Origin of the sequence: Thioclava sp. 'Guangxiensis', assembly GCF_045348365.1 — a bacterium.
In the GTDB taxonomy this organism is placed as follows: Bacteria; Pseudomonadota; Alphaproteobacteria; order Rhodobacterales; family Rhodobacteraceae; genus Thioclava; species Thioclava kandeliae.
On sequence record NZ_CP155822.1, the window covers coordinates 2,600,866 to 2,656,055 of the forward strand.

The 55,190-nt window shown below is 62.2% G+C and carries 57 protein-coding genes and 1 tRNA gene (2 of these 58 only partly in view); 10 read left to right on the plus strand and 48 right to left on the minus strand.

Features of this window, described 5'->3' with window-relative positions:
* The 24 genes from ABEB22_RS12885 to fabD form a co-directional block, all read right to left on the minus strand.
* Positions 1–2,658: the 5' portion of a glycoside hydrolase TIM-barrel-like domain-containing protein gene (locus tag ABEB22_RS12885; protein ID WP_406870492.1), read on the minus strand. Its footprint begins 1,248 nt before the window's first position; 2,658 of the gene's 3,906 nt are visible here — the first part of the coding sequence; the start codon lies at positions 2,656–2,658; its stop codon lies off the left edge, out of view.
* Positions 2,659–2,661: 3 nt separating this feature from the next.
* On the minus strand, positions 2,662–3,102 hold the full coding sequence (locus ABEB22_RS12890; RefSeq protein ID WP_406870493.1) for an NlpC/P60 family protein: 441 nt from the start codon (positions 3,100–3,102) through the stop codon (positions 2,662–2,664).
* Positions 3,099–3,989 carry a DUF2163 domain-containing protein gene (locus ABEB22_RS12895; protein WP_406870494.1) on the minus strand — a complete coding sequence of 297 codons (891 nt, stop codon included), beginning with the start codon at positions 3,987–3,989 and terminating at the stop codon, positions 3,099–3,101. The genes ABEB22_RS12890 and ABEB22_RS12895 overlap by 4 nt, the downstream gene beginning before the upstream one ends.
* The gene (locus ABEB22_RS12900; protein WP_339112475.1) at positions 3,986–4,618 is read right to left on the minus strand and encodes a DUF2460 domain-containing protein; all 633 of its coding nucleotides are present in this window, start codon (positions 4,616–4,618) and stop codon (positions 3,986–3,988) included. Before ABEB22_RS12900 ends, ABEB22_RS12895 begins: the two co-directional genes overlap by 4 nt.
* A 30-nt stretch (positions 4,619–4,648) precedes the next feature.
* Positions 4,649–5,305 carry a phage tail tape measure protein gene (locus ABEB22_RS12905; RefSeq protein WP_350934047.1) on the minus strand — a complete coding sequence of 219 codons (657 nt, stop codon included), beginning with the start codon at positions 5,303–5,305 and terminating at the stop codon, positions 4,649–4,651.
* Positions 5,298–5,513: a rcc01693 family protein gene (locus ABEB22_RS12910; protein WP_406870495.1), complete on the minus strand. Its 216-nt coding sequence runs from the start codon at positions 5,511–5,513 to the stop codon at positions 5,298–5,300. Before ABEB22_RS12910 ends, ABEB22_RS12905 begins: the two co-directional genes overlap by 8 nt.
* The gene (locus ABEB22_RS12915; RefSeq protein ID WP_339112472.1) at positions 5,510–5,836 is read right to left on the minus strand and encodes a gene transfer agent family protein; all 327 of its coding nucleotides are present in this window, start codon (positions 5,834–5,836) and stop codon (positions 5,510–5,512) included. The genes ABEB22_RS12910 and ABEB22_RS12915 overlap by 4 nt, the downstream gene beginning before the upstream one ends.
* Position 5,837: 1 nt before the next feature.
* On the minus strand, positions 5,838–6,260 hold the full coding sequence (locus tag ABEB22_RS12920) for a phage major tail protein, TP901-1 family (RefSeq protein WP_339112471.1): 423 nt from the start codon (positions 6,258–6,260) through the stop codon (positions 5,838–5,840).
* 48 nt (positions 6,261–6,308) lie between these two features.
* The gene (locus ABEB22_RS12925; protein ID WP_406870496.1) at positions 6,309–6,719 is read right to left on the minus strand and encodes a DUF3168 domain-containing protein; all 411 of its coding nucleotides are present in this window, start codon (positions 6,717–6,719) and stop codon (positions 6,309–6,311) included.
* Positions 6,716–7,048, minus strand: a complete 333-nt coding sequence (locus tag ABEB22_RS12930; protein ID WP_339112469.1) for a head-tail adaptor protein — start codon at positions 7,046–7,048, stop codon at positions 6,716–6,718. Before ABEB22_RS12930 ends, ABEB22_RS12925 begins: the two co-directional genes overlap by 4 nt.
* The gene (locus tag ABEB22_RS12935; RefSeq protein ID WP_406870497.1) at positions 7,045–7,644 is read right to left on the minus strand and encodes a head-tail connector protein; all 600 of its coding nucleotides are present in this window, start codon (positions 7,642–7,644) and stop codon (positions 7,045–7,047) included. The genes ABEB22_RS12930 and ABEB22_RS12935 overlap by 4 nt, the downstream gene beginning before the upstream one ends.
* A gap of 187 nt (positions 7,645–7,831) precedes the next feature.
* Entirely contained in the window at positions 7,832–9,031 is a 1,200-nt protein-coding gene (locus ABEB22_RS12940; RefSeq protein ID WP_406870498.1) for a phage major capsid protein, read from the minus strand.
* 40 nt (positions 9,032–9,071) lie between these two features.
* A complete protein-coding gene (locus ABEB22_RS12945; protein ID WP_406870499.1) occupies positions 9,072–9,629 on the minus strand; it encodes an HK97 family phage prohead protease in 558 nt (185 codons plus the stop codon).
* 9 nt (positions 9,630–9,638) lie between these two features.
* On the minus strand, positions 9,639–9,872 hold the full coding sequence (locus ABEB22_RS12950) for a hypothetical protein (protein ID WP_339112465.1): 234 nt from the start codon (positions 9,870–9,872) through the stop codon (positions 9,639–9,641).
* Positions 9,873–9,875: 3 nt separating this feature from the next.
* On the minus strand, positions 9,876–11,060 hold the full coding sequence (locus ABEB22_RS12955; protein ID WP_406870500.1) for a phage portal protein: 1,185 nt from the start codon (positions 11,058–11,060) through the stop codon (positions 9,876–9,878).
* Positions 11,061–11,138: 78 nt separating this feature from the next.
* On the minus strand, positions 11,139–12,497 hold the full coding sequence (locus ABEB22_RS12960; RefSeq protein WP_406870501.1) for a DNA-packaging protein: 1,359 nt from the start codon (positions 12,495–12,497) through the stop codon (positions 11,139–11,141).
* On the minus strand, positions 12,436–12,762 hold the full coding sequence (locus ABEB22_RS12965; RefSeq protein WP_339112462.1) for a hypothetical protein: 327 nt from the start codon (positions 12,760–12,762) through the stop codon (positions 12,436–12,438). Before ABEB22_RS12965 ends, ABEB22_RS12960 begins: the two co-directional genes overlap by 62 nt.
* 228 nt (positions 12,763–12,990) lie before the next feature.
* Positions 12,991–14,160 carry an endolytic transglycosylase MltG gene (gene mltG, locus ABEB22_RS12970; protein WP_406870502.1) on the minus strand — a complete coding sequence of 390 codons (1,170 nt, stop codon included), beginning with the start codon at positions 14,158–14,160 and terminating at the stop codon, positions 12,991–12,993.
* Positions 14,160–15,419 (minus strand): beta-ketoacyl-ACP synthase II, encoded by a 1,260-nt coding sequence (gene fabF, locus ABEB22_RS12975; RefSeq protein WP_350934065.1) that lies wholly within the window; start codon positions 15,417–15,419, stop codon positions 14,160–14,162. The genes mltG and fabF overlap by 1 nt, the downstream gene beginning before the upstream one ends.
* Positions 15,420–15,573: 154 nt before the next feature.
* The gene (locus ABEB22_RS12980; protein ID WP_339112459.1) at positions 15,574–17,109 is read right to left on the minus strand and encodes a GGDEF domain-containing protein; all 1,536 of its coding nucleotides are present in this window, start codon (positions 17,107–17,109) and stop codon (positions 15,574–15,576) included.
* A 90-nt stretch (positions 17,110–17,199) separates the two neighbouring features.
* Entirely contained in the window at positions 17,200–18,609 is a 1,410-nt protein-coding gene (locus tag ABEB22_RS12985) for a diguanylate cyclase (protein WP_339112458.1), read from the minus strand.
* Positions 18,610–18,884: 275 nt separating this feature from the next.
* Complete coding sequence (locus ABEB22_RS12990; protein ID WP_066009325.1) at positions 18,885–19,118, minus strand: acyl carrier protein; 234 nt, start codon at positions 19,116–19,118, stop codon at positions 18,885–18,887.
* Positions 19,119–19,345: 227 nt separating this feature from the next.
* A complete protein-coding gene (gene fabG, locus ABEB22_RS12995) occupies positions 19,346–20,083 on the minus strand; it encodes a 3-oxoacyl-[acyl-carrier-protein] reductase (RefSeq protein ID WP_339112457.1) in 738 nt (245 codons plus the stop codon).
* Positions 20,084–20,217: 134 nt separating this feature from the next.
* Positions 20,218–21,150 carry an ACP S-malonyltransferase gene (gene fabD, locus ABEB22_RS13000; protein WP_406870503.1) on the minus strand — a complete coding sequence of 311 codons (933 nt, stop codon included), beginning with the start codon at positions 21,148–21,150 and terminating at the stop codon, positions 20,218–20,220.
* A 180-nt stretch (positions 21,151–21,330) separates the two neighbouring features.
* Here fabD and ABEB22_RS13005 point away from each other — a divergent pair, with 180 nt between their 5' ends.
* Entirely contained in the window at positions 21,331–22,539 is a 1,209-nt protein-coding gene (locus ABEB22_RS13005) for a cytochrome b/b6 domain-containing protein (protein ID WP_406870504.1), read from the plus strand.
* A gap of 108 nt (positions 22,540–22,647) precedes the next feature.
* Positions 22,648–23,271 (plus strand): DNA-3-methyladenine glycosylase I, encoded by a 624-nt coding sequence (locus tag ABEB22_RS13010; RefSeq protein WP_406870505.1) that lies wholly within the window; start codon positions 22,648–22,650, stop codon positions 23,269–23,271.
* A gap of 82 nt (positions 23,272–23,353) precedes the next feature.
* Here ABEB22_RS13010 and ABEB22_RS13015 read toward each other — a convergent pair whose 3' ends face one another.
* From ABEB22_RS13015 to ABEB22_RS13025, 3 genes are all read right to left on the minus strand, one after another.
* Entirely contained in the window at positions 23,354–23,935 is a 582-nt protein-coding gene (locus ABEB22_RS13015) for a YceI family protein (RefSeq protein ID WP_339112453.1), read from the minus strand.
* Positions 23,936–24,050: 115 nt separating this feature from the next.
* Complete coding sequence (locus ABEB22_RS13020) at positions 24,051–25,928, minus strand: ferrous iron transporter B (RefSeq protein WP_406870506.1); 1,878 nt, start codon at positions 25,926–25,928, stop codon at positions 24,051–24,053.
* 21 nt (positions 25,929–25,949) lie between these two features.
* Positions 25,950–26,231, minus strand: a complete 282-nt coding sequence (locus ABEB22_RS13025) for a FeoA family protein (RefSeq protein WP_339112450.1) — start codon at positions 26,229–26,231, stop codon at positions 25,950–25,952.
* Between the two features lie 370 nt (positions 26,232–26,601).
* Between ABEB22_RS13025 and ABEB22_RS13030 the strand changes: the two genes are divergently transcribed.
* Positions 26,602–27,969 carry an NCS1 family nucleobase:cation symporter-1 gene (locus tag ABEB22_RS13030; protein ID WP_406871153.1) on the plus strand — a complete coding sequence of 456 codons (1,368 nt, stop codon included), beginning with the start codon at positions 26,602–26,604 and terminating at the stop codon, positions 27,967–27,969.
* Between the two features lie 39 nt (positions 27,970–28,008).
* Here the strand turns inward: ABEB22_RS13030 and ABEB22_RS13035 are convergent, their stop codons facing one another.
* Both ABEB22_RS13035 and ABEB22_RS13040 read right to left on the minus strand, forming a co-directional pair.
* Positions 28,009–28,776 (minus strand): DeoR family transcriptional regulator, encoded by a 768-nt coding sequence (locus tag ABEB22_RS13035; protein ID WP_350934082.1) that lies wholly within the window; start codon positions 28,774–28,776, stop codon positions 28,009–28,011.
* A gap of 198 nt (positions 28,777–28,974) precedes the next feature.
* A complete protein-coding gene (locus tag ABEB22_RS13040; protein WP_406870507.1) occupies positions 28,975–30,588 on the minus strand; it encodes an FAD-dependent oxidoreductase in 1,614 nt (537 codons plus the stop codon).
* A gap of 534 nt (positions 30,589–31,122) precedes the next feature.
* On the opposite strand from ABEB22_RS13040, the gene ABEB22_RS13045 reads away from it, so the two are divergent.
* Both ABEB22_RS13045 and glpK read left to right on the plus strand, forming a co-directional pair.
* Positions 31,123–31,842, plus strand: a complete 720-nt coding sequence (locus tag ABEB22_RS13045; RefSeq protein WP_350934089.1) for an MIP/aquaporin family protein — start codon at positions 31,123–31,125, stop codon at positions 31,840–31,842.
* A 61-nt stretch (positions 31,843–31,903) separates the two neighbouring features.
* The gene (gene glpK / locus ABEB22_RS13050) at positions 31,904–33,397 is read left to right on the plus strand and encodes a glycerol kinase GlpK (protein ID WP_406870508.1); all 1,494 of its coding nucleotides are present in this window, start codon (positions 31,904–31,906) and stop codon (positions 33,395–33,397) included.
* Between the two features lie 241 nt (positions 33,398–33,638).
* Here glpK and glnA read toward each other — a convergent pair whose 3' ends face one another.
* Both glnA and ABEB22_RS13060 read right to left on the minus strand, forming a co-directional pair.
* Positions 33,639–35,048 carry a type I glutamate--ammonia ligase gene (gene glnA / locus ABEB22_RS13055; RefSeq protein ID WP_339112444.1) on the minus strand — a complete coding sequence of 470 codons (1,410 nt, stop codon included), beginning with the start codon at positions 35,046–35,048 and terminating at the stop codon, positions 33,639–33,641.
* A gap of 71 nt (positions 35,049–35,119) precedes the next feature.
* Positions 35,120–35,458 carry a P-II family nitrogen regulator gene (locus tag ABEB22_RS13060; protein ID WP_339112443.1) on the minus strand — a complete coding sequence of 113 codons (339 nt, stop codon included), beginning with the start codon at positions 35,456–35,458 and terminating at the stop codon, positions 35,120–35,122.
* 255 nt (positions 35,459–35,713) lie between these two features.
* On the opposite strand from ABEB22_RS13060, the gene ABEB22_RS13065 reads away from it, so the two are divergent.
* Complete coding sequence (locus ABEB22_RS13065; RefSeq protein WP_406870509.1) at positions 35,714–37,309, plus strand: NAD(P)H-hydrate dehydratase; 1,596 nt, start codon at positions 35,714–35,716, stop codon at positions 37,307–37,309.
* A gap of 67 nt (positions 37,310–37,376) precedes the next feature.
* Here ABEB22_RS13065 and ABEB22_RS13070 read toward each other — a convergent pair whose 3' ends face one another.
* Positions 37,377–37,895 carry a Hint domain-containing protein gene (locus ABEB22_RS13070; RefSeq protein ID WP_350934094.1) on the minus strand — a complete coding sequence of 173 codons (519 nt, stop codon included), beginning with the start codon at positions 37,893–37,895 and terminating at the stop codon, positions 37,377–37,379.
* A gap of 144 nt (positions 37,896–38,039) precedes the next feature.
* On the opposite strand from ABEB22_RS13070, the gene ABEB22_RS13075 reads away from it, so the two are divergent.
* From ABEB22_RS13075 to ABEB22_RS13085, 3 genes are all read left to right on the plus strand, one after another.
* Positions 38,040–38,124 (plus strand) — tRNA-Leu (locus ABEB22_RS13075).
* A gap of 258 nt (positions 38,125–38,382) precedes the next feature.
* Positions 38,383–39,717 (plus strand): trigger factor, encoded by a 1,335-nt coding sequence (tig, locus tag ABEB22_RS13080; RefSeq protein WP_339112440.1) that lies wholly within the window; start codon positions 38,383–38,385, stop codon positions 39,715–39,717.
* 156 nt (positions 39,718–39,873) lie between these two features.
* Positions 39,874–40,581 (plus strand): heparan-alpha-glucosaminide N-acetyltransferase, encoded by a 708-nt coding sequence (locus tag ABEB22_RS13085; protein ID WP_406870510.1) that lies wholly within the window; start codon positions 39,874–39,876, stop codon positions 40,579–40,581.
* Here the strand turns inward: ABEB22_RS13085 and ABEB22_RS13090 are convergent.
* From ABEB22_RS13090 to ABEB22_RS13165, 16 genes are all read right to left on the minus strand, one after another.
* Positions 40,578–40,889 (minus strand): hypothetical protein, encoded by a 312-nt coding sequence (locus ABEB22_RS13090; RefSeq protein WP_350934099.1) that lies wholly within the window; start codon positions 40,887–40,889, stop codon positions 40,578–40,580. The two genes, ABEB22_RS13085 and ABEB22_RS13090, sit on opposite strands and share 4 nt — an antisense overlap.
* 147 nt (positions 40,890–41,036) lie before the next feature.
* Positions 41,037–42,194: a YihY/virulence factor BrkB family protein gene (locus ABEB22_RS13095; RefSeq protein WP_406870511.1), complete on the minus strand. Its 1,158-nt coding sequence runs from the start codon at positions 42,192–42,194 to the stop codon at positions 41,037–41,039.
* Positions 42,195–42,328: 134 nt separating this feature from the next.
* On the minus strand, positions 42,329–42,934 hold the full coding sequence (gene rplI / locus ABEB22_RS13100; RefSeq protein WP_339112436.1) for a 50S ribosomal protein L9: 606 nt from the start codon (positions 42,932–42,934) through the stop codon (positions 42,329–42,331).
* A gap of 13 nt (positions 42,935–42,947) precedes the next feature.
* Complete coding sequence (gene rpsR / locus ABEB22_RS13105; RefSeq protein ID WP_038073027.1) at positions 42,948–43,172, minus strand: 30S ribosomal protein S18; 225 nt, start codon at positions 43,170–43,172, stop codon at positions 42,948–42,950.
* Positions 43,173–43,193: 21 nt separating this feature from the next.
* Positions 43,194–43,547, minus strand: coding sequence for a 30S ribosomal protein S6 (gene rpsF, locus ABEB22_RS13110; protein ID WP_339112435.1), 354 nt, complete (start codon positions 43,545–43,547; stop codon positions 43,194–43,196).
* A 267-nt stretch (positions 43,548–43,814) separates the two neighbouring features.
* Entirely contained in the window at positions 43,815–44,810 is a 996-nt protein-coding gene (locus tag ABEB22_RS13115; protein WP_339112434.1) for an LLM class flavin-dependent oxidoreductase, read from the minus strand.
* A gap of 104 nt (positions 44,811–44,914) precedes the next feature.
* Entirely contained in the window at positions 44,915–46,243 is a 1,329-nt protein-coding gene (locus ABEB22_RS13120) for a hypothetical protein (RefSeq protein WP_406870512.1), read from the minus strand.
* A gap of 154 nt (positions 46,244–46,397) precedes the next feature.
* Entirely contained in the window at positions 46,398–47,315 is a 918-nt protein-coding gene (locus ABEB22_RS13125) for a DMT family transporter (protein WP_406870513.1), read from the minus strand.
* 115 nt (positions 47,316–47,430) lie between these two features.
* Positions 47,431–48,027: an N-acetyltransferase family protein gene (locus tag ABEB22_RS13130; RefSeq protein WP_406870514.1), complete on the minus strand. Its 597-nt coding sequence runs from the start codon at positions 48,025–48,027 to the stop codon at positions 47,431–47,433.
* A gap of 1 nt (position 48,028) precedes the next feature.
* Positions 48,029–48,871 carry a fumarylacetoacetate hydrolase family protein gene (locus tag ABEB22_RS13135; RefSeq protein ID WP_350934113.1) on the minus strand — a complete coding sequence of 281 codons (843 nt, stop codon included), beginning with the start codon at positions 48,869–48,871 and terminating at the stop codon, positions 48,029–48,031.
* 128 nt (positions 48,872–48,999) lie between these two features.
* A complete protein-coding gene (locus tag ABEB22_RS13140; protein WP_406870515.1) occupies positions 49,000–49,533 on the minus strand; it encodes an SMI1/KNR4 family protein in 534 nt (177 codons plus the stop codon).
* A gap of 98 nt (positions 49,534–49,631) precedes the next feature.
* Complete coding sequence (locus ABEB22_RS13145; protein WP_406870516.1) at positions 49,632–50,324, minus strand: GntR family transcriptional regulator; 693 nt, start codon at positions 50,322–50,324, stop codon at positions 49,632–49,634.
* Positions 50,325–50,462: 138 nt separating this feature from the next.
* Positions 50,463–51,218 carry an ABC transporter ATP-binding protein gene (locus ABEB22_RS13150; protein WP_406870517.1) on the minus strand — a complete coding sequence of 252 codons (756 nt, stop codon included), beginning with the start codon at positions 51,216–51,218 and terminating at the stop codon, positions 50,463–50,465.
* Positions 51,215–52,222 (minus strand): iron chelate uptake ABC transporter family permease subunit, encoded by a 1,008-nt coding sequence (locus ABEB22_RS13155; RefSeq protein ID WP_406870518.1) that lies wholly within the window; start codon positions 52,220–52,222, stop codon positions 51,215–51,217. The genes ABEB22_RS13150 and ABEB22_RS13155 overlap by 4 nt, the downstream gene beginning before the upstream one ends.
* Entirely contained in the window at positions 52,215–53,186 is a 972-nt protein-coding gene (locus tag ABEB22_RS13160; RefSeq protein ID WP_406871154.1) for an ABC transporter permease, read from the minus strand. The genes ABEB22_RS13155 and ABEB22_RS13160 overlap by 8 nt, the downstream gene beginning before the upstream one ends.
* Positions 53,187–53,202: 16 nt before the next feature.
* On the minus strand, positions 53,203–54,120 hold the full coding sequence (locus tag ABEB22_RS13165) for a siderophore ABC transporter substrate-binding protein (protein ID WP_406870519.1): 918 nt from the start codon (positions 54,118–54,120) through the stop codon (positions 53,203–53,205).
* Between the two features lie 382 nt (positions 54,121–54,502).
* On the opposite strand from ABEB22_RS13165, the gene ABEB22_RS13170 reads away from it, so the two are divergent.
* Positions 54,503–55,190, plus strand: partial view of an efflux RND transporter periplasmic adaptor subunit gene (locus tag ABEB22_RS13170; protein WP_406870520.1) — the 5' portion only. Its footprint extends 545 nt past the window's final position; only the first 688 of its 1,233 coding nucleotides appear in the window; it begins with the start codon at positions 54,503–54,505; its stop codon lies off the right edge, out of view.

The following is a 55,190-nucleotide window of genomic DNA, read 5'->3' on the forward strand; positions in this document are numbered from 1 at the left end:
GGATTGCGCTGATATCGCCTCGACGACGCGCGCGGTATATTCGCCCTCCGCCTCGACATAACCCAGACGCACGCGCCCCGACATTTCCGCCTCGGCCGCACGGGTCTGCGTTACTGAGCTGTCATCGTCACCAAGCGCCCAATTCGCCTCCTCCAGAACCCGGTCCACCTGCCCGCTGCGCATGACAAACCGCAGCAGCCCGTCGCGTTCGATCGCATCGAACCCGTATGCCAGCATCAGGCTTTGTAGCATTGCGCGCGGTGACTCGCCGGATTGTGCGATATATCCACGCACCGCGCCTCGCAGCCCCGAGACATCAATGGCCGCAAGCCCGCCCGCCTGACAAATCTCGGCCACCACACGCGACAGCGGCTGGGCCGTCGCCCGTCCCGACAGCCAATGCCCGCGACCGTAATTGGCCGCATCGGTCCAAAGATCATCGCGGGCCGGAAACTCGGGCCAGGGCCGCGCATCCCAGCACCAGATATGGGCCTTCGTCATATCGATCATCGGTCCGCCATAGACCGCCGAGACGGGATTGTGCAGCGCAGTCTGCCACCAATCCGTCATCGCCCGCAGATATTGCATCTGGATCAACTCGTCGCGCCGCCCGTTTGAATAATAGGGCAGCATGGATTCCGAACTTTTGGGATCGAGGAACTTGTTGGGCTGGTTCGTGCCCTTATCAATCGCCGCACAGCCAAATTCGGTAAACCAGATCGGTTTCATCTGCGGCAGCCACGCGGTCGGTGCGGTCGCCCGCACTCCATTGATCCGCGCGTAATGGCGGTTCTCCCACCAGCCCCGAAAATCTTTCGCCCGCCAGATCCACGGCTCGCCCTCGCCATCGGTAATCGGTGTGCGGATCTGCAAATCGCGGTGCGTATCGGTGGCATAATACCAGTCGTAATACTCGCCGCCTTCGATATTGCTTTGCAGATAGGCCAGATCATGGATCGCGGGCCATGCCGCATCGGCATGCTCCTCTCCCTCGCGCCAGTCAGACAGTGGCAGATAGTTATCGATCCCCACGAAGTCGATCGCCGCATCGCTCCAGAGCGGATCGAGATGGAAATAGCGGTTGCCCTCATGCGAGCTGTAACCGAAATATTCCGACCAGTCCGCCGCATAGCCGATCTTGCAGGTCGCGCCGAGGATCTCGCGCAGTTCTCCTGCCAGAACCCGCAATGCCTCCACCGCCGGAAAGCCATCCTCGCCATCACGGATCTGGGTCAGGGCACACATCTCGGTGCCCACGCAGAACGCATCTACGCCACCGGCCTTGGCACAAAGATGGGCATAATGCAGGATGAACCGCCGCATCGACCATTCCGCAGGCCCGCTATAGCCGATACCGTCATCCGTCGAAGGAAAGTCATCGGATGCGGCCTGCCCGAAAAATAACGCGACCTCATCGGCCGCCGCTGCGGTCCGGTCGGTCGTCCCCACGAGCCCCGGTGCCAGCTCTGTCGTGATCCGGCCCCGCCAAGGCAAGGCCGGTTGCTCTTCGTCGGGCGCCCAAGGGTTGGGTAGCGCGTTCCCCGCGATCTGCTCCATCAGGATGAAGGGATAGAATGTCACGAATTTTCCCGACGCCCGAAGCGACTGAATGGCCTCGATCACCGACTGATCGGTCGGCGTGCCACCATAAAGATCGCCCTCCGTATTATACGCGACCTTGCCCGCAGCCTGCCTCCCGATCCCCGACACGGACCAGGGCATATTCTTGCCCTCGCCGGTCAGTTCGTTTACCCGCGGGCGGATCTGGCAGTGGCCCGCGCGCAGATCGCTGCCGAACCACGATACCACGAGAGACACCGCTTGGCACGCAGGCAGATCCCCATCCAGCGCCTCGAGTGATGTCGAGAGATCGGTCTGCCCACCGGAAGCATTGAGGTTCATCACCTTGCTCGAGCCACCCTCCTCGCCAGAAAAGTAAACTGGGGTCGTGGCCAGCGAATATTCCCCCGTTCCGGGGATCAGCGCCACCCCTTCTACGCAGCTCTCGTAACCCTCGGGCTCGCCTTCGAGATCGGGATCGGCCGCACGGAACACCTCGAAGGTCAACTGCGGCACACGGTTGCCGAATTGCGCAAGCGCAAGATCCTCGAACACGACATAGGCAATGCCCCTATAGGCCGGTGCCAGCCCTTCCCCCTCGACAGCTTCGATTTTCGGATCGGGCTCCTGATCCTCGGATCCGGGATAGACGCGATAATCGATCCCCGCCGTATCGAGGATCTGGCCGTCGGCCCAGATACGGCCCACCCGCAGGATCTGCCCCTCGCAAAGCGCCAGCGCAAGGCTGACCGAATAGGCGTAACTGGTGGTCTTTACGCTCGAACCGGTCGCTTTACCGCTCTTCTGCGTGGAGGCACTCTCACGGAACCGTGTCGCCCAGATCACCTGACCCGCGAGCCGCATCCCGCCCCAGAGCATCGGCACGGGCGTCCCCTCACTGGCGGAGGACAACCGGAACTGGCTTACCTTACCTGTCTCGACACTCTGCGATCCGGTGCCCAGAAGCCGCTGGTCGATAGCCCGCCCCAAGGTGGCGCCGACAGCACGCCCGATCACCGCCCCAGACAGTCCCAGCACCGTGCCGCCAAAACCGCCCCCAATCGCGGCTCCTGCCGCGCCCAAAAGGATCGTCGCCATGATCTACCTCACATCCGGAAAGTCGAAACGCGCCACCAACCGGGCGCGCCAAGGCGACGAAAGCGTGTTTTCCACGACCCCGTGCCCGCTATAGGCGTGGATGAACCGCAGCGGCCCCCGCGCCGAGAGAAGCCCCACATGTTTGGCCACCGCCCGTGGCCTCATGCGAAACAACAGAACCTGTCCCGCGCGAAAGGGCTCGTCCGGTCCAAGGGGCACCAGATGACGCAGCGCCGCCTGCCAAAGTGCCTCGTCGTGACCGGTTTCGGCCCAATCGGCACTATAGGAACCGGGCGCTTCGGGCTCGGATCCATAGAGGCTGCGCCAGATCCCGCGGATGAGCCCCAGACAATCGGCGCCCGCCTGCGAACAGGAACCCTGATGGCGGTAAGGTGTGCCGATCCAGCTGCGCGCGAGCAGGACCACCTCTTCGCGCTCCGTCATTTGAAAAGGCTCCCGCCATCGTAATTGCCTCCTGTAACGGGATAGGACACCAGCCAGTCGTCACCCGGGATATGCGGGAAGCCTCGAAAATTAACGAAATTATTGAATTTCAAACGGCAGGTCTCGGCGCGCCGGTCGCAGCCTGCAGTGATGTGCACGGTATCGCCGCGCGCGACCTCGGCGCGCAGCGATTGCCACAACTCTACCACACGCGATCCATCAGCCGCGAACCTATCGAACTTGACGGCGCCGGAGAGCCCCTGCGCTGCGCCGTCCAAGACGCTCAACACTCCGCGCTCGAACCAGCGATCCTCGAACCCGGCAAGTGACGCCCATGTAAACCGTGTGGCTTCCTCGCAGATCTCGACCGTGGTCTCGACGACATACCCGATCTGGGCGGTATCAAACCGGCACTGGGCATCGCCCAGCACCGCCGCGCAAGCCGGATGGTAGACACGCCCGATCTGGTTGTTCAACCGGTCCGACAGCCCTCGCAGTTCAGCCTGAAACGCGCCCTCGCTTCGCGTCAGTTCGCCCAGATGGCCACGGAAGATCAGCGCGTTCTCGGCAGGCTCGGCCCAGTTGACGAGCCAGCTGCGTAGCTCGGCCCCGTCAAACCGGCCCGCGCGGATATCGGCCTCGGCGATCGCATCGGAGCGCAGCGCCGCAACGACATCGAAGTTATCGACCGAAAGCCCCGAGGTTTGCGCAAGTGCACTGGCCTCCATCCCCGTCTCGGGCTGAAAAGTGAGACCGCCAAATGTCAGTGGCCGGTCATGGTCGGTAAAGCCCAGCTCCACCCCGTCACGGCGGGTCAGCGCCCATGCGCGCGCGATGGTGGTGGCCTTGGTCTCCAGATGGGACTGGAACGCGGTGGAATAGCTCATAGCCGCACCTCCACCACCGGCACCTGCGGCACCTCGCCCGCCTGGAAAGACTGCACCGAGACCTGGATACGGTCGGTGTCGAACCGGACCGGCACATCGAACTCGAACCCCGCCGTCACCCGCGCGCCCTTGGCAGGCGGCTGGGCAAACGTGACCACGCCAGTTGCACTATCCACCGACCAGTCGATACTTTCGGATTGATAGCCGCCCTGCACGCCCACCATAACAGTCCCGCCGACAGGTTTGGTGATCGGGCGGGAATAAGTGATCTCGCCCGAGCGATAGGTCTTGGCCAGCGGGAATGTCGTGGTCGCGCCATCGCCCAGACCGATCAGCTGATCCTCGTAGCTCAGCGCGCGGCTTGCAGGCGCCGACCGGTAATCCGCCCAATCCTTCCAGCGGAACCCGTGCAACTGTCCCGCGCGTGCCTCGAAAAATGCGAGCAACGCCTCGACATCATCAAGCGAGCGTAGCCCGACGCCCGCATCATAATGGCGCCGAGAATGCGCCCAAGGTGAATTGCGCTCCTCATAGCCGCTGGCAAGGGTAACGATCTCGGTGCGACGCTCCGGCCCGCCGACCGAGCCAAAGCTCAGACTGGCGGGAAAGCGGATCTCGTGAAAGGCCATGCTATCCTCCGTAAACTGCCTCGAAACGGCTCACATCGTTCTCGACCCGCGCGAGAGCGCGCGGCTCATCTGTGCGGCCATCTGCGCACGCGAGCGGCTGAAGCCCGACACGTCGGGAGTGGTCACATTCATCGTGACATTCACCGCCCGCCCGCCCTGCGCCTGCACGCCAAGCCGGCCATCGGCCCCACGGGTCAGCGGCATGATCGCCTCCGGCCCCGCCTCGCCCATCAGCCCCAAGCCGCCCCGCATGGCAAACCCCGTCGCCTCGGACACAACCCCGCCCTTGGCGAAAGCCCGCACCTTGCCCGAGGAAAACGCCCCGCCATTGGCAAAGGGCATCAGCCCGCCCGCCAGATTGGCCACGCCGCTCGCCAGAGTGCTGCCCAGCGTGTCGCTCACCGGTTTGACGGCCGCCGAATAGACCGCATCCGACATGCTCTCCGCGACCGAGCGCAGCGCGCTCGACAGGCTCGCGCCATCAAGGATCACATCCTCGAAAGCGCTACTGATGCTCGTGGAGAATTTCCGCGACAGCGTCCCCATCTCGCGGGTCGTCAGGCCCATACTCTCGCGCAGTCCGGTCAGCTCGCTCGTAAAGACGCCAGTCAGGCTGCCGACATTGCCCAGCACCGTCTCGAGCGTCTCGGCGCTCTCGCTCAGCGCATCGAAATCCGTCTCATCCATTGGTCTCTCCTTTATCCGGCCTGTGGTCGGGGAAGGCGCGTGCCAGCTCCTCGAGCCGCGACCGCGTCAATGGGCGCATGCGCGGCACATCCCCCAGCATCAAAGCCAGTTCTGCCGGCGTCAGGGCCCAGAACTCCTGCGGGCGCAAACCGAGCCCCTTGATCCCTGCCCGCATCAGCCCCGGCCAATCCAGCTGCCTGTCTGTCATGCGCTTTGGTCTTCGGGGCTGCCGAAGGCACGCGCAAGTAGCCGCGCGGCCAGCTGGGCGGCTTCCACCGGCCCCGACCCGATCTCGACCGCACGCAGATCCTCGGCACGGCCCCGCCAGCCGCCGCCGCGCAATCCCGCCACCACAAGCGCCAGCACATCGCGGCTCGAGAAGCGGCCCGCCTCGAACCGCGTCACCAGATCCAGCATCGTCTCGGCGCCCATCTGCGCCTCGAGTTCCGCCAATACCCCAAGCGTCAGCTTGGCCACATGCGGCACTCCGTCGAGCGTGATCTCGACCTCACCGGCCCACGGATTTGCCATGTCATTCATCGCTCAGCTCGACAAAGCTCAACGCCCCCGCCGAGGCCATCGCCATCTCGTAGGTCGCCTCGCCATCATGCGCACCGGCATATTCGATCGACGAGATTAGGAACGGCCCCTGCACGATCCCGAAACTCGGGATAATCACCTGAAATTCGGGAATCTCGCCGTCGAAGAAAATCTGCCGCGCCCGCGCATCGGTATCGGCATCGCGGAACACGCCCGACCCCGAAATCGCAGCCGAGCGTACGCCCGCTCCGCCCAAGAGTTCACGCCAGCGCCCCTCGCTTTCAAGCGATGTCACATCGACCGTTTCCGCGTTGAAGCTGATCCGCGTGGCGCGCAGGCCCGCGATGGTCTGGAACTGCCCGTCTCCGCTGAGATCGAGTTTCACCAGAAGGTCTTTACCGTTCTGAACTGCCATTTTTCACTCCTAGAAATGTATGAAGGGCCCTGCAAAGAGCCGATGAGGTCACTCGGATGCCAGATGGGCGCGGAAGGTCAGATCGATCCGGCGGGTGGCATTGGTGCCGACGCGCCGCGCCTTGGCCTTGCGGAACCACAGCCCCGAAACACGCCCTGTCTCCAGTGTCAGGCCGGTGCCGGTCAGACAGGCTGTCACCGCCTCGGCCAGACGCTTCGCGGCCTGAAATCCTGCCGCATCGGTCACGACCGAAACGATGAAATCATGGCGCGCAATGGCCCCGCTCCGATCCGAGATATCGAGCACATCCTCCGGGCCGAGGCTCACATAGATGCCCTCTGCCACGCCCACAGGCTGTGCATCATAGATCGCGCCACCGCTCAGCTGCGCCACCAGCTCATCGGTCGCCAGCGCCTGATAAAGGGCCATCTGCAACGAGGACGCCATAAGATAGCTCATGTCACGACCTCCTCGCGGCTGAAGCAGCGCAGATAGCCCGGCTGGTCATCCGCAACCGCCAGAATGCGGAACACCCGGGCCCCCAACCGGAAGCGCTGATTGGCCACCGGCCTGCGCGGCGAGGTTGGGAGGGCCGAACGCACCGTAATGCTGACCGAAACGGCGGCGATCACGCGCAACTGGTCGGCCCGTTCGGTGCCCGTGCCGAAATCGAGCGCGGCCCAGATCTCGCCCAGCTCGACCCATGTCTCGATCAGACCACCCGCACCATCGGGCACGCTCCGGGGCTCTTCCAGCACCAGACAGGTAGACAGGTTCGGCACGCTCATGACCTGCGCCCCTTCCCGCCAAACAGACGCACCACGCGCCATGGCTCGATCAGGCTGCTGACACCAAAGGGCAAGGCTCCGCTCTGCTCGCTCTCGTGGCGATGCTCGAAATAATGCGCCGCCAGCAACATCACCGCCTGACGCAGATCGGGCGGCACCGTCTCCCATGCCGTGCCAAAGCCTGCCTCGACAGTGATCTCGATCATCCCGCCATGCTCGACCTGCGGAAACGCCGCCCCCAGCGCCAGAAGCACCGGACGCACGCCATCGGGCATCAGCCGGTAGGACGCTTCCTCCAGCACCGTCAGCCCGTCATCCGCCCCGCGCAAGGCCACCTGCGTGACCGAGGAAAGCGGTGCCAAAGGCAAAGGCTGCGCGTCGGGATTGGCCCAATGGCGCAGATGGAACAGGAAAGCGCGCGACAACAAAGCCTTGGAGATCCGCTGCTCGATCAATGCGATCGCCGCGCGCAAATAGGCCTCGAGCGCCACATCCTCGGCACCGACATCGGAAAACCCGCTCCCCAGCCGCAGGTGATCGCGCAACTCCGTAATGGGAAGCCGGTCGCTGGCGACCGGCGCAACTTCAGTCAACATCAAAGCACCTCCGGAAATCTGGTGGATGACGCCCGCATCCGCGCGGGCGCCATCTCGGACAGACGCCGCATTCCACCATCCGCTCGGACGGAGGGAGCAGCTAGGCGGACGGCAGAACACCGCGCCTGCCCTTACCCGGACCGAAATCCGGATCGGGAAAGCGCCGCCTCAGCGCCGCCTATGCGCCTCAGGAAACCGCAAATTTCAGAAGCTTGATGGCCGCGAAATCGCTGACATCGCCGCCCACACGCTTGGAGGCGTAGAACAGCACATGCGGCTTGGCCGAGAAGGGATCACGCAGCACGCGCAGATCGGGGCGCTCGGCAATGGTATAGCCCTGATTGAAATCCCCGAAGGCAATCGCATAGGCATCCGCCGCGATATCGGGCATATCCTCGGCGATCAGCACCGGATAGCCCATCAGACGCGCGGGCTCGCCCGCCGCCAGACCGTCGGACCACAGGAAGCGCCCATCGGCATCCTTCATCTTGCGCACGGCGCCTGCGGTCTTCGAATTCATCACGAAGCTACCATTGGCGCGGTATTCCGCCTCGAGCGCATAGACCAGATCGACCACCGCATCCGCCGCAGCCGTTGCCGAGAAATCGCCCGCCACGCCGGTCGCAATATAGCCAAGGCTCCCCCAGGCCCAGTCGTCATTGGCGATCGCCGGATGCGCAAGGAAACCCTTGGGCTTGTCCGCCCCGTCGCCATTCACGAAAGCCGCAGCCTCCGCGCGGGCGAACCGGTCGGCGATGCGGCCCGCAAGCCAGCCCTCGATATCGAACGCCGCATCGTCGAGCAGGCGCTGGCTGGCCTTGGGCATGGCCGAGAGCTCGTAGAGCGGGATCGAGATCCGGTCGATCTGCGGCGTGGTCGTCTCGGTAAGGTTCGCGGTCTCCGACGCCCAGCCCGAGCCCATCTCACCATGATCGACCAGCACGTCGAAACTCGTGGCCTCGACCTGCACCACATTGGCGATCATCCGGATCGAGGCGGTCGAGCGCAGGATCGAGCGGATGGTCTCGCTTGTCTGCGGATCAACCAAATAGCCGCCCTCGGCCGCCACAGCGGTGTTCAGGTCCTTGGTCTCGATGACCAGACCGCGCAGCCCGTCATCATCACCCGAGCGCAGATAGGCATCAAACGCCTTCTGATGGGGGGCGGTCTCTTGCGCTGCATGTGACAGGGCCGGACGGAAAGTGGTGGATTTCGTTTGCAACATGGTCAGACGCTCTTCCTGTTTTTGAATGCGTGAAGTCATTTCGTTCTGGAAGCCCTTTGCTTCCTTGACGAATTCGTTAAGGGCCGAGTGCACCTCGGCCACGATCGGGGCCCCGTCGGACATGGCTGTCCGCTCCCCAAAGACGTTTTTGTCGGGGGTCATTGTCTCTCCTCAATTTTTCACGAAGATCGAAAGCGCGGGGTCAGTGTCCCGCCAGTTGCGACGCGGCCGCACGCAGCGCCCGTGCCAGATGTGAAAGCTCCGCCCCGAGGGGCATGGCCTTGGCGGCGACCCGCGCCTCCTTCAACATCGGGAAGGTCACCAGCGACACTTCCCAAAGATCGAGTTCTGTGAGTATGCGCTGGCCCTGCGCATCACGATGCGCGCGCACCACGCGATAGCCGATGGACAGCCCGTCCATCGCCCCCGCCTCCAGAAGCGCGCGCGCCTCACGCGCACGAGCCACATCCTCCAGAAGATAGCCGCGCACAAAGAGGCCCGTGCCATCCTCGAAGATCTCTTCCCAGACACCGATCGGCTGGGTCTGGTCATGCTGCCAGAGCATCGCCACACGGCGCCCCTCCTGCGCGAGCCGCGCAAGACAATCGGTATAGGCGCCGGGGCTGACGACATCGCCGCCCTGATCGGGCAGGCCGTAGAGGCTGGCATAGCCCTCGATCCGGCCCTCGCGTATCCGTAGCCGCGCGGGCACCTCGCCCATCAGCGATTTGAACTCCAACCCCATGATCCTTTGCTCCATCCGGCCCTCCTATTGCGGCACCATATCCAGAAGCCCGTAGACCGCCTGCGACAGCACCACGGCGACCACGCCATAGACCGCCATCCACAGCCGCCGCTCGAGCCCCTCGATCATTGCTTCGATGCGCTGCAACCGGCGTTCGACCTGATCGAATTGCAGCTCCATGATCTTCTCCGTCGCGTTGAACCGTTCCTCATGCAGATCGAACGGCTCCTTCAGGTAACGCGAGCCTCCTGTCGGCATGGCTTACTCCTCCGGCATCGGCGGCAGGCCCAACAGAACCCGTTTCTCGCTATCGGTCAGGAAGGTCGCCTCACCCACACGCGTCCATTGCGCGTCGCGCTCCGAAGCCAGCGCCGGCACCTGATCGAGATTGGGGCGCAGCTCGATCCGTGCGCCCAGAAACCCCGAGAGCCACCATGCCAGAGCCGCCGTCACCCGCGTGGCCAGAGGCAGCACGGTCAGCCGGAAGAAGGCCCGATTGGCCTCGGCATAATTGGCATAGGTCGCATCCCCCGGAATGCCCAGAAGCATCGGCGGCACCCCGAAGGCTACGGCAATCTCGCGTGCGGCAGCGATCTTGGTTTCGTGGAACTCCATATCCGAGGGGGAGAACCCCATCGGCTTCCAGTCAAGCCCACCCTCCAGAAGCATCGGACGCCCCGCATTGCGCGCGCCCTGATGATGCGTCTCCAGCTCAAATGTCAGCCGGTCATACTGATCGGGGCTCAGCACCCCCTGACCATCCGCGCCCTTGTAGATGATCGCCCCCGAGGGCCGCGCGGCATTGTCCAGAAGCGCCTTCGACCAGTGGCTCGCGCTGTTATGGACATCCACCGCCACTGCCGCCGCCTGCATCGGCGAGAGCCCGTAATGGTCATCCTGCGGGTGGAAGGTGCGGATATGGCAGATCGGATCGGGATGGCCCGTGAGATCGAACCGGTGCTTGCGACCGCCGACCGTATAATCATAAGCCACAGGCCAGCCATCCGCCCCCGGCACCACGCTCATCCGGTCGGCGCGCAGCACATGCAGCTCCATCGGCACATCAATGCCCTCACCCACCGCCTCGACATAGGTATCACCCGTCAGCAGCATCTGCCCGAAGAGCGCTTCGAGAAACTCGGCCTGTCCCTGTGCCCCGTTCGGGCGGCGCAGCAGATCGATCACCGGATGGGTCTCGTAGCGGCGCTCCCTGTCCTGACAGATCAGCGGCAGGGCGCTTGCTGCCTCGGCGATCAGCTTCACACAGCGAAACCCGATGGGATTACCCACAAAGCCCTGCCGCGTCATCGATGTGCTGTCGCGCGGGCTCCAGACCACCCGTCCCGCCGATCCCGACAGGGAGACAGGGCGCCCGCGCACCGCCTTCGTCTCGGGCGCGGCACCTTGTGCGGATGTCGCGGTTTTCCGAAAGATATTCAGCCCCATGCAGATCTCCTCATGTCCTTCTCCACCCGCAATCGCGGGCCAAAAGCAAAGGGGCCGGAACCCCGACCCCTTCTCGCATCACAACCGTCTCACCTGTGGCCTGCGCCAATGCGCGGCAGGTTCGATCATCACCTCCGTCAGCGCCCAGACCAGCGCATCCAGCCGGTCAGGCGAGCCCTTGGCCTGATAGCCCTGCACCGTCATCTGGCACATCTGGTCCTCGAGCTTGCCGAGCGCCGCCGAACGCGCATGATAGACACGGCCCTGCTCATACAAAGCCGCGACCGGCTCCGCCCGCAGCCCCTTGCCGCGGCCTGCCCGCAATGCACGAAACGGGACCATCGGATCGACCTGCCGCAAAACACCCTCGATCAGATCGCCGCCCTGATTGACCTCCGCCACGAGCCGCTCGGCCCCGAACCGCTCCATTGCGGCAATCGCGGCCTTCGCCCAGTCGGTGGGCTTGCCGCCAATACTCAGATCGGCCAGCACATAGGCACGCCAGTCCTGCGGCGGACCGCGGGTGACAGCGCCCGCAACGATGATCCCGCATTCATCCGATCCAGCCCCACCCGTCACTGCCGGATCGAGCGCGACCACGATCCGGTCGAGATCAGGCACCTTGTCCACCCGTAACGCCTCGAGCATCCTCGTCGACCAGAGCGCCCCTTCGATATCCTCCAGCAAAACACCCTCCAGCTCCTGACGCCCGAGCCGCGTGCCGGCATAGCGCGCCTGCACCTCGGCCAGAAAGCTCTCGGCCAAATAGGCGCGATTGGCCTCGGTCGGCGCATGGGTCACCACGGTCGAGGGGTTCTTCATGATCGCCCGCAACACCGCTACATCGCGCGGCGTCGTGGTAACCACCTGCTGCGGATGCCGCCCCAGACGCAGGGAGAATTGCAGCATGTCCCATGTATCCTCGGCGCGCTTCCACTTGGCCAGTTCATCCACCCAGGCCGCATCGAATTGCGGCCCCCGCAGCGCCTCCGGATCATGCGCTGAAAAGGCCATCGCCACCGCACCATTGGGCCAGACCAGCCTGCGCCGCGAGGCCTCCCATGTCGGGCGCCGGTCGGGCGGCGAGCAGGCGATGATGCCGCTATCGCCCAGCACCATCACATCGCGCACCTGATCATAGGTCTCGCCCACCAATGCCACCCGCGAGGCTTTGCCCGCATCGAGCGGCGTCGAGGATTCAACCTGCGAGCGCACCCATTCGGCACCGGCGCGGGTTTTCCCCGCACCGCGCCCCCCCATGATCACCCAGCTCTTCCAGTCGCCCATCGGTGGCAACTGGTGTGGCAGGGCCCAGAACTCGAACAACCACGGCAGGGCCAGAAGAGAATTCTCATCCAGCCCGTCCAGAAACGCATCAACGTCCCGCGGCGTCGCGGAGGCAAGCCAAGCGGCGCCCGATCTCAGTTCTGGCTGCATCAAAGTCGAGGTGCTGTCCTTCGACGACCCCGGCAGCCTCTCTGCGGAGTTTCTCAACGCGATTCCTTTCCTCAAGCAAAAGTTGCAACGCCGCGCGCAGATCGCGCACGGCGGCCCGTGCTGTCTTGGCCTCGGCAAGCTCCCCCTGCCGCAACCCCTCCATCGCTACGGCCAGCTCCTCGGCCACATCGCGATACATCGCTCCGGCCATCTCCAGCGCCTCGACCGAAGATGCCCCTTCCAAATCAACGGAAGTCACTTTCATTCCTGTAATCCGCCTCTCATGTGGTGACTCCGCACGAGCAAAATGAAAAAGACGCCAAACGGGTCACCCCGCGGCGTCTTGCCCACTTCTCCTAGCATGCCATAAGTGATGCCATGCAACGCCCTGACTGTCAAAGGAAATCGCGCTCAGGTTGCACTCACCCTACGCACGTTGCGCAAAGAAAAACCGGGCACAAGGCCCGGTTTTCTCAATTTCTCTTGGGTGGATTTAGTTACCGCCCGCATCCTTCGCCTGTTGCGCCTCGATCTCGCGCCACTTGGCAACATTGGCGTTATGCTCTTCCAGAGTGGTTGCAAATGCATGCCCACCGGAGCCATCGGCCACGAAATAGAGGTAATCGGTGGAATCAGGGTTCAGCGCGGCCTCGATGGCAGCCCTACCCGGATTTGCGATCGGTGTCGGCGGCAGCCCTTCGATGACATAGGTGTTGTAGGGATTGTTCGCACGCAGCTCGGACTGACGAAGCCCACGGCCCAGCGAGCCCTTGCCATCGGTCACCCCGTAGATCACCGTCGGGTCCGTCTGCAGGCGCATGCCTTTTTCCAGCCGGTTGACGAAGACACTTGCAACTTCCGGACGCTCGGAAGCCACACCGGTCTCCTTCTCGACGATGGAGGCCATGGTCAGCGCCTCTTCCGGCGTTTTATAGGGAAGTCCCTCGGCACGGTTGGCCCATGCCTCGTTGAGGATCGCCGTTTGCGCATCCTGCATCTGGCCGATCAGCGTCTCCCGGGTCTCGCCCTTGCTCACCACATAGCTCTGCGGTGCAAGGCTGCCCTCGGCCGGGATATCCTTCACATCGCCCGACAGGAAATCATAGGATTTCAGTGCCTGCACGATATGCCAGCTGGTAGCGCCTTCGGCGAGGATTACCCGATGGTTGGTGATATTCTTCTCTTCGACCAGTTCCTTGAACCCGTCGGGCTCGGGATCGGCCACGGGATCGTATTTGGCCAGTTCCTCATACATGCCGGTCGCCGGATCCAGCTCGCGCAGCGCCAGCGTTTGTGCATTCACGCCCACACGGTAAACCAGTTCAGAGCCGCAGGTCGACGGACCACCACGGGTGATCTGGTCCACAATCTGTTCCATCGTCGCGCCCGGCTCGATCAGATAGGAACCGAATTTCAGCTTGCCGCCCTTTTCTGTATAATCCGCGCCGGTCCGGAAGATATAGCCGGAGGAGATCGCGCCCTTTGACTTCAGATCGGCCGAGACCTTGACGAAGCTGTCGCCCTGATCGACCCGCAGACACATCGCCTGTGTCAGCGGACCGCTCACCGTATATTCCCGCTTGGCCCATGCCACCATCCCCGCGACAAGCACGAGGATGACGATCATGGCAGTCAGGAAATTAGACGTGATGTTACGCCACATCAGTCCACCACCCTGCGCAGCACGAGGCTGGCATTTGTGCCGCCGAAGCCGAAGCTATTGGACAGCGCCACGTTGATCTCGCGCTTGACCGGCGCGTTGGGCGCGAGATCGAGCGGGGTCTCGACCGCCGGATTATCGAGGTTCAACGTCGGCGGCGCGATCTGGTCGCGGATCGCGAGGATACAGAAGATCGCTTCCACCGAACCGGCCGCGCCAAGAAGGTGACCGATCGAGGATTTGGTCGAGGACATAGTGGCTTTGGAAGCCGCATCGCCCATCAGACGCTCCACCGCTTTCAGCTCGATCGTATCGGCCATGGTCGAGGTGCCATGCGCGTTGATATAATCGATCTCTGAAGCCTCGATACCTGCGCGTTTCAGCGCCATGCTCATCGAACGGAAGCCACCATCGCCATCCTCGGAGGGCGCGGTGATGTGGTAGGCATCGCCCGACAGACCATAGCCGATCACTTCGGCATAGATCTTCGCGCCGCGCGCCTTTGCATGTTCGTATTCTTCCAGAACCACGACACCGGCCCCCTCGCCCATCACGAACCCGTCGCGATCGGCATCATAGGGGCGCGAGGCCTTGGTCGGATCCTCGGCCTTGGTCGAGAGCGCCTTGCAGGCGTTGAAGCCCGCGATCCCGATCTCGCAGATCGGGCTTTCGGCACCACCGGCCACCATCACATCCGCATCGCCCCACTGGATCAGACGTGCGGCATCGCCGATGGCATGTGCACCGGTCGAGCAGGCGGTCACGACCGCGTGGTTCGGCCCCTTGAAACCGTGCTTGATCGAGACCTGACCGGAGACGAGGTTGATCAGCGCCGAGGGAATGAAGAAGGGCGAGACACGCTTGGGGCCGCGCTCCTTGATCAGGATGGCCGTATCGGCAATCGCCTTCAGACCGCCGATACCTGCGCCGATCATTACACCGGTGCGCTCGCGCTCCTCGTCTGTCGCAGGCGCCCAGCCGGAATCCTTGACCGCCTGATCAGCCGCTGCCATCCCGTAAAGGATGAACTCGTCGACCTTACGGGCCTCTTTCGGCGCCATCCAGTCATCGGGGTTGAACGTGCCGTTGGTGCCATCACCGCGCGGGATCTCGCAGGCATATTTCGTTACGACGTCCGAGGCATCAAAGCGCGTAATCGGGCCGGCGCCCGATTGGCCCTCCAGCAAACGCGACCAAGTTTCCTCGACACCGCAAGCCAGCGGAGAAACCATTCCAAGACCTGTGACGACGACCCGACGCATATGCCATACCTCTTGTGGCTAATTAACCTTCGGGCATCACATACACGCGCATTCCCTCGCGCGCAATTCAAAGCAACAGCCAAATACAGGCTTTCCCGACGCAAAGACGGCAGTTTTACGCCAGATCACGCGCAGAGCGTCGCTGGAATGCAGCCTACTCGCCAGGCTTCGCACTGGCCAGACGGACCTGTGAAAGATCGGAGAACTCGGGCAGCTGCCACTGGTCGAGCGTGCTCTTGCCCTGCTCGGGCATTGGCGCGCCATCTTCCGCTCCGCTTCCCGGGCTTGGGGTCACCGGCGTCCATCCCGCAACCGGTGCGTCCTCCACGGTGCGCCAGACGGCATTTGTCCCGTCAGGACCCGGGGCAACGCATGCCTGATCGCCCCCACGAATACGGGCGACCTCCAACGCGGCGAGTGCACGTTCATAGAGCTGTTTGGAGGTCTCGGAAAAATGCCAGCGCGCAACCCCCGCCGAGGCAGTCAACGGACCGTCTTCCGTCTGGTGTCCCAACATCCGGACCGCCTTGCATAGCCGTCGGGCAATCACGGCAACCTCGGCTGCCCGTAACCCCGGCAAGAAAATCAGGAATTCGTCAGCATGCGCCCGCCCGATAAAATCGTCATCGCGCATCAAAGGCAGTATCGCCTGCGCCACATCGCGCAAGACCTTGTCGCCATGTTCGAATCCCGACAGGGCATTCACACGGTCGAACCCGTCAAGATCGAGCACCACGATACTGAGCGCGGCACGGGTCTCGCGCGCCTCATCGGCCATTTCCGAAAATCTCTGGCGCAAGGCGCCACGATTGTAGAGCCCCGTGACCTCGTCGGTCACGATATCCCAGAGCCTCTGCTCCTCCAGCTCGCGTCTGCGCCGCTCGATCGCGGAAGACCGGTGCATTCCCACGATCTGGATCAGCACATTCAACGCCACCGTATGCGCGATGACCACCGCAACAATCTGCCGATATGGGCCATATCCCATGAAATATACCAGCCCGAGCCCCACGAAGACCGGTGCGATCACGCCAAGCGCCAGATCGACGCGGAACATATCCATCAGAAATAACGAAGCCACGAGTCCCGTTGTCGCGCGGCGGCACAAAAGCCCCAGAATAAGCCCGCCCGCCATCAATGCCGTGGCAAGCGACATATAGCCATACAGCCCGTCATCGCCGAAAATATAGCCGATTAGCGCAGGAAACAAGATCACCGGCGCGGTAAAGGTCGCGAATTGACCGAGGCTGGGGCGCTCCCCCTCGAGCCCGATCCGCGCAAGCGACAGGATCAAGAAGACCATAGCCGAGTTATAGCCGGTTTTCACATTATGCTGGGATAGTTCGTAGACCGACGACAACTGTGGCACAAACCGCCCCGCCGCCAGCAGAAGGCAGAGCCCTGCCAGCAAACGGGCAACATGACCCGTCCAGCGCCCCTCCAATGGCAGCAACAGCGAGACCGACAGGAGAATCGCCATGATCGAAGTCATGGGATGCGTGCCTTTGACCAACGGAATAGCGGAGAAAATGCCCGATTGCGGGAGCCAATGCCCGAAGAGGGGGACCATCGCCAGCAGCAACACCGCCAATGCCGGAAAGATCGAGACCACGAAAAACCAGTCCGCCATGGAGGTCCGCTCCGAATTGATCGAACGGCTCGACGCGCGTGTCTGCTCGTCAGAAAGCATGATCCCCTCCATGACATATCGCAGCTCCGCCGCGGCACCCAGAAGGAAAGCCTGTTTAGTCTAACGCTACGTTAAACGCAGATCGGAAATTCACTTAAAAGTTGCACGAGCCAGCTGCAACATCGCCACATTACGCTCGGCATCAGAGGCCGGCACATCAGTGACCTCCATTGTATCGAGCGGGTCATAGCTGATCGGTGCGATCCCCACACGGTTACGCCCCTGCGCCTTGGCCTGATACAGCGCGGCATCGGCACGGGCATAGCACTGGTCGAAACTCTCGTCCGCCATCCATTGCGCCACGCCGATGGAGGTCGTCAGATACTGCCAGCGCCCGTTGCGCATGCGCACCTGAAGGGCGGCAATCGCCTGCCGGAACTGCTCGGCGCGCAACTCGGCCTGCACCAGATCGGTATTGCGCAAGATGACCGCAAATTCCTCGCCCCCCAGCCGCGCGGCGGTATCCTCGCGCTCCAGACAGTCCGAGATCACATGCGCCACCCGCACCAAAGCCTGGTCGCCGATCTCATGCCCGCCCATATCATTGATCTTCTTGAAGTAATCTAGATCGAAAATCAGCATGCAGAAGAATTCGTGATCCGTTTGGGCGCGCTGCACCGCCCGCTCGAACCGGCGGCGCAACATCACACGGTTGAAAAGCCCCGTCAGGCTGTCGCGCAACGCCTGACGCGCAAGGCTGCGCTCGACACGGCGACGGCTAATATCGCTGCGCTCGGAATAGACCGCGTTCAGCACGATCACGACCATATTGAACGCAATCATATTGGAGACGATCAGCCCGCCATAGATCTGCACCACCGGCACATTCACCGCCCCGACCGTCAGCATTCCCACAAGTGCAGGCCCCGCGACCCCGAGACAGAGCTGCAGCCGCGCCACACCGCTGGCGCGATGGGATGCCAGAAAGATCCGCACCGCCCCGCGATGGGGTTGATAGAGCAGCACCGACAGCGTCAGCATCAGTCCCGCCAACAGGAATTGCGGATCGGCCAGACCGAGAAACGCCTCCGAGCGGTCGAGATTGCCGGAAACCGCGCTCAGCAGGAAGGCGATCCCAACCAGCACCAACAACTGTCCCGAGATGTAATAGCGCATCGCCTGTAACACCAGCGAGGCCGCAAGCAGGACAAACAGGATCTCGCCGCTCAGGAACAACTGCAACGGCACCCAGCCCACCGTCTCGAAGCTGACCGCCATATCCCTGAGGCTGAGTGCAACCGTTGCGCAGACCGCAAGAATGACCGCCCCACCGATCCCGGTCTGGATCCGGCGTCCCGCAGCATTCCGCGGCAGGAACGTCATCAGCGAGATCAGAAGACCGATGATGGAGAAAAACGCGCGCGGCGTCAGCGGCGCCATCATAACGGACGGAATGACCGGCATCGGCATGATCTCGGCCACGAGCACCACAACAGACACGAGCGCCGCGATGACAGCCGCCCCCCGTCTGATCCAATGTGCCGCTCGGATAGTCGTCATTGCCTTGGTCCCGACTCCACTAGTGATCCCAACTTCCAAATTGGCCTTAAACATACAAGCGGGATCGGTCTAATACATAATCACAAAAGCTTCTGTCTGCGGGGGAAAGCACCCGCGACCCATCACAATCTCTAATTGGTTCTGGCAGATTCTCGCAAGCTTCCAGATTTCCGCTACGGCAATCTTCCGCCTGCCGCAAGCAGAACATAGATGCAAAAATAAAAACGGCGCCCTTCTTGCAAAGAGCGCCGTCTATATAAGCTATCGCCGAAGGATTAGGAGGCTTCGGTGATGAATTTGACCGCGTCGCCGAAGGTCTGGATGGTTTCGGCTGCGTCATCGGGGATCTCGATGCCGAACTCTTCTTCGAAAGCCATCACGAGCTCGACGGTGTCAAGCGAGTCTGCGCCCAGATCGTCGATGAAGGAAGCATTCTCGGTGACCTTGTCTTCTTCGACACCCAGGTGCTCAACGACGATTTTCTTAACGCGATCTGCGATATCGCTCATAACTGTTTCTCCAGTTTCGTGGGCTGCGCCCATCTGAATTGCTCAAAAGAGCGGCTTCAAGACTCCGTCCGCCTCATGACCAAACGAAGCGGCCGATCGCATTCCTGCCACCGACCCGACTGCACGCTGAATAGCCAGTGTGAAAGCCTATGGCAAGCGGTTAAACGCACCCGCCCAAAATCGGCCGGAAATTCGCCCCGCGTTCAACAAAACAAGGGGCAAACCGGTCAGATCATGGCCATGCCACCGTTGACATGCAGCGTAGCGCCCGTGACGTAACCGGCCTCCGGTGCCGCCAGATACAGCACAGCTGCCGCGATTTCCTCGGGGCTGCCCATACGGGCTGCGGGAATCTGTGCGAGGATCTTGGCCTTCTGCTCGTCATTGAGTTTGTCGGTCATCGCGGTCTGGATGAAGCCCGGTGCCACACAGTTCACGGTGATCCCGCGCGAGGCAACCTCGTAGGCCAGCGATTTCGACGCGCCCACAAGCCCCGCCTTGGCCGCCGCATAATTCACCTGCCCCGGATTGCCGGTGGCCCCCACGATGGAGGTGATGTTGATAATCCGGCCCCAGCGAGCCTTCATCATCCCCCGCATGGAACCGCGCATCAGGCGCATGGCCGAGGTCAGGTTCACGTCCAGAACCGAATTCCACTCGTCATCCGACATGCGCATGAAGAGATTGTCACGGGTGATACCCGCGTTATTGACCAGAATATCGAGCGAGCCCATCGCCTCGACCGCCGCCTTCGGCAGCGCCTCGACAGAGGCCGCATCACCCAGATTCGCAGGGCAGACAAACGCGCCCTCGCCCAGCTCCTCGGCCAGCTCTTTCAGCGGCGCCTCGCGTGTGCCAGACAGCGCGACTTTCGCGCCCGCCTTATGCAGCGCGCGGGCGATCTCGCCACCGATGCCACCCGATGCGCCGGTCACCAGCGCCGACTTGCCCGTCAGATCGAACATGCCTCTTCCTTCCTCTCGATGCCCGCGCAAGCGGGTCGTGTTACAGTGCGAAAGCGGCTCCACGGCCCCTTCCAGCGTCTCTAAATATCCCGGGGTGAATGGAGCCCCGAAGGGCTCCAGAGGGGCAGCGCCCCTTACGCCTCTTTCAACTTGGCGATATCGGCAGGGGTGCCGAAGGCCTGCGTGTCCATGCCCTTGACGATCCGTTTGACCATCCCCGACAGCGCCTTGCCCGCACCGATCTCCCAGAAGCTGTCCACGCCCTGCGCGGCCATCCACTCGACACTCTCGCGCCAGCGGACAGAGCCCGTCACCTGCTCGACAAGAAGCGCGCGGATCAATTCGGGATCGGTCACGGCCTCGGCGCGCACATTGGCCACCAGCGGCACTTTGGGCGCGCGGATCGCAACGCTTGCCAGAGCCTCGGCCATCGCATCGGCGGCAGGCTGCATCAGCGCACAGTGGAACGGCGCGGAGACCGGCAGCAACAGCGCGCGCTTGGCGCCCTTGGCCTTGGCGATCTCGCAGGCGCGTTCCACGGCAGCCTTCGCCCCCGACACCACGACCTGGCTCGGATCGTTGTCATTGGCGGCCTGACAGACCTCGCCTTGCGCGGCCTCCTCGGCCACCGCCTGAACGGCGGCCAGATCCAGCCCCAGGATGGCGGCCATCGCACCTTGCCCCACCGGCACGGCCGATTGCATTGCCGCACCACGCTTGCGCAAGAGCACGGCCGCATCGGCCACCGACAGGCTGCCCGCCGCACACAGGGCCGAATATTCGCCTAGGCTGTGGCCTGCCACAAAAGCGGCATCCGTAACCGCAACGCCTTCCGCCTCGAGCGCGCGCAAAGCGGCAATCGAGGTCGCCATCAGCGCGGGTTGCGCATTGGCGGTCAGGGTCAGTGTCTCGATATCGCCCTCCCAGATCAGGGCCGAGAGGTTCTCGCCCAGAGCCGCATCGACCTCGTCGAAGACGGCCCGGGCGTCAGGATAGGCCTCGGCCAGATCCCGCCCCATACCAATGGTCTGCGCGCCCTGGCCCGGAAATACGAATGCTTTGCTCATGCGTCCTTGTCCTTTTCAGACTATCCTTTGCTGGCCCTCCCTTAACGCGGCTTTGCCTTTCAGGCAAGCAACTGGCGTATTTCGGGGCCTTGCACAGGCGCTGTGCGCAGATCCCGCTGGTCCGGCGAGGATTTCCCCGTATCAAGGAACCTGACAGGTGACACCCAGCCGGAGAAACAGATGCTAACCAACACCCCGCTAAGCTATGGCATGATCGCGCGGAGCCTGCATTGGGCAATCGCCCTTCTGATCCTGAGCGCGATCGGGCTCGGGCTCTATGGCGAGAGCCTGCCGCGCTATGCCGAGACGACAGCCACGCTGCAAACGGTCTACAGCGCGCATAAGACGATCGGGGTCGCGACCTTCTTCCTCGCCATTCTGCGGGTAATCTGGGCGATGACCCAGACCCGCCCCGCGCCGCTCCATCCCGAACGGCGGCTGGAGACATGGGCCGCCGAGGTCGTGCATTTCGCGCTTTACGGCGCGATGTTCGTGATGCCGCTTTCGGGCTGGATCACCCATGCCGCCGAACAGGGCTTCGCACCGATCTGGTGGCCCTTCGGCCAGAACCTGCCCTTCGTGCCAAAATCCGAAAGCCTCGCCCATGTGGCCGAACATGTGCACAAGACCGCGGTCTGGGTGCTCTATGTCTCGCTGGCGCTCCATATCCTCGGTGTGCTCAAACATGTGGTGATCGACCGCGATGGCACACTGGCGCGGATGACGCATGGCCGCTGGTCGGGGCGCGAGGACGCGGCCAAAGCCCATGGCTGTGCCGCTCTCGCCGCGCTGGTGATCTGGGTCGCCGTGATCCTCTTCGCGCTTCTGGGCGCGGCAGAGCGCATGGCGCAAGCGCACAAGGACGCGCCTGCCGAACAACAAACCACGCAAGCTCCCGCGCAACCTGCGGCGGGCAACTGGACCGTGACGCAGGGCAGCCTCGGCTTCAGCGTCGTACAGATGGGCAGCCCCGTGGAGGGCCATTTCGGGACCTGGACCGCCGATATCGATTATGACGAGAGCACCGGCACCGGCCATGTGAAGGTGATGATCGACACGACCAGCCTCGATCTGGGCTCGGTCACCGATCAGGCCAAAGGCACGGAATTCTTCGATACCTCGACCTTCACCACCGCCACCTATGAGGCCGATATCACGCGCGAGGGCGCAGGCCCCGCCCATACCGCCAAAGGGACACTCACGCTGATCGGCAATACTGCCCCGCTCGAGCTGCCCTTCACCCTGAGCATCGATGGCGACACAGCCACGATGAAGGCTCAGATCCAGATCGACCGGCGCGACTGGAAAATGGGGGCGGCCTATCCTGACGAGGGCACGGTTGGCTTCCCCGTCACGATTTATGTGGACCTGACCGCGCAGAAATCCTGAGCGAACAGAACCGGGACAATGGTGTAAAGGGGGCGCTCGCGCCCCCTCTTTTTGCTTGCGCAAAAATTCACCCCCGAGGATATTTCAAGACAACGGAAGGGGTAAATCATGAACATGCTGGAGACAGGACCGGACGGGCTCTGCCGTTGTGGCTGGTGTATGCCGGATGCGCCGGAATTCTACCGCCGCTATCACGACGAGGAATGGGGCTTTCCGGTAGGCTGCGACACACGGCTTTTCGAGAAGATCTGCCTCGAGGGGTTCCAGAGCGGATTGAGCTGGCGCACCATTCTGGCCAAGCGCAAGAATTTCCGCGCGGCATTTGCGGGGTTCGACATCGACACGGTCGCGCGTTTTGACACGCACGATGCGGAGCGGCTGGTGCAGGATGCGGGTATCATCCGCCATCGCGGCAAGATCGAGGCGGCAATCAACAATGCCGGACGCGCGCTCGAGATGCGGGCGGAGTTCGGGTCACTGGCGGCGTTCTTCTGGTCTTACGAGCCACGCGAGGAGGAGCTGATGGAGCTGATGGTCGCGCCCAGCTCGCCCGTCTCGGTGCGGCTTTCGAAAGATCTCCGCAAGCGGGGCTGGAAATTCGTGGGACCGACCACGGCCTATGCGTTCATGCAGGCAATGGGGCTGATCAACGATCATGCGCAGGGCTGCATCACCCGCGAGGCAGTGGCGCGGGCACGGGCTGAGTTCGTGCGTCCCTCGCGAGTGGCATGAGACGGAAAATGCCCGCCGCGGGGTCCGCAGCGGGCATCCGAGTGGTGGAGCAGGCCGGAACGGGCCTGTGCCAAAACGGATCTTATTCGGCAGCCGCTTTCATCGCTTCGATCGAGATGCGGACCTGAACGTCATCCGAAACGTAGGGCGCATACATGCCCATGTCGAAATCCGAACGTTTGATCACGGTGGTTCCGTCGAAACCGACCCACGGTTTCTTTTCCATCGGATGCTCGCCCATCTGGGTCATGGTCGCGTCGATGGTGATGGGCTTGGTCACGCCATTCAGCGTCAGGTCGCCGGTGATCTTGCCGGTTTTCTCGCCAGTCACTTCGATCGAGGTCGATTTGAACGAGATTTCCGGATTGGCTTCGGCATCGAAGAAATCGGCGGTCAGGAAGTGCTTGGTGCGCGCATCCCAGCCGGTGATCAGGCTATCTGCCGGGAATTCGATCGAGACGGAGGATTTCGAGGGATCCTGCGCGTCGAACTCGATGGTGCCCTCGAACCCCGAGAACATGCCGGTGGTGGTCGAGAAACCGAGGTGGTTGTAGTCGAACACGATCTGGCTGTGGCTTGCGTCCAGTGTGTATTCTTCGGTGGCAGCATGGGCGATCGTGGTCATGCCAAGCGCGAGGCCAGCGGCGAGGATCAAGGATTTCATCGGTATCTCCGAGGGTTGGACGATAAGGTCTGATCCGAAGATACCGCAGATTTGACTTCGCACAATTCCACAGATGCAAACAAAATATGTGCGATTTTGCACCACCCTTAGGCGATCATCCGCCCAGTGCCCGCACCAGATGATAGGCGATGAAGCTGAACACATAGGCCAGCCCGAACATATAGACCACCGTGACCCACATCCACCGCGCCGTGCCCGTCTCGCGCTTGATCACCGCCAGCGTCGACAGGCATTGTGGCGCGAAGATATACCATACCAGCAGCGACACGCCGGTCGCCAGCGGCCAATGCGCGGCCAGTGTCGACCCCAGCGCCGCCTCGCCACCCGAGACGGCATAGACCGTCGAGAGCCCCGCCACGGCGACCTCGCGTGCGGCCATCCCCGGCACCAGCGCAACACAAATCTGCCATGTGAAGCCGATGGGCGACAGGATCGGCTCGAGCAGATGCCCGATCATTGCGGCAAAACTGTAATTGATGGCGGGTTCGGAGGCACCTTCTGGCGGGAACGGGAAGGTCGAGAGCACCCAGACCACCACCGAGGCATAGAAGATGATGGTGCCCGCACGGCGCAGGAAGGCCCGCGCCCGCTGCCAGAGCCCCAGCACCACCCCGCGCAGCTGCGGGATCTTGTAATCGGGCAGATCCAGCATCAGGGGGGCGGCGATCTCGTTGCGACGCAACAGCATCCGGCTGACAAAAGCCACCAGCAGCGCCGAGATCACCCCGGCGGCAAAGAGGCCGAACATCACGAGCCCCTGCAACCCGATCCCGGGACCTATGCTGCGCGCGGGCACAAAGGCCCCGATCAGCAGCGTATAGACCGGGAGGCGCGCCGAACAGGTCATCAGCGGCGCGATGAGGATCGTGGTCAGCCGGTCGCGCCGGTCATCGATCACACGGGCCGACATGATCCCTGGCACGGCGCAGGCAAAACTCGACAGGAGCGGAATGAAAGCCCGCCCGTGCAGCCCCGCATGGCCCATGATCCGGTCCATCAGGAAGGCCGCACGTGCCATATAGCCCAGATCCTCGAGGATCAGGATGAAGGCGAAGAGGATCACGATCTGCGGCAGGAAGATGATCACCGAGCCGACACCTGCAATCGCACCATCAACAATCAATCCGCGCAAGAGCCCCTCGGGCAGAGCCGCCGAGACCGTGGCCGAGACCCAGTCGACGAAAGCGGTGATCGCATCCATCAGAGGGGCCGCTCCCGCGAAAACGGCCTGGAACATCGCGAACATCAGCACCAGCAGGAAGACCGGTCCGAAAAAGGGGTTGAGCAGGACCGTATCGATTTTCTCGGTCAGGCTTCTGGGCGCAACGGGCTTGTGAACGGTGCGGGCAATCAGGCCGTCGGCCTGACGCAGGGCCGTGCGCAACTGGGCCGCGGTGGGTTCCTGCCATGTCATCGCGCCCCGCTCGGGCAGACCCTGCCCCAGCATCGCGTCGATCCGGGCCCAGAGCGTCTCCATCCCGCCACGGCGCACGGCCGTAGAGGTCACCACAGGCAGGCCCAGCTCATGCTCCAGACGTTCGGCGTCGATCGTGATCCCGCGATGGCGCGCGATATCGATCATGTTCAGAACCACGAGTATCGGGATCCCGCACGCCCGAAGCTCCTGCGCCAGCCGCAGTCCGGGCCGCAAATGGGTGGCATCGGCCACCACCACCAGCAGATCGATCTGACCTACATCCTTGCGCCGCCCCAGCACGACATCGCGCGTCACAACCTCATCGGGACTGCGGGCGCGCAGTGAATAGGTTCCGGGAAGGTCGATGACCATCAGCGCCTCGCCGGCGGGCGTCACCGTCCGCCCGATCTTGCGCTCCACCGTCACACCGGAATAGTTCCCGACCCGCTGGTTGGCCCCCGTAAGGGCGTTGAAAAGAGATGTCTTGCCGCAATTGGGAGCGCCGATCAGCGCCAACCGCAAGGGACCATCCGCTCTGGCATCAGGCTCGAGCATAAATATACTCCGTCGGGAAACCTACTCCGTCAGGATCGCCATAGCATCGCGGCGGCGCAGCGCAACCGTTGCCTCGCCCACACGCACCGCAATCGGGTCACGCCCGAACGGGGCTTCATGGATGACCGAGATCTCGACGCCTTCGATGAAGCCCATCTCGATCAGACGCCGTTCCATTTCTTCGGGCGCCAGACGCCCGCTACCGGGGACCGGCAGGATACAGGCAACTCGGCCACGATAGCCCTTGCGCGCCTCTCCGAGAGCGAATGTCCGGTCGAGCGCATCGATCTGTCCGAGTTCCATGAGCGAATCCTTAACAGGTTACTTCCTGATAGATTGACTCGGATAAGCACCGCAACATTGCGATGGATCAAATCCCGAGAAAGTGAGCAAAAATATCAGGAATGGCCGCAGGCGCCGCTGCCACCTTCCCGCATTCCGATATCTGCTCATAAAACAGGCAGACTTACGAATTTTGCAAGCATGCTTGGAATTAGAGCGAGTCCGGAATCGAATTTTCCCGTGACTGCTGCTTAGCCTGAACCTGTCCGCAGAGACAGTTGATAAAAACGCGCAAGCCGCACGGGGACCTCATATGACCGATACCAGTTTCGATCCAGACCACACCTATCTGCCCTCCTCGCCGCATGACAGCGACCCGCTGGCGCCGACCATGCCGCATGAAAAAACATGGGGTTGGTTCGCCATCTTCAACATCTGGGCGAATGATATCCAGTCGCTCTTCGGCTATTCTCTGGTGGCCTCGCTTTTCATCTCCTATGGCGTCAGCGGCTGGACGGCCTTTGCGGCGCTGATCGTGGCGGGTCTGCTGGTGATGGCACTGGTCAATCTCTCGGGCGTGGCCGGACAGCGTTACGGCATCCCCTATCCGGTGCTCGCGCGCGCAAGCCAGGGCCTGCAGGGCGCAAAACTCCCAGCCATCTTGCGCGCCGTCGTGGCCGTCTTCTGGTATGGCGTTCAGGTCTATTTCGCCTCCACCGCACTGGCGCTCCTGATCCGCTCGGTCACCGGCATCACCTCGGGCGGCACCTTCCTCGGCCTCGGCACGATCGACTGGATCAGTTTCGTTCTTGTCTGGGCCTTCCATATCGTCATTTTCTGGCGTGGAATGAACTGGGTAGAGACCTTCCTTAACATCGCGGGTCCGTTCGTCTATGCGGTGATGATCGGCCTCCTGATCGTGCTCTGGATCAAATCCGACGGTCAACTCTGGTCGCAGGCGCAGACCATCTTTGCCAATCCCGACGGCACAGTCTGGACCGAGATCTCGGGCTTTATCGCCATTGTCGGCACGATGGTGTCCTATTTTGCGGCGGTGCTGATCAACTTCTCCGATTTCTCGCGCTATGCGAAATCGAAGCGCGCGATGTTTCTAGGCAATCTCGCGGGGCTGCCGCTGAATATGGTGATCTTCTCGGCACTTGCCCTCCTGACCACCGCAGGGGCCGCTGTCGTCTATGGCGAGGAAATCATCAACCCCACCGCTATCGTGGACCGCACCGATAGCGTGATCCTCGGCATCATCGCCGCGATCACCTTTTTTGCCGCGACCGTGGGCATCAATCTGGTAGCCAATTTCATTCCGGCGGTGAACGGCATTGCAAGTCTGGCCCCGCGCCATATCAGCTTCCGCATGGCGGGCGCGATCACCTCGGTCTTTGCGCTGGTGATCGGCGGGCTCTGGGTGAGCTTCATCGCCGATGTCGGAATCTCTGGCTTTGTCAATACGTTGGGCGCCACTCTTGCACCGCTTTACGGGATCATGATTGCCGATTACTTCCTGCTACGTAAGGGTCATCTCGACAAGAAAGACCTCTATGCGCGCTCGGGCGGACGCTACCACTACAAGAACGGCTGGAATGACGCGGCCCTGATCGCCTTCATCATCGCGGCCATCTTCTCGGTCGCGACCGTCTGGGTGCCTGTGCTGGCCGTGCTTTCGGGCTATGCGTGGATCTTTGGCGCGGTCTTGGGTGCGATCATCTACCGCGTGCTCGCACCCTCGCGCGTGATCATCTGACAAAACACATGAATAAATTCCGCCAAGCCCTTAATATATCTAGGGCTTGGCAACATGCACCGACACATTGGATGCCTTCAGGACATCGGCATAAGGGGCACCGGGCAGCGCATCGATAAAGAGGCCATCAAGATCATCGAGATGGCCGAGCTTCACCATCGCCCGACGCCCGAATTTCGTATGATCTGTGGCAAGGAAAGTCGTGCGCGAATTGGCAATGATCGCTTGCGCCACCTGCACCTCGCGATAGTCGAAATCCAGAAGCGTGCCATCCTCGTCGATCCCCGAAATCCCGATGATCCCGAAATCGACCTTGAACTGGTTGATGAAGCCGATGGTCGCCTCTCCCACCACCGCCAGATCGCGCTTGCGCACCTGACCACCAGCGATGGTGATGTCGAAATCCTCGCGTTGCGACAGCAGCGTGACCACATTGATATTATTGGTCACAACATGCAGCTCTTTCTTGCCCAGCAGTGCCTGCGCGATGGCCTCGGTCGTGGTGCCGATATTAAGAAAGATCGAGGCGCCATCAGGAATATGGGCAGCCACCATCTCGCCGATCCGCGCCTTCTCGGAGGCCATTTCCTCGCGGCGGCGCGCATGATCGCGGTTACGGGTATTGGTCATCAGGCTCGCCCCCCCATGATAGCGGTGCAAGATCCCCATATCACAGAGCAGTTTGATATCGCGCCGGATGGTCTGTGGCGTCACGTCCAGACGCACGGCAATATCCTCGATCCCGACAAAACCCTCCGAACGGGCAATTTCGGTAATCTGGTTCTGGCGTTGGGTGAGCGTGGACATCGCAACCTTGCTCCGCTGGGGCACTGACTGCCCCTAATTGGCGAGGCGAAGCCAAATCTGTCAAGAGCTTACGGGCGGCTTTCCACCACCGAGGCGCTTTGGCTCGCGAGACCGGACTGGCCCATTTCGTCCGGTCCCGCGAGCCCCACGTCCTCCGCATGACAGATGATCGGTGCATGCGGGAACGGTTTTTACGGCTCAGAGCGCGACGGTTGTGCGCTCCTCGGCCAAAGCCACTTCGGCGTCACGGCGTGCGCTGTCCCATCCGGCCTCCGCCGTCATCAGATCGGCCACACGGGAGATTGCGGCATTGGCCGCACGGCTATCGACATGCGTCAGCGTCATCCGGCGGCACAGCACATCGGCCACGCGCTGCGCGGATTCGTGGCGCATCGTATAAAGCACCTCGGCCTCGATATAGGGATGCGCCTCGGCCAGACGGGTCGCCAGACCTTCCTCGCGCGCCATCTCCGCCACAACAGGTGCACGGTCGCCATAGGAATGATGCAGATGCTCGGCCACATCCAGCGGCAACCCGAAATCGCGCGCCAGATCGCCCGCGCCGCCGGCCACATAGCCCTCGGCCCCCAAAAGCTTCATGTCATGGGTCAGACAGGGCTTCAGCCCTGCGAACTCACCCCCGGCAATCACCTTGTCCACGGCCTCCTCGGCCATGTAGCGATAGGTCGTCCACTTACCGCCCGAGATGGTGATAAGACCCGAATTATCCTCGATAATTACATGGTCACGCGCCAGCTCGGCAGTGTCTCTAGCCTCGGGATTAAAGACCAGCGGGCGGATCCCCGACCATGCGGATTTCACATCCGCACGGGTCACGTTGATGTCGAAATAGCGTTTCACATAGTCCAGAAGGTAAGCGATATCCTCTTCGGATACGGTCGGATGGTCCACCACCTCACAGGAGGTATCGGTGGTGCCCACCAGCGCCTGCCCCTGCCATGGCAGGATGAAGACCACACGCCCGTCATCGGTTTGCGGGATCAGGAGCCCTTCATCGGGCGGCACGAAGGAGCTGTCGAGCAGGATATGGATGCCCGAGGAGCCCTTCAGGATCGGTTTTGCATCGGCATGGTCCATCTGGCGGATCGCATCGGCAAAGGGACCAGTCGCATTGACGACCTTCTTGGCGCGGATCGAGAAGCTCTCGCCGGTCAGCGCATCCTCGACATCGGCACCGGTGATCATGCCCGCCTCATGGGTCAGGCCGGTAACGGCGATATGGTTGGCCATTACAGCGCCTGCGCGCTCGGCGGTCATCGCCAGCGTCACACACATCCGGCAATCGACAAACTGGCCATCATAATATTGCACCACGGCCTTGAGCCCCTTGGAGCGCAGCATCGGGAACCGCGCCTTGGCCTTCTTGGCGCTGATCACCTTGGAATGGCCGATATTCATCTTGCCCGACAGGAGGTCGTAGAGCTTCAGCCCGGCATAGAGATAGGGCACCTGCAGCCAGCTATAGACCGGCGTAATGAGCGGCAGCGGGCGCGACAGGTGCGGCGCGTTGCGCAACAACGCGCCACGCTCGTGCAACGCATGGCGCACCAGATCATACTGCCCCTTGTCGAGTTTTTTCACCGCCGCTTCGAGATAACGCACGCCGCCATGCACCAGCTTGGTCGAGCGACTGGAGGTGCCTTCGGCAAAGTCGTAACGTTCGACAAGCGCGACCTTGAGCCCGCGCGTCGCCGCATCCACCGCGATACCGCAACCGGTCGCGCCACCGCCGATGATCAGCAGATCGAAGGTCTCGTTGCTTTGCAGCTTGGCAAGTGTCTCAGCGCGCATCAGTCAGCCTCGTGCGGGAAATGGAAATATGGCGGAGATCCCCGCTCAGTCACTCAGATAGCTTTATGTTCGGTTTTTTTCAAGTGAAAGCATTATGACATAGCGTCGCGACGAAAAAATCGGAGATTCATGCAATTTCCCATACAATCACGGGCTTTCTCTAATCATGATTAGTATCAGGGGCGATAATTTGTTCTTTCAGAACCCAGACGAACATTGGATATTTTTCCAGCATACAGCCATATCGCCAGCGCAACACCAAAATCTTCGATTCGGCTGCGCGTCTGCCCATCAGTTTCAATTGCCGCAATGTCATCCGCTAACATTCAAAAACCATATTGACGAGATGTTCGTTTGCGCAGATTTTCAGTTCATAATTTTCGATTCCGAACATTTTGCCCTTGCTCGGATGGAGAATCGAAATTACGCGTGGCCTCGTAGCTATGGAGGAGACCGGTCGGCATAAGAGGAATATGCCGGGCGGGAGACGGTCACAGCGAACTGTTTTGAGGGCCTATTGAGGGGGGAGAAAGCATGGACTTCTTTCTGAGCGAACTTGTCGGGACGGCTGTCCTGACGCTTTTCGGCTGCGGTGTCGTGGCCAACGTGCTTTTGGCAAAATCCAAAGGGTTCAACGGCGGATGGATTGTCATCGCCTTCGGGTGGGGTTTGGCCGTGACCTTCGGCGTCTACGTCGCGGGTAAATATTCCGGCGCACATCTGAACCCCGCTTTGACCATCGCCTTCGCGATGACCGGCCAGCTGCCCTGGGCAGATGTGCCCGTCTATATCGCGGGCCAGATGCTCGGCGGTATCCTTGGCGGCATTCTGACCTATCTGATGTATCTGCCCCATTGGGCCGAAACCGAGGATGCCGATCTGAAGCTTGCGGTGTTCTGCACGCAGCCCGCGATCAAGAACACGCCCGCCAATTTCCTGTCGGAATTTCTGGGAACGGCCGTGCTGATGTTCGGGCTGAGCTGTATCGGGGCGAATACATTCGCCGATGGGCTCAATCCGCTGATCGTCGGCTTCTTCATTCTGGCCATCGGCCTTTCGCTGGGCGGTCCGACCGGCTATGCGATCAACCCTGCCCGTGATCTTGGCCCGCGCATCGCGCATGCGCTGATGCCGATTAGAGGAAAACGCGATAGCGACTGGGGCTATGCATGGCTGCCCGTTATCGCCCCGATCTGTGGCGCCATCGCCGGCGCTTACCTGTATGCAGCACTCGTCACCCCCGTGGCGGGCTGAACCAAAGAGGAACGGGATGTGACCGCCCTTACGGCGCATCTCTTTAGGGAAGGAACATGACATGACCAAGAAATACGTTCTTGCCATCGATCAGGGCACGACCAGCTCGCGTGCCATCCTGTTCGACAAAGCCGGCCATATCGTCCACACCACCCAGAAGGAATTCGAGCAGATCTTCCCCAAACCGGGTTGGGTCGAGCATAACGCGATGGAGATCTGGTCCTCGGTGCAGTCGGTCGTGGCGGAGCTTCTGTCGAATGCCGAAGTCTCCTCGGACGAGATCGCCTCGATCGGGATCACCAACCAGCGTGAAACCGCTGTGGTTTGGGACAAAAAAACCGGTCGTCCGGTCTATAACGCGATCGTGTGGCAGTCACGCCAGACGCTCGATGTCTGCAAGGAGTTGAAGGCCAAGGGCCTCGACGAGACTTTCCGCGACAAGACGGGCCTGCTGATCGACGCCTATTTCTCCGGCACCAAGGTGAAATGGATCCTCGATAATGTGCCGGGCGCGCGCGAGAAAGCCGATGCCGGCGATCTTCTCTTCGGGACGATCGACACCTGGCTCGTCTGGAAGCTGACCGGTGGCGAGGTCCATGTGACCGATTACACCAATGCCTCGCGCACGCTAATGTATAATATCTTCGACCTGAAATGGGACGAGGAGCTCTTGGAGCACCTGACCGTTCCGGCTTCGATGCTGCCCGAAGTGCGCCCCTCCTCCGAAGTCTATGGCACCACCCATCGCGATGCGTTCCAGGGCATCCAGCTGCCCATCGCGGGTATGGCGGGGGACCAGCAGGCTGCCCAATTCGGCCAGCTCTGCATCGAGAAAGGCATGGCAAAGAACACCTATGGCACCGGCTGTTTCATGCTGATGACCACGGGCGAGCGTCCGGTGAAATCCGAAAACGGCCTTCTGACGACCATTGCCTGGGGTGTGGACGGTCGTGTCGAATATGCGCTCGAAGGCTCGATCTTTGTCGCGGGCTCGGCCATCCAATGGCTGCGCGACGGGCTGCGGATGTTCCGCAATGCCAAGGAATCCGAGGTCTATGCAGGCCGTGTCGGCGATAGTGATGGCGTCTATGTCGTGCCCGCCTTCGTGGGCCTCGGGGCGCCCTACTGGGATTCGGAAGTGCGGGGCGCGGTGTTCGGCCTGACCCGTGGCACCTCCAAGGAGCACTTCATTCGCGCGACGCTGGAATCGCTGTGCTATCAGACCAAGGATGTCCTTTCGGCGATGGAAGCCGATAGCGGCATCGAACTGGCGAAGCTGCGTGTCGATGGCGGTGCCGTAGCCAATGACCTCCTTCTCCAGATCCAGTCCGACATCCTCGGCAAGGAGGTCGAGCGTCCGACCGTGATCGAGACCACGGCGCTCGGCGCGGCCTATCTGGCCGGTCTGGCCGTGGGCTTCTGGGCCTCCAAGGACGAGCTGGTCGAGATGGCCTCGGTGGACCGCTCCTTCGAGCCCAAGATGGAACAGGCCGAATCCGACCGCCTCTATGCGGGCTGGCAGAAAGCCGTGAAAGCCACGATGGCCTTCAAGTAACTCCCTGCGTCCGGTCGTATCCTCCCTTACACCGGACCCGTAAAGGCCGCCCTTCGGGGCGGCCTTTTGCGTGGAGCAATCGCGCATAGGCCCGTGATCCTGCCTTCAGGACAGCAGCTCACGCACAACCTTAAGTTTATATCGCAACCGCTTTACGCATATAGAAAAAGCGCCACCATTTCTGGTGACGCTTTCGATCTGTCCCGTGATCCGGCCAGAATGTCTGGCCGGAGCGGACCGATTAGCAGCTGTAATACATCTGGTATTCGATCGGGTGCGGGGTGTGCTCGTAGGCGTAGACTTCTTCCCACTTGAGCGCGATGTAGCCTTCCAGCATGTCCTTGGTGAACACGTCACCTGCGGTCAGGAAGTCCATATCGGCTTCGAGCGATTCCAGAGCTTCACGCAGCGAGCCGCAAACGGTCGGGATTGCTGCGAGTTCTTCGGCCGGAAGATCATAGAGATCCTTGTCCGATGCCGGGCCCGGATCGATCTTGTTCTTGATGCCGTCGAGGCCGGCCATCATCAGTGCTGCGAAGCACAGATAGGGGTTTGCCGACGGATCGGGGAAGCGGGCTTCGACGCGCTTGGCTTTCGGCGAGTTGGTCCACGGAATACGGACGCAGCCCGAACGGTTGCTTGCCGAATACGCACGCAGAACCGGAGCCTCGAAGCCCGGGATCAGACGCTTGTAGGAGTTGGTCGACGGGTTGGTCAGCGCGTTCAGAGCTTTCGCGTGCTTGAGGATACCACCGATGAAGTAGAGGGCCTCTTGCGACAGGTCTGCGTATTTGTCGCCAGCGAAGAGCGGCTTGCCGTCTTTCCAGATCGACATGTTGACGTGCATACCCGAGCCGTTATCGCCTTTCATCGGCTTCGGCATGAAGGTTGCCGATTTGCCGTAGGCGTGGGCCACGTTGTGGATGACGTATTTGTACTTCTGGATGTTATCGGCTTGCTCGGTGAGCTGGCCGAAGATCATGCCCAGTTCGTGCTGGCAGGTCGCCACTTCGTGGTGGTGCTTGTCAACCTTGATGCCCATGCGCTTCATGGTCGAGAGCATCTCGCCACGCAGGTCTTGGGCTTCGTCGACGGGGTTCACCGGGAAGTAGCCGCCCTTGTGGCCGGCGCGGTGACCGAGGTTGCCCATTTCCGACGGGGTGTCGGTGTTCCATGCCGCCGCTTCCGCGTCGATCTGGAAGGACACTTTTGCCGGCGTGACCGAGTAGCGCACGTCGTCAAAGAGGAAGAATTCGGCTTCGGGGCCGAAGAAGGCCGCATCGCCGATACCCGAGGATTTCAGATAGGCTTCTGCTTTGGCCGCAACCTGACGCGGGCAACGCTCATAGGCTTCGTTGGTGTCGGGCTCGACAACCGCGCAGTGCACGCAGAGGGTTTTCTCGGCGTAGAAGGGGTCGATATAGACCGAAGACGCGTCGGGGATCAGTTTCATATCCGACTTGTCGATCGACTTCCAACCGGCGATCGAAGAACCGTCGAACATGAAGCCTTCTTCGAAGAAGTCTTCGTCAACCAGATCAGCGACCAGAGTCACGTGCTGAAGTTTACCGCGCGGATCGGTGAAGCGAACATCAACGTATTCGACTTCTTCGTCCTTCATCAGCTTGAGGGCGTCCTTAACAGAGCTCATTCGTAGCAACCCTTTCGTTGAGCAATAAGGCGCCGGACATTACGTCCGACATAGGTTGAGGCGAGAGGCGATCAGATCGCGTCGTCGCCGGTTTCGCCGGTCCGGATGCGGATCGCTTCCTCGACAGGCGAGATGAAGATCTTGCCGTCACCGATCTTCTCGGTGCGCGCAGCAGAGGTGATCGCGTCGACAGCGGCTTCCACCATGTCGTCCGAAATCACCATCTCGATTTTCACCTTGGGAAGGAAATCTACAACATACTCGGCTCCACGATAGAGCTCGGTATGCCCCTTCTGGCGACCGAAGCCTTTGACTTCGATGACAGACAGGCCTTGGATACCAGCCTCTTGGAGAGCTTCTTTCACTTCATCCAGTTTGAACGGTTTGATGATCGCTTCGATCTTTTTCATTCCGTCGACTCCTCCGTCTTGGCCTTCACGGCACTCTCAACACTTTCCAACGCCCCCCGCAATCGACTAGGCTCATCTTATCCAAGCGAGACTTAGGATTCCGGTTATCATGCCCATTTATGCATCACGATGCACATTTATAGGGCCGTTTGTAAACAGCAAGGCCACGAATTGAGCGAAATTCTTACAACTGCCCAAATGCGCGCCGCAGAACAAAGCGCTTTGTCGAAGAAACTGACAGATGAAGATCGGCTGATGGCGCTCGCAGGCGCCGGTGTCGTGGCAGCGATGGTGAAATATTGGCCGCAGCTGATCGAGCTGGAAGAGAGTGCCGATCCTCCATCTGCGGTTATTCTCTGTGGTCCGGGAAATAATGGCGGAGATGGCTATGTTGTCGCCCAGCATCTGGCCCTGCGCGGCTGGGACGTCGAGATCCTGCGCGATCCGAGCAAGCTGCCGCAAGGTGCCGCCGGAACGGCCATGCGCTCCCTGCCCGACACGGTCACGGTGCAGGATTTCGCGATGGCCGCGACCGGCCACCGGCCCGATATACTGGTTGATGCGCTTTTCGGCATCGGCTGCACACGCCCGCTCTCGCCCGAGCATCTGGCCCTGTTCACCCAAACGGCGGCCCGCCCGCCCCGTCGCGGCCTCGCCCGCTGGCGCCATGTCATGAAACTTGTCGCGGTCGATTGCCCCTCGGGGCTCGATCTCGATCGTGGGGTTTTCCTCGCCCCCGATCCCGTATCCCCCAAGGATACCGATGCGTTCGAGCAATGGAGCGCCGCCGAGTCGCACCGCCAGATCGCCGCTGATCTTTGCGTCACCTTCCACCAGCCAAAGCCCGGCCATGTCATGTCCGCGATTGCGGGTCGCAGGCTGGAGGTGGTTGATATAGGGCTGCCCGACGGGCCCAGTCAGGATGCGGCCTCCCTCATCGACCGGCCCAAAACGGCGGGCGCACTCCGGCTCGTGGATCCTGTGCGCGGCAATCGCACCAACACGTTCCGTCGATGGTATCAGAGCATCACCCGCCTCGATCAGGCCGCCCATAAATACCAGCGCGGCCATGCGATGGTTCTCTCGGGCGGGCTGGCTCAGGGCGGAGCGGCACGGATGGCGGCACGGGCGGCATTGCGTATCGGCGCTGGCGCGGTGACCATTGCCGCGCCGCAATCCGCCATTCCGGAAACCGCAGCCCAGATCAATGCACTGATGCTGCGCGCCCTGCCCGACAGCTATACGCTGCGTGGCTGGATGGCCGACGAGCGGCTGCGCGCGCTCTGCCTGGGTCCCGGGCTCGGACATAAACGCGCGCAGGAAATGGTGCCCGCCGTCCTTTGGGGCAAACGTGCCACGGTTCTTGATGCCGATGCCCTGTCCTGCTTCTCCGAGGATCCATCCGTCCTCTTCAACCACCTGCATCCGAACTGCATCCTGACCCCGCATGAAGGAGAGTTCCGCACACTGTTCCCCGATCTTGCCGCAGGGCTCGGTCAGGGCAAGGACCGGATCGAGATCACCCGACGGGCGGCCGAACGCGCAGGCGCGGTGGTTCTCCTCAAGGGCGCTGTGACGGTCATCGCGCGTCCTGATGGCTGTGCTTCTGTCCATCCCGCCATCCGCGAACGCGCGGTGCCATGGCTTGCAACGGCGGGCGCGGGCGATGTGCTTGCGGGGATGATCACCGGCCTTCTGGCGACCCAACCGCCCGAAGCGGTCGATCTTCTGGGCGCGGCGGAGCTGGCAGTCTGGATGCATGTCGAGGCGGCGCGGCAGTTCGGACCGGGGTTGATTGCCGAGGATCTACCTGACGAGTTGCCCGCCCTCATGCGCTCGCTTTTTCTGTGAGCGCTGCAGGAAACACTGAAGCCGGGCGAGATGCCCGGCTTTTCACCTGATCCGACCAGATTGCGGCTCAGGCGCGCTCGGCAGGCTGGTCCACGGTTGCAGCCGCAACCTCGACGCCTTCCGCAAAAACCGTCTCGGGCGCGTCGAAATGCAACATGTAAAGATAGATAGACCGCCCCGATACGGCCTGCACCAGCGTGCCATCGCACAGGCGCGCCGCTTCGATCTCGGCCTCGGCTGCGCCGTAAAGGGCCTCGGCGCGCCAGCCACTCACCCGCAGACGGGTGCGCGCGCCAACATAGAGCGGGCCCTGCGGACGCCCGTGCCCTATCGAACCTGCAGTCACGCACAACACATCGCGATCGGCCTGCTGGACCGAGACCGCGCGCAGTACGCGCATCCCCGAGCGGGTCACGATCCTGTCGCCAGGACCAAGATATTCAATCGGCAGATCCCCCTCGAGGGTCCGGATCTGGGCCCCTTGCGCGATTCCCGCCACCGCAGAAACCATCTCTGCCGATCGGACACCCTGCGCTCCGCCCGCAGTATCGAGGCCGTAAACTATTGTAGCTGCCTGCTTTTCCATACTGTGCCTGCTCGTTGGTAAATTCGCGATTGGCCGCGTTATCTATTTCTTTACCAACCTTACGCGAATTTTCGCCTGCGATAACAGAAAAGTGCAAAAAGCCTCTTGCATGTCCGAAAGGCGTTGCTAAAAGGCGACGCAGATGCGGGTGTGGCGAAATTGGTAGACGCACCAGATTTAGGTTCTGGCGCCTAACGGCGTGGGGGTTCAAGTCCCTCCACCCGCACCACTCCACCGAAAAGATATACACCACGCGGCGTCTGAACCGTTCCCGAACAACCCGGCTCGTGCTTTTGCGGCCCCTATATCGGAGCAAAGGCGCGATTCACGCCCGATCCGGCCCCGAACGCACTCTTTTATGACGATCCGGCCCTGCGAACGCCGAGTTTCACCTTGCTTCCATGAGTGCCGCCCCATAGAACGACGCGTGAAAAATGAGCTTGCCTGCCGCGCATTGACTCGCGGCATTCACAGAGAAGGAAATCACATGCAGGTCACCGAGACCCTCAACGAAGGCCTCAGCCGCGGCTACGAAATCACCATCACCGGCGCCGAGCTCGAAGAGAAAGTCACGGCCAAGCTCAAGGAAGCCCAGCCCGAGATCGAGCTGAAAGGCTTCCGCAAGGGCAAGGTCCCGATGCCGATGCTGAAAAAGCAGTTCGGTGCGCGTATCATGGGCGAGACCATGCAGGAATCGATCGACGGCGCAATGAACGAGCATTTCGAGAAATCGGGTGACCGTCCGGCGATGCAGCCGAAAGTCGAGATGAAAGACGGCGAGAACTGGAAAGAGGGCGACGACGTTGTGGTCACCGTTTCCTATGAAGCGCTGCCCGAGATCCCCGAGTTCGACGCCTCCGACATCAAACTCGAGCGCCTCGTTGTGACCCCCGCCGACGAAGCCGTGACCGAAGCGCTCGAAGGTCTGGCCAAGAACGCACAGAACTTCGAAAAGCGCCGCAAGGGCACCAAGTCGAAAGAAGGCGATCAGGTTGTGATCGACTTCGAGGGCTTCGTGGATGACGTGGCCTTCGAAGGCGGCAAAGGCGAGGACTATCCGCTGGTGCTCGGCTCCAACTCCTTCATCCCGGGCTTCGAAGACCAACTGGTCGGCGCCAAGGAAGAGGAAGAAGTCGAAGTCAAAGTGACCTTCCCCGAGGCCTATCAGGCCGAGCATCTGGCAGGCAAAGAAGCCCTGTTCAAATGCACCGTCAAAGAAGTCCGCGGCCCGAAAGAAGCCGAGATCGATGACGAGCTGGCGAAGAAATTCGGCGCAGAAGACCTCGAAGCTCTGAAAGCACAGATCAAAGAGCGTCTGGGCGAAGAGTATAAGGGTGCCTCGCGCCAGATCCTGAAGCGTGGCCTTCTGGATGCGCTCGACGGGAAAGTGTCGTTCGACCTGCCGCCGACGCTGGTTGACGCGGAAGCCAACCAGATCGCACACCAGCTCTACCACGAAGAGCATCCCGATGATCACGGCCATGACCATGGCGCGATCGAACCGACCGACGAGCACAAGAAGCTCGCCGAGCGCCGCGTGCGTCTGGGCCTCCTGCTCGCCGAAATCGGCCGCAAGCAAGAGATCGAAGTGACCGATGCGGAAATGACCCAAGCGGTCATGATGCAAGCGCGTCAGTATCCGGGTCAGGAACGTCAGTTCTTCGAATTCATCCAGCAGAACCCGCAGATGCAACAGCAGCTGCGCGCGCCGATCTTCGAAGACAAGGTTGTCGACTTCATCGTTGAGAAAGCGGAAGTCACCGACAAGGACGTCACCAAGGAAGAACTGCAAAAAGCAATCGAAGCTCTGGACGAACTCTGAGCTTTCCGATCTGCAGATTGGAGGAAACGGGCGGGTCGCAGGACCTGCCCGTTTTCTTTTGCCCCCGCTCATGGCTCAGGCGGGATCGTGATCGGACGGCGCTTGACTTCGCCCCGTGAAAACCGATCTTGCCCCCTGAGCAATTGCAGAGGTCCCATGCCCAATTCTTCCCGCCTGATCTGGCCCGACCTGCTGCGCAGCCTGTCGCTTCTGGCGATGGCCAGCTTCCATTTCGGCTATGACCTCGAGGCCTTGGGCTTCAATCCGCCCCTGCCCCTGTGGTGGCCCGATTATGCCCGCGTGATTGCGGCAACCTTCCTGATACTGGTCGGGGTCAGCCTCTGGCTCGCCCACGGGCGCGGGCGCCGGTGGCGGGGCTTCTGGACACGCGAGGCAGCGATTGTGGCAGGCGCCATCGCGGTCACCGTGGTCACCTATATCGCGATGCCCGGCTTCTATGTCTATTTCGGTATCCTGCATTCCATCGCGGTCTGCTCGCTTCTGGCGATGGCCTGCCTCAGGCTGCCTGCGATAGTAACAATCCTGCTGGGGCTTCTCGCGCTGGCCATGCCCTATCTCTTTGCCATGCCGCAAATGAACGCCCCGTGGCTATGGTGGATCGGGCTTTCGACGCGCTGGAGGGCGGCGATGGATTTCGTGCCGGTCTTTCCGTGGCTGGGCTGGGTCCTCGTGGGGCTGGGTAGCGCAAAGCTCGCCGATGCGACAGGCGTGTTACGGCGTGACCTGCCCCATACTGGCGCCCTGCAGCGGATGACCTTTATCGGCCGTCACAGCCTCGCCTTCTACCTGATCCACCAGCCGGTGATCTATGGCAGCCTCGCGCTGATCGCGTGGATGCGTTAACGCGTCCAGATCCCGCCATCAACCCGCAGCGCCACCGGCTGTATCTCGGCGGGGCTTTGCACGGTCTCGCGTGGCAGAATGATCGGCGTGTCATGGAGGTTCGAGACCTGATGAAGTACGGGGGCGGAAATGTCGCGGCGGATCACCGACCAGAACGGCCGCTCCAGCGGGCGTGGCGAGGCGGTCAGGCGGCTATGGGCCGGCAGCACCCCCACCGCCGAGGCGGACTGGTCATGGATCATCACCAGGGCCAATGTCAGCGCCGCTGTCGGCAGCACGACCGAAGACAGGATGCGGGTGATCGCCATGAGCAAAGCCTCCGTTAGCGGCAGCAATCGGATCTGCCGCCGTCCAGAAGAAACTCTAATGAATAACTAAGGCGAGATTTGGCCGCAAAACCGCCAACAGCATGAAGTTACACGGGAACGGCGGTGACCCTGCGGAACCGGGCCGGATCAGGGGCGGGTCTCGGCGAGACTGTCGGCGGCTTGCGCCTGACGGTTGCCCAGATCGCGCGCGGGCCCGACGGTGCTGTCGCGCGCGGTCTGGCGCTCGGCCTCGGAATTCAGCTCGGCCCCCAGCATCACCGCAATCGTGGCGATCCAGATCCACATCATCAGCACGACAACGGCCCCGATCGAGCCATAGGTGGCCGAGTAATTGCCGAAATTCGAGGTATAGAACGAAAAGCCCCAGCTGGAGAGCAGAAGCAGGATCGAGCCCACAAGAGCGCCGGGCAGCACCCAGACAAAACGCGGCGATGTGCGGTTGGGCGCCATGCGGTAGAGCATAGAGAGCGCCAGCACCAGCACCCCCGCCATGATCGGCCAGCGGATAACAAGCACCAAGAGCCCCCAGCCCGGAATATGCGGCAGGAAGGCCAGAACGGCGGGCAGAACGGCGGCGGCAAGGATCAGCACACAGACAAAGATGATCGCGCCGATCGTCATGCCGAGCCCAACCAGATTCATCCAGAGGAAATTGCGGCTCTCCCGCTGGTTATAGGCGACATTGAGCGCCTCGATCAGCGCCTTCATTCCGCCATTGGCGGTCCAGAGCGCCAGCCCGATCCCGATCACCGAAGTCCAGCCAAGCGCCGTCTGGTCGGTGCCGATCAGGCCCTCGAGCTGCGAGCGGATCAGCGAAAGCGCCTCGGGGGGGACGAAGCGTGCCACCTCGTCGAGCATCGAGAGGACCTCGTTGCGATCGGCAAAGAAGCCGAAGATCGATACCAGCGCGGTCAGCGCGGGGAAGAGCGCAAGGATCGAGTAGAAGGTCACGCCGGCGGCAACAGCCAGAACACGGTCCTCGGTAATCTGCGCCTTGGTGCGCATCAGAATGGCGGCCCATGCGCGAAGCCCCATCGAGAACGGCCCCGTGGCCTGTCGCCCAACGGCACGATCCTCGGGCTTGTCATAACGGGACGCGGGCTCGGGCGGGGCTTGCGCCACACGCCCCTCGAGCAGCGGGGCCTCGAGAAGCGGGGCGCGGTCTTGTGTTTCGGGCATAGGGGGGGCCTCCTTGGGGGGGCTGACCTTGGCAAGGACCTGCCGTAACGCAAGGGCGCCCACGAGGAGCTGCGCGAGGATACGTTTGGGGCGATGGTCAGTCATGAGGGTCTTATTCCGTTATCCGAAGGCTCAACCCGATCAGGCGATGCGGGTTCCCTCTAACCGCTAACAACCTCCATATAAAGAAAAACCGCGCCCCGAGAGGCGCGGTTTTCCAGATGACACGAAGAAAGAGATTACTTCTCTTCTGCTTCTGCAGCAGGTGCTTCGTCTTCGTCGTCGCGGCCAGCAGCACCGAGATCGTCGAACAGGTTCGAGATTTCGAAATCTGCGGCGGCTTCTTCTTCCGCTGCCAGTTCCTGGATCGATTTGCCCGAGGCTTGCAGTTCTGCTTCTTCAGCCGAACGTGCAACGTTGATCGAGATCACTGCATGCACTTCGGGGTGCAGATGGACTTCAACCTCGTGCAGACCAAGAACCTTGATCGGCAGACGGATGATGACCTGCTTGCGGTCGACCGAGAAGCCTTCTTCGGTTGCAACGGTCGCGATGTCACGGGTGGTGACCGAACCGTAGAGGTTGCCGCCGTCCGAAGCCGAACGAATCACGACAAACTGCTGACCGTCGAGCTTGGCCGAAAGGGCTTCCGCCTCTTTCTTGGTCTCGAGGTTGCGGGCTTCCAGTTGGGCTTTCTGGGCTTCGAAGGACTTGATGTTCGCTTCGGAAGCGCGCAGCGCCTTGCCTTGCGGCAGGAGGTAGTTGCGGCCGTAGCCCGGCTTCACGGTGACAACGTCACCCATTTGGCCCAGCTTTGCGACGCGCTCGAGAAGGATAACTTCCATAGTGATGTTCTCCTTACTTCACAGCGTAGGGCAGCAGAGCGAGGAAGCGGGCGCGCTTGATGGCGCGGGCCAGTTCACGCTGCTTCTTTGCCGACACTGCGGTGATGCGTGCCGGAACGATTTTGCCGCGCTCAGAGATGTAGCGCTGCAGCAGACGGGTGTCTTTGTAGTCGATTTTCGGTGCGTTCTCGCCGGAGAACGGGCACACTTTACGACGACGGAAAAACGGTTTTGCCATGGTTTTCAGTCCCCTAATCTATCAACGACGCTCACGACGACCTTCACGGTCATCACGTTTTTGCATCTGAACCGACGGGCCTTCCTCGTGCTCGTCGACCTTGATGGTCAGCACGCGCATGACATCGTCATGCAGGCGGCACAGGCGTTCCATTTCCTGAACGGCAGCCGAGGGGGCATCCGTTTTCAGGAAGGCGTAGTGGCCTTTGCGATTCTTGTTGATCTTGTAGGCCATGGTCTTCACGCCCCAATATTCGGATTCAACGACTTTGCCGCCGTTATCCGAAAGGACCGTGGAGAAATGTTCGACAAGGCCTTCGGCCTGCGCGTTGGACAGATCCTGACGCGCGATGAGGACATGCTCGTAAAGGGGCATGGCTTCTCCTGTTTCATAAGGCGGCTTCATAGGCAGGCGACACTATCCGCATCCTGCCACGAGAGGCTACGCCGGTTCAATTGAACTGCGGAAGTCCGCCTCCCTTAGCGGAGAGAGGGGGGGAAAGCAAGAGGTTTGGGCCGCGCAGGCCAGACCACGGGGGCGACCACGGGGGCGGCCCCGATGGGGAGCGCGGTCCTTGCGCGGCATCGAGCCCCGCTGCGGACCGGTCGGGGCGAGATGCCCCTCCGGTCTGCATGGGGACCGTCAGGCCGCGACCTTCGCGAGGTTCTGCATGGCCTGCGCACCGATCTCGAAGCTCCTGAGCCGCGCGGCATGGTCGTGGATCTGGCCGTTGAGGATCACCTCGTCGGGGCGGTAGCGCTCGATATACATCGCAAGCTGGCGTTCGACCGTCTCCGGGCGGCCCACCGCCGACATCGACAGCTGGTGGGAGGCCTGACGCAGTTCCGGCTCGCTGGCCACGGTGGAGAGATCGGCGACCGGCGCGGGCAACGGCCCCGCCTGCCCTCGGCGCAGGTTGACGAAACCCTGCATCATCGACGAACGCAGAAGCTGCGCCTCCTCGTCGGTATCGGCGGCAAAGAGGTTGAGCGCCAGCATGAAATGCGGCTTGGCCGTCATGCCGGGCTGGAAGCGGTCGCGGTAGATCTCGATCGCCTGTTCGAGCGCATCGGGCGCGAAATGGCTGGCAAAGGCATAGGGCAGCCCCAGATGCGCGGCCAGTTGCGCCCCGTAGAGTGACGAGCCAAGGATCCAGACCGGAATATTGGACCCCGCCCCCGGCACGGCCCGCACCGGCTGGCCCTCCTGCATCGGCCCAAGGAAGCCGATCAGCTCGACCACATCCTCGGGGAAGCGGTCCACCGACATCCCGCGGCGCAGCGCCTGCATGGTGCGCTGGTCGGTGCCCGGCGCACGCCCGACACCCAGATCGATCCGGTCGCCATAGAGTGCATGGAGCGTGCCGAAGGCTTCGGCCACCATCAGCGGCGCGTGATTGGGCAGCATGATCCCCCCCGAGCCTACACGCAAAGTCTTGGTTTGCGCGGCCACATGGCCGATCACGAGGGCTGTCGCGGCAGAGGCGATGCCGGTTGAATTATGATGCTCGGCCAACCAGTAACGGGTATAGCCCAAGCGCTCGGCATGCGCGCCCAGCTCGCCCGAATGGCGCAGCGCATCGGCGGCGGTCTGACCCTCTGCGATAGGCGAAAGATCGAGAACGGAATAAGGGACCATCAGTCATCTCCTGCTTTGGCCCATAATCTGTGCAGCCGACCCGCCCGCGAAAACCGTGCAAATCGCGCGGATCCCGCAGAATATGCGCGCAGATGCACAGTCACTCAGGGCGTCCAGCGGCAGGGCGCAGCCAGAACAGGCAGATGCCCGGCAAGCCCCGCCAGATCAAAACGCGCCTCCAGCGGGCCACCTGCGACATTGGCCGTGCGCAGGGTCAGCTGCTTTGCCGCCTGCAGGCTGCGCAGCAGATCGCCCGGAAAGCCCGGCGCATAGGTGGCGTCCTGCGTGGGCCAGAGCTCCCAGATCTGGCTTTCGGGACGGGCATCATCGATCTGCAGGATCACGTCACGTTCGGTCAGGAAACCGGCGCGTGCATCGCCGGAAAACCCCTTGGGCCAGACCGCGAACAGGGCCGTCTGGTTGCCCATGCAGCGCGCCACCAGCTTTGCCTGCTCGCCATTGCCCCCAAGTGTCTCGCTTGCCTCAAGCACCAGCGCGACCTGCGGCAGGTCACGCGCATCACGGGCCTCGATCACGCGCCATGCGCCTTTGGAGGCGGGCGTCTGCGCAACCGGTTCGGGCGCGGGGCCGCCATTCGGCCCGGGCGCGGCATCGGGCAACGTAGCGGTCGCGGCGCCCGGCCGCATGGCCAGCGCGGCAAGGCGCTCCTCGGAGGACGCAGCCTCCTTAGTGACAGGATCGGAGATGGCAGGTTCAGCGGCCGGCTCCGGTTCTCTTGCGGAAGAGAGTTTGGGACGATACGGGTCCAACTCGGCCAGCAGCCCGTGCGATAGCTGCCCCGCCATCAGCGCAGGATCGGGGGCCGCACTGCCGATCTCCCCGACCATATCGGTCTCCACCATATTGGCCACCGGAGTGAGCCTATCCATAGTCGAGACCATCGCTATATCCACCGGATCAGGCTCGGCCCGAGCCGGATCGGGCGGCAGCGGGGTATTCAGCGTGACGCGCGCGCAAAGCCCCTCGCCGCGCGCCATGGCCAACCGCGGGCGCGCCTCGAACACGAAGCCGCTCAGCGCGGTGCTCCCCTTGTCGCGGCGTAGCGCCAGAAACGCCGCAGGGCCATCGGCACAGCGCCCGAAGCCCGCTGGAAGATCGCCCTCGACCGCGTAAAGCGCCGTAGGTTGCAAGGGCCCGTCAGGCCCGGACAGCACCCCGACCCGTGCCAGACCGGTCTGCACTCCGCCCGCAAGGATCGCCCGCTCGGATAGCTGGATGGGCTCGCCCTGCCCCTCAAAGGTCACAGACAGGATGCGCCCATCCAACGGACCGGGGATCCGCAGCATGGCCTCTTGCGCCCCCCCGGACCGGGGAACCCCCGACACAGCGATGGCCATGCACAGAAACACGGAGAGGCGATGCCATACCGTGAACCGGCGGCGATCGGGGGCGTTGAACGCAACGAAGGGCATCTTGGGCTCCTGCGACAGACGGGCAAGACCAGCGGCACTCTTTAAGGTTGATTTAAGCATAAGCCCAACACGCAGGATCAGGCAAGCGCTCCGCATGGCGCGGGCGGGTATGCAGCCTTTGGCCTGTGGCACAAAGGCCGCGCGCGCCCGCGGCTCAGCCGCGGGCCGCCCTTCCCGCACGGGCGGCCAAAATGATCCCCCCGAGGATCAGCACGAAGCCTGCCAGATGGTAGGGATGCAGATGTTCGCCCAGAAACAACGAAGACAGGATCACCCCGTAAAGCGGGATGAGATGGATCGATTGCGAGGCCCGCCCGGAGCCTGCAAGCCGCACCGCCTGCATATAGAGAAGGAAGGCGCCGAGCGATGGCACGATCCCGACAAAGGCCACCGCCCATGCGGCCTGCGGCACCATCACCGGCAGATGGCCCTGCGCCAGATCCCAGACCCAGAACGGCGTGAGAATGGCAAGGCCGATCACGATCTGCACTGCCAGAAGCCCGATGCGGCTGATCTCGGCGGGAATGCGGGTCAGCCAGAGCGTATAGAGGGCCCATGCGACCATTGCTCCGAAGATCATCAGATCGCCCTTGTTGAAGGCGAGGTCCGCGAGCCGCGCGATTTCTCCGCCAAGGATCACGATGCATACCCCGAGCAGCGACAGGATCAGCCCGACCCCCTGCCACAGCCGCAACCGCTGACCGAAGGCCAGCGCGCCGATCAGCATTACCAGCACGGGGATCGTCGAATTGAGCAGCATCCCGTTGGTGGCCTGCGTATAATGCAACCCCCAATAGATCAGCGTGTTGAAGGCCACGACCGAGGTCGCGCTGGTGCCAAGCACCAGCCACGGATGTCGCAGATAGCCCGCATAGTCGCGCTTGACATGATGCCATGCAAACGGCGCCAGCACCACCAGCGCAATCAGCCAGCGACCATAGACAAGCGATAGGGGCGGCACCAGATCGCGCGCCGCCCGTGCTACGATGAAATTGCCCGCCCAGAAGAGCGGCGGCAAAGCCAGCACCGCGATCAACTGCCATCTCTGGATCTGTCTTGGCTCCGCGCTCATGCTGTCTCCCCCCGAATGCCCTCATGCACGCGCAAAGAAACAGTAAACTCCTCCGGGAGCAAGAGGCGGAGCAAGAGGCGGGGGCGAGAGGCGGCGGCAAGCCCGCGTCCTGCCCTCAGCCGCCAGCAGCCGTCAGCGCCTCCAGATCGCGCCAGCCATAGGCGCGGTCCTGAAGCGTGGCCTCGGGGCGTAGCTCGATGCGGGTATCGCAGATCTCCGCCCCCATCGCCGCGTAGAAGGCGCAGGCAGGCGCATTGGCCTCGAGCACCCAGAGCGCTGCCGCGCCAAATCCCGCAGCCTGCAACCGCGTGCCCGCATGCCCCAGCAGCGCCCTGCCCAGCCCGCGCCCCTGGGCGTTGCGCTGCACATAAAGCGCCTCGATCTCGCCATCATAGCCCTTCAGCGCCAGATCGGCGTCGCGCTGCGGGCCATAGGAGACAAACCCCAGAAGATCGCCGCCCGCCCGCGCCAACACCACGCCATTCCCCGAGCGCCCTGCCTTATGGGTGATCGCGTTATGCCACTGGGTCATCCGCTGGCGCAGATCGAGCTGGTCGAGCATGGCTTGCGGCAAAAGGCCGGTATAGGTGTCGCGCCATGCCTGCACATGTAGCTGCGCCAGCTCCTCCACATCCTCGAGACCCGCATCGCAGAACCGGACCGCCAGCTCCTTGCGCGAAGGCGGGCGCATCGACCCGCCGCTCTGCGCCATCCTAGAGCGCCACCACCTCGTGTCGCTGTGTCCCGAGCCCGTCGATCCCCAGCTCCACGATATCGCCCGCCTTCAGATAGCGCGGCGGCTTCATCCCCGCGCCCACACCCGGAGGGGTGCCGGTCAGGATCACATCGCCCGGCTCCAGAGTGACGAACTGGCTCAGGTAATCCACAAGGAAGGCGACCTTGTGGATCATGGTGGAGGTATTGCCCTTCTGGCGGCTCTCGCCATTCACTCGCAGATACATGTCCAGATCCTGCGGATCGGCAACCTCGTCACGGGTCACCAGCCAGGGCCCGAGCGGGCAGAATGTATCATGGCTCTTGCCCTTCACGAACTGGCCTGCCCGATCCTTCTGCCATTCGCGCTCGGAATAGTCATTGGCCAGAACATAGCCCGCAATATGATCAAGCCCCGTGCCCGCAGGGATCGCCTTGGCCCGCGTGCCGATGACAAAGCCCAGCTCGACCTCCCAATCGAGATGGGTGGACGAGGCAGGCAGCTCTGTCGGATCATCGGGCCCGCAGATGGATGTGATGGCTTTGGAAAACAGCATCGGCTCCTTTGGTGGCACGGCACCGGTCTCGGCGGCATGGTCGGCATAGTTGAGCCCGATGGCCAGCACCTTGCGGATGCCTGCAACCGGCACACCCAGACGCGGGGCTCCCTCGACAACTGGCAGCGCCTCGACATCAAGATCGGCCAGCTTGGCCAGCGCCTCGGCACCGAGCTGATCGGGCGTCAGATCCTTGATCACCCCCGACAGGTCACGGATCAGCCCGCCCTCATCCAGAAGACCCGGCTTCTCTTGTCCCTCAGCACCAAAACGCAGAAATTTCATAGTCTCTTCCCCAATCACCAGTCGGTTCCGCAAAGGCCCCGCTCAATCGCGCTCACGAAAGCGGTTAGCGGGCGGAATGACAAGGGGCTGGCCCCGCGCAAAACGTGCATCCTTGCGCATATTTCCGCCTAGCGTGCGGATAAACAGAGAGATCCCGCCGGCACTTCATGCAGATGCGCCAGCGCGGGGCAGTGGCTTTCGGCCCATGCCCCGAGCCAGCCGCGCAGATCCTCGGCCAATGGCGTAATCGCGGATTGCGGCGGCTGCGAGCGGTCCCAGCCCTCGGGCGACCACAGATGCAGGCTCTCGTCGAAACAATCCACGCAGATATAGCTGCCCTGCCCGTCCTCGCAGATGGGCAGGAGCCCGACGGGCCAGTCACGCGCGGGATTGCCATCATCGGGATCGGCGTAAAGCTGATGCAACCGGTCGGCGGTGTAGCCCGCCCGATCGGTGGCGCCGCCGCCCAGCCCCATCAGACCGCGCATCGGCCCGAACCCGCCATTCGAGATGGCGCGGTAGAGCTTGAGAAGCAGCATTGGCGGCACGACACCGATCCGCGCCTCAGCCTCGGCCAGCTGCGCCTCGCCCAGAATTCCGATCTCCGCCCGACCCAAACCTGCCTTCTCGGCAAGCGTCATGATAAACTCGTCATCCGTCATGGCATCCCCCTCCGGTTGCCAACGCATCCCACAAAAACATCCTGCCATAGATTTCGGGATTGCCCTACGTCTTTTCACATAGCACTTGCACTAGGATTTCATTCGGCCGCCTGTGCGAAAAGCGCCAGCATCATGCGCTCCGCCTCCTGCAGATGCTCGGTCAGCGCCTGCGCGGCGCCTTCGGGATCGGCGGCGATCACCTGCGTCAGGATCTGTTCATGCGAGGCCGCGATCCGGCGCGGCCCGTCCTGCTCGCGCCCCGTCTGGTTGATGCACAGCTTCACCTCCGCGGCGATCTGGTCGAACACATCCGCCAGCCGCGGATTGCCCGACAGCACGCAGATCAGACGGTGGAAGCCCAGATCGGCATCCACATAGGAGGTGCGCGTCACCCCTGTCCCCGACAGCCCGTAAAGCAGATCGAGCTGCGCCCGCAGCTGATCGGCCAACTCGGGCTCCTCGCGGGCCACCAGCCTGCGGATCGCGGCCGTCTCGATGACCACGCGCAGATCGTAAAGCGCCTCGATCTCTGCCGGGTCCATCTGCCGCACCACGAAGCCGCGATTGGCGCGATAGGCCACAAGACGCGAGCGCTCGAGGAGACGCAGCGCCTCGCGCACCGGTGCGCGCGAGAGTTGCAGCCGCCGCGCAATGGCCGATTCCGCCAGCCTCTCACCCGGCTTCAGCGTGCCCGACAGGATAGAGGCGCTCAGTTCGCGGGCGATCTTCTCGACCAGATGATCCCCCTCCGTCGTATCGGACGGCGTGATCTCGGGGTTGGGCTGCGTCATTATGGCTAACTCTTCGGGAGGGCGGCCCCGTCGCGGGCCGTTCCCCAACCCTAGGTCAAAGCGGGGCACTGCCAAGACGCATTGCACAGGTTTCACCAAAGCTTGTCGGCTCTGCCACAATAACACGCGGAAAATCCCTCAGATGTGATGCAGAACCAGCGGCCGGTCGGCATAGCGCAGCACCTGCACATCGGTCTCGTAGAGACCCGCCAGCGTCTGCGGCGTGATAACCTCGTCAGCATCGCCTTCGGCCACGATACGGCCATTCTTCATAGCGATCAGATGATCGGCCCACGCAGCGGCATGGTTGAGATCATGCAGCACGATCACCACCGAGCGCCCCGCATCGCGCAGATCCGACAGCCGCTTCATCAGCGCGCGCGAATGCGCCATATCCAGATTGTTCAGTGGCTCGTCGAGAAGCATCCACGGCGTATCCTGCGCGAAAGTCATGGCCAGATGCGCGCGCTGCGCCTGCCCGCCGGACAGCTCGTCCAGGAAGCGGTCCGCCAGTGTCAGAAGATCGAACTGGCGCAGGGCCTTCTCGCAGATATCGATATCTTTCGGCCCCGGACGGCCATGGCAATGCGGCCAGCGCCCGAAGGCCACCAGCTCGCGCACCCGCAGGCGTGAGGCCACGGCCAGATTCTGGCTCATGAAAGACATCTCGCGCGCAAGCGTGCCAGAGCGGGTCTGGGCCAGATCGAGGTCATTGATCTGCACACGGCCCGACTGTAGCGGCTCGATCCGGCCCAGAAGTTTGAGAAGGCTCGATTTCCCCGCACCATTGGGGCCGATCAGCGCCGTCACCTGCCCGGCGGGAATGGTGCAGTTGATATCGCTCAGGATCGCGTTTCCGTCGATCTGGTAGGAGAGGTTTTCCACACGGATCATCGGATTTTGCCTTTCAGCAGAAGATAGAGGAAGAAGATGCCCCCCACAAACTCGACCACGACCGAGAGCGTGGCCTGCGAGCCGATCACCCGCTCGAACAGGGTCTGGCCGACCACGAGAATGGTCATCGCGACCAGCATCGAGACAGGGATCAGATAGCGGTGTTTCGCTCCACCGGCTTTGCGTTGGGCGATGGCATGGGTAAGCCCCGCGACGATCAGGCCGAAGAAGGCCACGGGCCCTACCAGCGCCGTCGAAACAGAGACGAGCACGGCAATCAGCACGAGCGCCCCGATCACCACCCGCCCGTGACCCAGCCCCAGCGCGATCGCGCGATCGCGCCCGAGACCCAGCACATCAAGCCGCGGCCCCAGCCACCACGCGATCGCGCAGGCCAGCGCCGTGATCAACGCCGCAAGCGTCAGCACATCGGTCTGCGCGCGGGAGAAATTGGCGAAGGTGACCGATTGGACGGTCGCGTAGGCATTGGGGTCCAGAAGCCGGCCCACCAGCCCCGCGCCCGCGCGGAACAACGTGCCGAGGATCACGCCCGTCAGGATCATCCGCGCGATATCACGCGCGCCCTGCCGCAGCAGCGTGCCGAAAAGCAGCAGCGCCAGCACGGTCATGATGACCGTCTCGGCCACAAATTTGGGCGTCGCCCCGATGGTTGCGAAACCGGTGACGCCCAACCCTGCGACAAGCAGAACCTGTATCAGCGCATAGAGGCTGTCAAAGCCCATGATCGCCGGTGTCAGGATGCGGTTGGCGGAGACGGTCTGGAAGAGGACAGTCGAGACGGCCACCGCGGCACCAACCGCAAGGAGCGCACCCATCTTCTTGAGACGCAACATCAGGATAAACTGATAGTTTCCTGATAATCCTTGGAAAAGCCAGATCGCCATTGCAGCAACCAGCAACAGGGACAGCCACAGGATGGGGCTCTTGAGCCAGGCATGTCGTCCGGCTGATCTGGTGGGTGCGGGCATGGTCAGATCAGACATTGGCGCTCTCCGGCAGAGGTTTGCGCTTCTTCGGACGCTGCGGCTTCCACAGCAGCCAGAGGAAGATCAGCGCACCGGTCACACCAAGAATGGTGCCCGCAGGGATCTCGTAAGGCGCAATGATCAACCGGCCGATAATGTCACAGGCGAGCACCAGACCAGCGCCGCCCAAAGCAACCATCGGCAAGGATTTCCGCAGGTTATCACCCAGTATTCGCGCAGCGATGTTAGGCACTACCAACCCGACAAAGGGGATCATACCGACCGAGACCACCACCATCGCGGTCACCACCGCTACCACCACCAGCCCAAGGCGCATCACTGCGCGCGGGCTGAGGCCCAGAGCCGTGGCAGCCTCCGGTCCGAGGCCAAGGATGGCAAAGCGGTCGGCTGCGAAAAACGCCACGACCGCGGCGAGACCGGCAATCCACAACAGCTCGTAACGGCCTGCAATAACGCCAGAAAATTCTCCCGTCATCAACCAGGTGGCGATATATTGCATCATGTCGGTGTCCCAGCCGATCCAAGTGACCGCCGCGCCGATGACCCCCGACAGGACGATGCCCGCAAGCGGCACCAGAAGCACCTCGCGTGGCGGAAGTTTGCGGATCATCTTCACAAAGATCCAGGTGCCGATGAGTGCGGCCAGGGCCGCCCCCAGCATCTTGGCCCAGATCGGGCTGTCGGGCCAGAAAATCGACATCAGCAAGAGCCCCAGCGCCGCGCTCTCGGCGGTGCCTGCCGTGCCCGGCTCCACAAAGCGGTTGCGAACGATCTGCTGCATAACGACACCGGCCACGGCCAGAGCCGAGCCGGTGAGAAGCGCGGCCAATGTGCGCGGGATGCGCGAGACGGTGAGCACCAGCATGCCGGACGGATCGCCCAGATCCATCGTGGCCGCACCGATACAGAGCGAGATCCCCGAAAGGATCACGATCACCAGAACCCCACTCGTCAGAACCATCCCGCGCGCCATGAGATCAGCCTTCTTGGGCCTCGAAGGCCTTGCCGACCTCGGTCAGCATTTCCATCATCGCCTGATAGCCACCACCAGCGATATAGGCATCGGCGGAGTTGAGATAGACGATATGGCCATTCTTGGCAGCATTGGTCTGCGCAACCAGCGGGTTATCCAGCGTGTCGGAGGCTTTCTGCTCGTCGGCACCAATGGCCTGACCACGGTCAACCACAAAGATCCAGTCCGGATTGGTTTCGGCAATGAACTCGAAGCTGATCGCATCCCCATGCGGCGCGACCGAGAGATCCTTGGCGGCGGGTGCCATGCCGACGGCGTTGTGGATCCAGCCAAACCGCGAGCCCGGACCGAAGGCCGAGATTTTCGGACCATTGGTCATCACGACGAGTGCATCGCCCTTGCCCTTGGCCTCGTCCTGCACCTCGGCAAGCTTTGCGACCAGTGCATCATCGAGTTCCTTGGCCTTGTCTTCCTTGTCGAAGATCTTGCCATAGGCTTCCAGACGCGCACGGGCTTCGGCCACGATATCGGTGCCGATGGTCATGTCGATGACCGGACCCAGCTGGGCCACATTGTCATATTGGGTTGCCGAACGACCGCCGATGATCGTCAGATCGGGTGCCAGCCCTGCCAATGCCTCGAGATCGGGCTCGAAAAGCGTCCCCACGGGGGTGGCGCTTTCCAGCCCCGACAGACGCGAGAGATAGAGCTTGTCGGGGCGGCCCGCGGGTTTGACGCCAAGCGCATCAAGCGTATCCATCGCTGCCATATCGAACACGGCCACGGTCTTGGGCGCTTCGGGCACGGTGGCCTCGCCACGCGCGGTTTTCACGGTCACATCGGCGGCAAAGGCCTGCGCCAGAGGCGCCACCGCCAGCGGCAAGGCAAGCCCCAGCGCGGTAAGTGTCTTCGAAATCTGCATATCAGCCTCCTGATTCATCGGTCGCACCATGGCTCGCGCTTTGTCTTACGGAGAAATCCGCCGAGTCCCGAAGCGCCGGTGGCTAGGTTTCGCCTCTCAATTAAGCGAGCTTAGCATGCAGGTAAAGGATGATTGCCGATAAAAACGGTCAGCTAATTGTATTTTCCATCCCAGCCGGCGGGTATTATGAATATTCACGCTATTGTGCGCCAATCCGCAGGAACCTGTGTCAGTTTTACCCATGTAAACCGTACAGTTTAATATTGTAGGCTATCCGCAATGCCCTAGCTCATGCTGCGACGCCCTCCCATCGTCCAGCCAAACCGGCACGAGTTGGGGCCAATGACAAAAATCGCAGTTCGCGAAACGAAAGACAGGACCAGTGTCGAAAAACATTATTTTCCTCTCCCGCCCCATTACGGTTCCGATGACCGCTCTGGGTCTCGTGCTGGGGCTCGCAGTCAGTGCCCCCCTCACAGTTTTCACCTCCTCTCCCGCCAGCGCGCAACAAGCACAGCAAGGCCCGAAACAGGTTGGCGTCATTACCGTTGCGGAAAGTGACGTCCCCTATATCGTAACGCTGCCCGGCCGTGCAGTGGCCTATGAGCAGGCCGATATCCGTCCGCGCGTCGAAGGCATGATCACCGCAATCCCGTATAAACGCGGCGCGCTGGTGAAAAAGGGCACCGTGTTGTTCGAGATCGAACCCGACACCTACGAGGCGGAACTCGCGGCGGCGCAGGCGGCAGTCGATTCGGCGCAGGCCGCCGAGCAGACCGCACAATCGACCTTCAACCGCTATGACAAGATCCGCAGCGTTGGCGTGACCCAGACCGAACTGGAAGATGCACGCTCCTCGCTGGCATCGGCAAAAGCGGATGTGAAATCGGCGCAGGCCAGCCTGCAGACCGCGCAACTCAATCTGGACCGCACCCATGTGGAAAGCCCGATCGACGGTGTGGTCGAAGTGCCCGAGACCTCGGTGGGCTCGCTCGTTACAGCCAACCAGACGGATGCGCTGACCACGGTTACGCGGCTCGATCCGATCTATGTCGATGTCTCCGAAAGCT

What these genes read in the sequence shown, in the direction of transcription:
- ABEB22_RS12890 (WP_406870493.1), bottom strand. Translation starts at nt 3,102, where the DNA reads ATGACGGAGCGCGAAGAGGTGGTCCTGCTCGCGCGCAGCTGGATCGGC.
- ABEB22_RS12895 (WP_406870494.1), bottom strand. Translation starts at nt 3,989, where the DNA reads ATGAGCTATTCCACCGCGTTCCAGTCCCATCTGGAGACCAAGGCCACC.
- ABEB22_RS12900 (WP_339112475.1), bottom strand. Translation starts at nt 4,618, where the DNA reads ATGGCCTTTCACGAGATCCGCTTTCCCGCCAGTCTGAGCTTTGGCTCG.
- ABEB22_RS12905 (WP_350934047.1), bottom strand. Translation starts at nt 5,305, where the DNA reads ATGGATGAGACGGATTTCGATGCGCTGAGCGAGAGCGCCGAGACGCTC.
- ABEB22_RS12910 (WP_406870495.1), bottom strand. Translation starts at nt 5,513, where the DNA reads ATGACAGACAGGCAGCTGGATTGGCCGGGGCTGATGCGGGCAGGGATC.
- ABEB22_RS12915 (WP_339112472.1), bottom strand. Translation starts at nt 5,836, where the DNA reads ATGGCAAATCCGTGGGCCGGTGAGGTCGAGATCACGCTCGACGGAGTG.
- ABEB22_RS12920 (WP_339112471.1), bottom strand. Translation starts at nt 6,260, where the DNA reads ATGGCAGTTCAGAACGGTAAAGACCTTCTGGTGAAACTCGATCTCAGC.
- ABEB22_RS12925 (WP_406870496.1), bottom strand. Translation starts at nt 6,719, where the DNA reads ATGAGCTATCTTATGGCGTCCTCGTTGCAGATGGCCCTTTATCAGGCG.
- ABEB22_RS12930 (WP_339112469.1), bottom strand. Translation starts at nt 7,048, where the DNA reads ATGAGCGTGCCGAACCTGTCTACCTGTCTGGTGCTGGAAGAGCCCCGG.
- ABEB22_RS12935 (WP_406870497.1), bottom strand. Translation starts at nt 7,644, where the DNA reads ATGTTGACTGAAGTTGCGCCGGTCGCCAGCGACCGGCTTCCCATTACG.
- ABEB22_RS12940 (WP_406870498.1), bottom strand. Translation starts at nt 9,031, where the DNA reads ATGACCCCCGACAAAAACGTCTTTGGGGAGCGGACAGCCATGTCCGAC.
- ABEB22_RS12945 (WP_406870499.1), bottom strand. Translation starts at nt 9,629, where the DNA reads ATGGAGCAAAGGATCATGGGGTTGGAGTTCAAATCGCTGATGGGCGAG.
- ABEB22_RS12950 (WP_339112465.1), bottom strand. Translation starts at nt 9,872, where the DNA reads ATGCCGACAGGAGGCTCGCGTTACCTGAAGGAGCCGTTCGATCTGCAT.
- ABEB22_RS12955 (WP_406870500.1), bottom strand. Translation starts at nt 11,060, where the DNA reads ATGGGGCTGAATATCTTTCGGAAAACCGCGACATCCGCACAAGGTGCC.
- ABEB22_RS12960 (WP_406870501.1), bottom strand. Translation starts at nt 12,497, where the DNA reads ATGCAGCCAGAACTGAGATCGGGCGCCGCTTGGCTTGCCTCCGCGACG.
- ABEB22_RS12965 (WP_339112462.1), bottom strand. Translation starts at nt 12,762, where the DNA reads ATGAAAGTGACTTCCGTTGATTTGGAAGGGGCATCTTCGGTCGAGGCG.
- mltG (WP_406870502.1), bottom strand. Translation starts at nt 14,160, where the DNA reads ATGTGGCGTAACATCACGTCTAATTTCCTGACTGCCATGATCGTCATC.
- fabF (WP_350934065.1), bottom strand. Translation starts at nt 15,419, where the DNA reads ATGCGTCGGGTCGTCGTCACAGGTCTTGGAATGGTTTCTCCGCTGGCT.
- ABEB22_RS12980 (WP_339112459.1), bottom strand. Translation starts at nt 17,109, where the DNA reads ATGCTTTCTGACGAGCAGACACGCGCGTCGAGCCGTTCGATCAATTCG.
- ABEB22_RS12985 (WP_339112458.1), bottom strand. Translation starts at nt 18,609, where the DNA reads ATGACGACTATCCGAGCGGCACATTGGATCAGACGGGGGGCGGCTGTC.
- ABEB22_RS12990 (WP_066009325.1), bottom strand. Translation starts at nt 19,118, where the DNA reads ATGAGCGATATCGCAGATCGCGTTAAGAAAATCGTCGTTGAGCACCTG.
- fabG (WP_339112457.1), bottom strand. Translation starts at nt 20,083, where the DNA reads ATGTTCGATCTGACGGGCAAGTCGGCGCTGGTGACCGGCGCATCGGGT.
- fabD (WP_406870503.1), bottom strand. Translation starts at nt 21,150, where the DNA reads ATGAGCAAAGCATTCGTATTTCCGGGCCAGGGCGCGCAGACCATTGGT.
- ABEB22_RS13005 (WP_406870504.1), top strand. Translation starts at nt 21,331, where the DNA reads ATGCTAACCAACACCCCGCTAAGCTATGGCATGATCGCGCGGAGCCTG.
- ABEB22_RS13010 (WP_406870505.1), top strand. Translation starts at nt 22,648, where the DNA reads ATGAACATGCTGGAGACAGGACCGGACGGGCTCTGCCGTTGTGGCTGG.
- ABEB22_RS13015 (WP_339112453.1), bottom strand. Translation starts at nt 23,935, where the DNA reads ATGAAATCCTTGATCCTCGCCGCTGGCCTCGCGCTTGGCATGACCACG.
- ABEB22_RS13020 (WP_406870506.1), bottom strand. Translation starts at nt 25,928, where the DNA reads ATGCTCGAGCCTGATGCCAGAGCGGATGGTCCCTTGCGGTTGGCGCTG.
- ABEB22_RS13025 (WP_339112450.1), bottom strand. Translation starts at nt 26,231, where the DNA reads ATGGAACTCGGACAGATCGATGCGCTCGACCGGACATTCGCTCTCGGA.
- ABEB22_RS13030 (WP_406871153.1), top strand. Translation starts at nt 26,602, where the DNA reads ATGCCGCATGAAAAAACATGGGGTTGGTTCGCCATCTTCAACATCTGG.
- ABEB22_RS13035 (WP_350934082.1), bottom strand. Translation starts at nt 28,776, where the DNA reads ATGTCCACGCTCACCCAACGCCAGAACCAGATTACCGAAATTGCCCGT.
- ABEB22_RS13040 (WP_406870507.1), bottom strand. Translation starts at nt 30,588, where the DNA reads ATGCGCGCTGAGACACTTGCCAAGCTGCAAAGCAACGAGACCTTCGAT.
- ABEB22_RS13045 (WP_350934089.1), top strand. Translation starts at nt 31,123, where the DNA reads ATGGACTTCTTTCTGAGCGAACTTGTCGGGACGGCTGTCCTGACGCTT.
- glpK (WP_406870508.1), top strand. Translation starts at nt 31,904, where the DNA reads ATGACCAAGAAATACGTTCTTGCCATCGATCAGGGCACGACCAGCTCG.
- glnA (WP_339112444.1), bottom strand. Translation starts at nt 35,048, where the DNA reads ATGAGCTCTGTTAAGGACGCCCTCAAGCTGATGAAGGACGAAGAAGTC.
- ABEB22_RS13060 (WP_339112443.1), bottom strand. Translation starts at nt 35,458, where the DNA reads ATGAAAAAGATCGAAGCGATCATCAAACCGTTCAAACTGGATGAAGTG.
- ABEB22_RS13065 (WP_406870509.1), top strand. Translation starts at nt 35,714, where the DNA reads ATGGCGCTCGCAGGCGCCGGTGTCGTGGCAGCGATGGTGAAATATTGG.
- ABEB22_RS13070 (WP_350934094.1), bottom strand. Translation starts at nt 37,895, where the DNA reads ATGGAAAAGCAGGCAGCTACAATAGTTTACGGCCTCGATACTGCGGGC.
- tig (WP_339112440.1), top strand. Translation starts at nt 38,383, where the DNA reads ATGCAGGTCACCGAGACCCTCAACGAAGGCCTCAGCCGCGGCTACGAA.
- ABEB22_RS13085 (WP_406870510.1), top strand. Translation starts at nt 39,874, where the DNA reads ATGCCCAATTCTTCCCGCCTGATCTGGCCCGACCTGCTGCGCAGCCTG.
- ABEB22_RS13090 (WP_350934099.1), bottom strand. Translation starts at nt 40,889, where the DNA reads ATGGCGATCACCCGCATCCTGTCTTCGGTCGTGCTGCCGACAGCGGCG.
- ABEB22_RS13095 (WP_406870511.1), bottom strand. Translation starts at nt 42,194, where the DNA reads ATGACTGACCATCGCCCCAAACGTATCCTCGCGCAGCTCCTCGTGGGC.
- rplI (WP_339112436.1), bottom strand. Translation starts at nt 42,934, where the DNA reads ATGGAAGTTATCCTTCTCGAGCGCGTCGCAAAGCTGGGCCAAATGGGT.
- rpsR (WP_038073027.1), bottom strand. Translation starts at nt 43,172, where the DNA reads ATGGCAAAACCGTTTTTCCGTCGTCGTAAAGTGTGCCCGTTCTCCGGC.
- rpsF (WP_339112435.1), bottom strand. Translation starts at nt 43,547, where the DNA reads ATGCCCCTTTACGAGCATGTCCTCATCGCGCGTCAGGATCTGTCCAAC.
- ABEB22_RS13115 (WP_339112434.1), bottom strand. Translation starts at nt 44,810, where the DNA reads ATGGTCCCTTATTCCGTTCTCGATCTTTCGCCTATCGCAGAGGGTCAG.
- ABEB22_RS13120 (WP_406870512.1), bottom strand. Translation starts at nt 46,243, where the DNA reads ATGCCCTTCGTTGCGTTCAACGCCCCCGATCGCCGCCGGTTCACGGTA.
- ABEB22_RS13125 (WP_406870513.1), bottom strand. Translation starts at nt 47,315, where the DNA reads ATGAGCGCGGAGCCAAGACAGATCCAGAGATGGCAGTTGATCGCGGTG.
- ABEB22_RS13130 (WP_406870514.1), bottom strand. Translation starts at nt 48,027, where the DNA reads ATGGCGCAGAGCGGCGGGTCGATGCGCCCGCCTTCGCGCAAGGAGCTG.
- ABEB22_RS13135 (WP_350934113.1), bottom strand. Translation starts at nt 48,871, where the DNA reads ATGAAATTTCTGCGTTTTGGTGCTGAGGGACAAGAGAAGCCGGGTCTT.
- ABEB22_RS13140 (WP_406870515.1), bottom strand. Translation starts at nt 49,533, where the DNA reads ATGACGGATGACGAGTTTATCATGACGCTTGCCGAGAAGGCAGGTTTG.
- ABEB22_RS13145 (WP_406870516.1), bottom strand. Translation starts at nt 50,324, where the DNA reads ATGACGCAGCCCAACCCCGAGATCACGCCGTCCGATACGACGGAGGGG.
- ABEB22_RS13150 (WP_406870517.1), bottom strand. Translation starts at nt 51,218, where the DNA reads ATGATCCGTGTGGAAAACCTCTCCTACCAGATCGACGGAAACGCGATC.
- ABEB22_RS13155 (WP_406870518.1), bottom strand. Translation starts at nt 52,222, where the DNA reads ATGTCTGATCTGACCATGCCCGCACCCACCAGATCAGCCGGACGACAT.
- ABEB22_RS13160 (WP_406871154.1), bottom strand. Translation starts at nt 53,186, where the DNA reads ATGGTTCTGACGAGTGGGGTTCTGGTGATCGTGATCCTTTCGGGGATC.
- ABEB22_RS13165 (WP_406870519.1), bottom strand. Translation starts at nt 54,120, where the DNA reads ATGCAGATTTCGAAGACACTTACCGCGCTGGGGCTTGCCTTGCCGCTG.